Source organism: Nocardia aurantia, assembly GCF_009604425.1.
In the GTDB taxonomy this organism is placed as follows: Bacteria; Actinomycetota; Actinomycetes; order Mycobacteriales; family Mycobacteriaceae; genus Nocardia; species Nocardia aurantia.
Genome location: NZ_WEGI01000002.1, coordinates 1 through 55,740, shown reverse-complemented (window position 1 = coordinate 55,740; position 55,740 = coordinate 1). Strand labels below are relative to the sequence as shown.

Here is a 55,740-nt window from a genome sequence, read left to right as displayed (position 1 = left end):
GACAACTACCTGCACGAGGGCCTGAAACTCACCGACGGCGACATCGCCGCGCTGAAGGCGAAGCTGCTGCGCTGACCGGGAGCGGGCCCGTGCACCCGCGCGGGCCCTCAGGGCCTGTCACCCTGTCTGCGCACAATATCGGCCCGCGCTTCACAGGGTCCGCTGCATCACGTAGTCCCGGCAGCGGACGGCGCCGACGGTGAAGGCCCGGGTGCCGACGATGCGGAAGCCGTGCTTGCCGTAGAACCGCTGGGCCCGCAGATTCTCCTGATTCACCCCGAGCCACAGTGCGGCGCAACCGGTTTCGTGAGCGGTATCGATCGCCGCCCGCATCAGCGCACCGCCCACCTCGCCGCCGTGATGGCCCGGCAGCACGTACATCTTGTTGAGTTCGAGCGCCGGTCGCACCGAAACAGCATGCGCGACAACGGGTTCGACGGGATCACCGGTCACCAGCATGGTGTAGCCCACGATCCCGGAGTCATCGGCGGCCTTGAGGACGATCCGCCGCGGATCGGTGAGGTATTCGCCGAACCGGTCGCCGGACAACGCCTCGGCGATGAACGCCTCGATATCCGCCGCGGCCAGATCCGGCGGACAGGCCAGCGGAAACGTCGCGGCCGCGACATCGCCGAGCGCCTCGGCATCCCACAGCCCGGCGCGGTCGACGAGAATGCCTCCCGCAGTGGACATCCGGCTGTCCACATCCTCCGCCGGCGCCGCATCGCCGTGCGTGGCGGCCACGAGCGCCGGGCCCGGACCGGGGTGACGATCGGCGATCGGCCCTCGGTCGCTCGCGCTCGGTACGAATTCCGGCTCGGCATGCCGTGACTCCGACCGGCCACCATCGGTCGCCGAATGCCGTATCAACGCTTCCGAATTCATCCCTTGTTCGAACGAGCTTCCTGCGGGTCGAAGTTCCGCCGCCGCCGGAACGTGCACGTCACCAGCGCTGGGCGCGAGCGGAGAACTGGCCGGTGGCGGCTCCGGAACGCGCGTGTCGTGATCGCCGGGGGAGAGCGGGGAGTCCGCCGCCGGGCGCTCCGGCGCTGCCTCGAATCCTGGACCGCTCATGTGTGCCCCTTCCGCCGAGGTCGGCAGGCGCCTGCCACGTCGCGCGGCGGGCTTCCAGCGGTGTCACGGATGTAGTACGCAGTGTATCGGGGTGGGCCGGGTCCGGGGGGGCGCTCGTGGTCGAGATCCGCTGTCGCACCGCGATTCCCGAGGTCAGGACGGTGGCGAGCGCTCGCCGGATCATGGGATGAATTAGGCTGTGAGGCGATGAGGCGCGCGTATCTGGTCTGGGGAGTCGGGGTTTCGGTCTATGTGATCGCGGTGCTGCAACGCACCTCGTTCGGCGTGTCCGGGCTGGCCGCGGCGGACCGCTTCCACGCGGGGCCGTCGGTGCTCTCGGAATTCGTGGTACTCCAGGTGATCGTGTACGCGGGCATGCAGATCCCGGCCGGGCTGATGCTGGACCGGTTCGGCTCACGGGCGATGGTCGTGACCGGCGCGGTGGTGATGGCGTGCGGTCAGGCGCTGCTGGCCGCCACCGGGACGCTGTCGCTGGCGATCCTCGGCCGGATCCTGGTGGGCTGTGGCGACGCCTGCACCTTCATCTCGGTGCTGCGGCTGGTGCCGCGCTGGTTCCCGTCGCGGCGCGTCCCGCTGATCTCCCAGCTGACGGCGATGCTCGGACAGCTGGGCCAGATCATGTCCGCGGTCCCGTTCCTGGCGCTGCTGCACCTCGCCGGCTGGTCACCGGCCTACACCGCGGTCGCGGTCCTCGGCCTGCTCGGCGCGGTGCCGGCGGTGCTGCTGGTGCGCGACCTGCCCCCGGGATCCGCCGAGGTCCGCGCGGCGCCGGCCGGACTGCGGCAGCTCGGCGGTCAGGTGCGGGCGCTGTGGGCACATCCCGGCACCCGGCTGGGCTTCTTCACCCACATGGGGACGATGTTCTCCACGACCGCGTTCGCGCTGATGTGGGGCGTGCCGTATCTCGTGTCGGCCCAAGGGTTCTCGCAGTCGGCGGCGGGCTGGCTACTGACCGTGTCGGTCGGCGTCGCGCTCGTCGCCGGGCCGGTGGTCGGCGAACTGTGCGGCCGGTTCCCGCTGCGGCGGTCCCAGCTGGTGCTGGGCATCATGACGGCCGCGGTCGCGATCTGGACGACGGTGCTGGCGCTGGGCGGGCCCGCCCCGCGCTGGCTGCTCGTGCTGCTGGTGGTGGTGATCTCCGTCGGCGGTCCGGGCTCGAACGTCGGCTTCGACTACGCCCGCACCTTCCATTCCGGCAGTACGCTCGGCACCGCGCAGGGCATCGTGAACATCGGCGGCTTCCTCGGGACGCTGCTGGCGATCGAGGGGATGGGCCTGGTCCTCGGCCGCGCGGGCGGCTACACCTTCGACGCGTTCCGGCTGGCCTGGCTGGTGCAGTATCCGATCTGGGCGATCGCCTTCACCGGAATCCTGCTCTCGCGCCGGAAGACCCGCCGCCACCTCGAACCGGTGGTCGCGGGCCCGGCGAGCGCCGATCTGGCCCTGCCGTCGGCGGCCGGCTGAATCGCACGACTCGTAGGGACTGTGCGGCCAGTGGCGCGGGACATCCGGTCACCGCATAGGACCGTGCCGCCAGGGGAGCGGGACCCGGTCGCCGGCGCCTCGCGGCGAACCGGTCACCGCGCGGCCGCGCCGTCCGTCAGGCGGCGCTCCACCCGCCGTCGACCGGCAGGATCGCGCCGTTGATGTTGATCGCGGCGTCCGAGGCCAGGAACACCGCCACGTCGGCCTGCTCCTCCGGCGAGGCCGGCCGCTCACCCAGCGAGATCACCGGATACAGCCGCGCCGCGCCGACCCGGTCGAAGTCGTCCGCCGATTTCGCGATGTTGGTCATCGTGGGGCCGGGCAGGATCGCGTTGCAGCGGATCCCGTCCTTCGCGTACGCCCAGGCCACATTCTTGGTCAGCCCGACCACGCCGTGCTTGGAGGCGGTGTAGGCGACGCCGGCGGCCCCGCCGCGGACCCCGGCCTCGGACGCGGTGTTGACGATCGCGCCGTGGCCCGCCGACAGCATGTGCGGCAGCACCGCCTTGGTCATCAGGAAGGTGCCGGTGAGGTTGATCCGCAGCACTCGTTCCCAGAGGTCGATCGGCGTCTCCGCCGGCAGCTGCATCTTGTCCATGATGCCCGCGTTGTTGCACAGCACGTCGATGCGGCCGAAGACATCCAGTGCGCGGCGCACGGCCCGCTGCACCGAGTCCTCGTCGGCGATGTCGGTGGTGACCGGGACCGCCGCGTCGCCGATGTCGGCGGCGGCCTTCTCCGCGGCGGTGCCGTCGATGTCGGACACCACCACCTGGGCGCCGGCCCGCGCGAACGCCTGTGCCATGGCCCGGCCGATACCGGATCCGCCGCCGGTGACGATCGCGACGCGTTCTTCGAAACTGCTGGTGCTCAAGGGATCTCCTCGGGTCGATGGTTCGGTTCCGGCCGCCGGGGGTTGCGGCGGCCCGGTCCGGTGCGCCCGGGGTCGAGCCGGAACGTCTCCGGCCGGGACGCGGTGGACGGCACCCGCGCCGGCTGTGTGCCCGGCGTGAATGCCATCCTTTCGCCGTTCGCCAGTCGATTGCCAGCTCGTGGCGGTAACGGTCAGGCGTGCGCGACCTCGGCCGCCTCCGCGTCGATCTCGGCGAGTTCCGCGGCCGCGGCCTCGGCCGGCTGGTCGACCACGGTCCGGCGGACCGGGATCAGCAGGCAGATCACCGTGGCGACCAGGCAGACGGCCGCGCCGATCAGGAAGACGACCCGGAAGCCGTGCTCGGTCGGGAAGACGTGGCCGGCGAGGGTCACGCTCATGGTGGCCAGCACCGCGCCGATCACCGCGGACGAGATCGAGGTGCCGACCGACCGCATCAGGGTGTTGAACCCGTTGGCGGCGGCGGTCTCCGACTGCGGCACCGCGCCCATGATCAGGGCGGGCATCGCGCCGTAGGCGAAGCCGACACCGGTGCTGCAGATGATGTTGACGATCAGCAGACCCCACGCGTGGTGCATCAGCGGCAGCCCGGCGGCATACCCGACGGCCATGACCGCGGCGCCGGTGGCGAGGGTGACCTTCGGTCCGCGCAGGGCCGACAGCTTGGCGCCGATCGGTGAGATCAGCATCATCATGATGCCGGCCGGGGCCATCCACAGGCCGGTGGCCAGCATCGACTGGCCGAGGCCGTAGCCCAGCGTCTTCGGCAGCTGCAGCAGCTGCGGGACGCTCAGCTGCAGGGCGTACATGCCGACGCCGATGGCGACGGTCGCGATGTTGGTGACCAGTACCTGCGGCCGCGCGGTGATCCGCAGGTCGACCAGCGGCTCACCGGCCCGCAGCTCCCACCAGCCCCAGATCAGCAGCAGCACGAGTGCGCCGGCGAACAGTCCCAGGATGGAACCGCTGGTCCAGCCCCAGGACGAGCCCTTGGAGACGCCGAGCAGCATGGCGACCAGCCCGCCGCCGAGCAGGACCGCCCCGGCGCCGTCGAAGCGGCCCTTCGAGCCCTCGGAGGTGCCCTCCGGGACGACCACGGTGATCAGCACGGTGGAGACGAGCACCAGTGCGGCGGCGGCCCAGAACAGCACCCGCCAGTTGCTGTACTGCGTGATGGCGGCGGCGATCGGCAGGCCCAGGGCGCCGCCGATGCCCAGCGAGGAGCTGATCAGCGCGATGGCGGAGCCGAGCTTCTCCGGCGGCAGCACGTCGCGCAGCAGCGCCACGGCCAGCGGAATGGTGCCGAAGCCGAGGCCCTGCAGGCCCCGGCCGACGATCATCATCGGCGCGTTGACGGCGAGCGCGGCGATCACGGAACCGACGGCCAGCGGCACGGTGGAGGCGATCAGCATGCGGCGTTTGCCGAGCATGTCGCCGAGGCGACCGGCGACCGGGGTCGCGACGGCGCCGACGAGCAGGGTGATGGTGACCACCCAGGCGGTGGTGGACGCGTTGCTGTGCAGGATCGTGGGCAGCTGGCCGAGCAGCGGCACCACCAGCGTCTGCATCAGCGACGCCACGATGCCGGTGTAGGCGAGCACCGCGAGGATGCTGCCGGACCTGACCGGGGTCGATGCGTGCATGGAGTGTGCTTCTTTCCCTCTGGTGAAAGTCAACTATATGTACCGTACATAGAATGTGTATGATGCACAAATAGATGTGGTGCACGTCTCGAACGGCACCGATCGGGACCGCGATCAATGCCGATCGCGTCGGGAAGGATCGAGATGGACAGGCCGATACCGGACATCGAGCTGGAGACGATGCTGCTCGGGCGGCGGATGAACCCGGGCACCTCACGGCGTCGCGAGGGTTCGGCGCTGGATCGCTACAGCGCCTACGTGCTGCTCAGCCGGATCCGCGACGAGGGACCGATGTCGATCGGTCAGCTCAGCGACGCCTTCGGGCTCGACGCCTCCACCCTGAACCGGCAGACCGCCGCCATGCGGCGGGTCGGGCTGGTGGAGCGCATCCCGGACCCGGACGGCGGCATCGCCCGCAAGTTCCGGATCACCGAGGAGGGACGGCGCCGGCTGGAGCTGGAACGGCTCGGCAACATCGCCGGCCTGAACCAGGTGTTCGAGCACTGGCCCGACGAGGACATCGCGGAGTTCGCCGCCTACCTGCGGCGCTTCAACGTCGACATCGAGCGCATGGAGGGCCGCTCCTGGCCCCGCGCGGTGGATTCCCGGCAGGCGGGCTGAGCCGCGAAACGACCGCAGCCCCTCGGCATTCGGCCGAGGGGCTGCGGGAGCCGTTGGGGCAGTAAGTATTCGACCGAGCCGGTGAGTGTTCGACCGCCGGCACGGTCACCCCCGCCGATCGGAGGGGGCTCGGGCCGGATCGGCGCCGTGCGTCATACCTGCCGGTCGGCGGTGGGACTCAGGCCGGATCGGTGTCGTGCGTCACCCCGGCCCAGCGGGCGATATCGGTCTGGTCCGCGCCGGGGCCGAGGTCGCCGAGCGCTGTGGCCCACAGTTCGACGGCCTTCTCGCTCAACGGGGTCTGCGCACCGACGGCCGAGGCCAGGCCCATCGCGATGCGAATGTCCTTGACCATCAAGTTCATCGCGAAACCCGAGTCGTAGGTGCCGGGCAGGATGAACTTCGGGAACTTCAGTTCGGTGGAGGCGCTGCGTCCCGACGAGATGTTGATGGTGTCGATCAGCACCTTCGGATCGACGCCGAAGCGCTGCCCGATCGCCACGCCCTCCGACGAACCCAGCAGGTGGATCGCCGACATCAGGTTGTTGATCGCCTTGACCGCGTGCCCGGCGCCGGTCGCGCCGACGTGCTGCAACCGGCCCAGCGGTGCCAGCAGCGCGGTCACCCGGTCGATGGCCTCGTCCGGGCCGCCCGCGATCAGCGCCAGCGTGCCCGCGTTCGCGCCGGCCACGCCGCCGGAGACCGGGGCGTCGACCAGCAGGAGCTTCCGCTCCGCCAGCGCGGCCGAGAGACGTTGCGTCGATTCGGGTTCCGAGGAACTCATGTCGACGATCACGGTGCCCGGCGCCAGTTCTGCCAGCACCGCCTCGTCGCCGAGCACCGCCTCCACGATCGCCGATGTCGGCAGCATGAGGATCACGTACTCGGCTCCCGCGACCGCCGCGGCCGCGGTGTCGGCCACCCGGCCACCGACGGAAACCAGTGCGGCGCGGGCGGATTCGGCCGGGTCGAAGCCGACCAGGTCGATCCCGGCCTCGACCAGGCGGCGCGACATCGGCCGGCCCATGTTGCCCAGCCCGATGAAAGCGACGGGGCCGGTGACGGTTCCGCTCATGCTGTCTCCTTCGGGTATGGACGGGCGGCCTGCGTGGCGACGCTCCGCGGCCGCCTCCGGCCCCTGTCCGCTCATGCCTGCGACTCCTCGGGCGCGGCCTGCGCGGCGCGGTGCTCGGCGAGGATCGGTCCCGCGATCCGGAACGCCTCCACCCCGGCGGGCACGCCGGCGTAGATCGTGGCCTGCAGCAACACTTCCCGGATCTCCTCCTCGGTGACCCCGTTGGTGAGCGCGCCCCGCACGTGGGTGGCGAATTCGGCCGACCGGTTGAGCGTGGTCAGCATCGCGAGATTCAGCATCGAGCGGGTGCGGCGGTCCAGCCCCTCCCGCGTCCACACCGTGCCCCAGCAGTACTCGGTGACGAGTTCCTGCATGGGCAGCTGGAAGTCGTCGGCGTTCGCCAGCGCCCGGTCGACGTATTCGGCGCCCACGACCTCGCGACGGACGCGCAGGCCCGCCTCCCAGAGTTCGCCGCGCGTGGTGTCGGCAGATGTCACAACGGTTCCTTTCCGGATGTCGCCCCCGAATATGCTGTCTAGCTGTAGTTTTCGGGAATGGCGGTGTCCAGGAACAGATCCGGGGTGGGATGATCGCCGCCACCGTAACCCGACAGATCGGCCACTCCGGCGTGCTCGGTCAGCATCTCGGCGTCGATCAGCGCCCGGCCGGTGAACTCGCGGGCCGGGCGGGACACGATCGCCACCGCGGCGTCGGCCATGATCTCGGGGCTGCGCGCCGCGGCGAGCTGATTCTCGCCGTCCTGCAGATTCGCCACCGCCGAGGTCGCGATGAAGGTCTCCGGCCACAGGCAGTTGGAGGCGATCCCGGTCTCGGCGTACTCACTCGCCCAGCCCAGCGCCAGCAGAGTCATCCCGTACTTGGACAAGGTGTAGGACGGATGCACGCCCAGCCAGTACGGATGCAGGTTCAGCGGCGGCGCGATGGTCAGCACGTGCGCGTTCGCGGACTTGCGCAGGTGCGGGATCGCGGCCTTGGTGAGCAGGAAGGTGCCGCGCAGGTTGATGTCCTGCATGAGCCCGAACTTCTTCGCCGACAGCTGATCGGTGGGCTCGGTGGCGATGGCGCTGGCGTTGTTGACACAGATGTCCACGCCGCCGAACTGCTCGACGGCGGTATCGATCACGCGCTGCACGTCCTCTTCGTTGCGCACATCGCCGACCACGGCGGCCGCCCTGCCACCGGCCGCCTCGACCTCGGCCGCGGCGGTGTGCACCGTGCCGGGCAGCCGGGGGTGCGGCTCGGCGGTCTTGGCGAGCAGCACCACGTTCGCGCCCTGCCGGGCGGCCGCGACCGCGATGGCCAAGCCGATCCCGCGGCTGGCGCCGGAGATCACCATCGTGCGGTCGGCCAGGGTGCGCTGCTCAGCCATCATTCTCCTCATTCTGCACATCTACTCGGGCCATTTGCGTCTGATGGTATTGGCATTCTCATTTTTTGCAAGTACGGTATTCAGTGATGAACGACCATGTGCAGACCTCGTCCGGCATCCCGCTCGAGCCGGTCTACGGACCGGGTGATCGCGCTGCCGAACCGCCCGCTCCGGGCGTCTTCCCGTTCACGCGCGGCAACTTCGCGAAGGGTTACCGCGGGCGGACGTGGACCTTCCGGCAGTACTCCGGATTCGGCACGGCCGAGGAGTCCAACCGGCGATACCGTTACCTCCTGGATCAGGGCGGCACCGGCCTCTCGGTCGCGCTCGACCTGCCCACCCAGTGCGGGTACGACTCCGACGATCCCGAGGTGAGCGAGGAGGTCGGCCGCGTCGGTGTCGCGGTGGACACCCTCGCCGACGCCGAGGTGCTGTTCGACGGCATCCCGCTGGACAAGATCAGCACCAGCTTCACCATCAACGGCACCGCCGCCATCCTGCTGGCGTTCTATGTGGCCGCCGCGGAGAAGAAGGGCGTGCCGCGCGAAAAGCTCACCGGCACAATCCAGAACGACATCCTCAAGGAATACGCCTCGCGCGGCACCTGGATCTGGCCGCCCGAGCCGTCGCTGCGGCTGATCGCCGACACCATCGAGTTCTGCGCCGCCGAGGTACCGCGGTTCAACGCGATCTCGGTGGCGGGCGCGCACTTCCGCGACGCCGGCGCGAACGCGGTGCAGGAGATGGCCTTCACCCTCGCCGACGGCGTCACCTACTGCGACACCGTGGTCGAACGCGGCCGGATGACCATCGACCAGTTCGCGCCGCAGGTGTCCTTCTTCTTCTACACGCACGGCGACTTCTTCGAGGAGATCGCCAAATACCGTGCGGGACGGCGTCGTTGGGCCACCATCGTGCGGGAACGCTACGGCGCCACCGCCGACAAGGCCTCCATGTTCCGATTCGGTTGTGTCGCGGGCGGTGCCTCGCTGTACGCGCCGCAGGCCCAGAACAATCTGGTCCGCATCGCCTACGAGGCGATGGCCTCGGTGCTCGGCGGCGTGCAGTCGATGTTCACCGCCGCCTGGGACGAGCCGTTCGCGCTGCCCTCGGAGGAGTCGGCGACGCTGGCGCTGCGCACCCAGCAGATCCTGGCGTACGAGACCGGTGTCACCCGGGTCGCCGACCCGCTCGGCGGGTCCTACTTCGTGGAGGCGCTGACCGACGCCACGGAGGAGCGGATCAAGGAGATCATGTCCGACCTCGAGAACCACGGCGGCATGGTCCGCGCGATCGAGGACGGCTACCTCCAAGGCCTGATCGCCGACGAGGCGTACAAGCTGCACCAGGAGGTCGAATCCGGTGAGCGGCCCGTGGTCGGCGTCAACCGGTTCGTCTCCGACGAGCCCGCGCCGGACATCGACACCTACGAGCTCGATGCCGAAGGCCGTGAGCTGCAACTGAAACGGCTCACCCGGGTCAAGGCCGAACGCGACTCCGCGGCCGTTCGCGCCAGTCTCGACGCGCTGTCCAGCGCCGCGGAGGGAACCGAGAACCTGATGCATCGCCTGATCGACTGCGCCAACGCGTACTGCACCGTGGGTGAGATGGTCACCGCCCTCAAGAACGTGTGGGGCGAGTTCCAGCAGCCGGTGGTGTTCTGATGCCCGCCCGTATTCTCGTCGCCAAGCCCGGTCTCGACGGGCACGACCGCGGCGCCAAGATCGTCGCCCGCACCCTGCGCGACGCCGGATTCGAGGTCGTCTACACCGGTATCCGGCAGCGCATCGAGGACATCGTGTCGATCGCGCTGCAAGAGGATGTCGCGGTCGTCGGCCTCAGCATCCTCTCCGGCGCGCACGTCGCGCTGACCACCCGCACGGTGACCGCGCTGCGCGAGGCCGACGCCGGCGATATCGCCGTCGTGGTCGGCGGCACCATCCCGAGCAGCGATGTGCAGAAGTTGCTGGATGCCGGTGCGGCCGCGGTCTTCCCGACCGGCACCCCGCTGGAGACCCTGGTCACCGAGATCCGCACGCTCACCGGGACGACCGCGCCCTCCGAGCAACCGTCGGCGTAACCCGCAGCGCCACAGCGACAATCGTGAAACACCTGGAGGACAACGTGCGCATCGGTGTGATGATCGGCCCCGAGAAGGGCGACGCGACCCGCAAACTCACCCGGATGCTCGCCGACATCGAGTGGGCCGAGTCCGCGGGCCTGGACACCGCGTGGATTCCGCAGCTGCCCGGCGACTTCGACGCGCTGATCACCATCGCCCTGATGGGCATGAAGACCGCCCGCATCGAATTGGGCACGGCCGTCGTGCCGTTGCAGGCCCAGCACCCGATCGCCCTTGCCCGCCAAGCGGTCTCGGCGCACACCGCCGCCGGCGGCCGGCTGGCCCTCGGCGTCGGCCCGTCGCACCACTGGATCGTCGCCGACATGCTCGGCCTCCCCTACGAGAAGCCCGCGGCCTACACCCGCGACTACCTCGAGGTCCTGAACGCCGCCCTGGCCGCCCCCGGCACGGCGGACGTCGAGAACACCACCTTCACCGTGCACAACCCACTGGACCTCGGCCCGGTATCCCCCCTGCCGGTCCTGGTCGCCGCCCTCGGCCCGGTGATGCTGCGCATCGCCGGCGAGCAGGCCGACGGCACCGTGCTGTGGATGGCCGACGAGCGCGCCATCGGCGACCACGTGGTCCCCAAGATCACCAAGGCCGCCGCCGAGGCCGGCCGCCCCGCCCCGCGCGTGGTGGCGGGCCTGCCGGTCTGCCTGTGCCGCCCCTCCGAGGTCGAGGCCGCGAAGACCCGCGCCAACCTCATCCTCAGCGAGGCGGAGATCTCCCCGAACTACCAGCGCCTGCTGGACCAGGGCGACGCGCAGAACATCGGCGACCTCTGCATAGCGGGCGACGAGGCGGCGATCACGGCCGAACTGCGCCGCTACGCCGAGGCCGGCGCCACCGACATCTCCGTCCGCCTGCTCCCGATCGGCGACAGCCTCGACGAGCTACGCGAATCCAAGCGCCGCACCCGGGAGATGATCGCGAACGTGGCCGCGGAGCTGCGATGAGCGCGGCAGAGGAGCCCCCGGCGGCAGGAGCCCCCGGCCCGCTCGCGGGCATCCGGATCCTCGAGGTCGGCACCATGCTGGCGGGCCCCTACGCCACCATGATGCTGGCCGACCTCGGCGCCGAGGTCACCAAGATCGAACCCCCGACCGGCGAGATCTCCCGCCAGGTCAGCGACACCTACTTCGCGAGCCTCAACCGAGGCAAACGCAGCATCCGCCTGGAACTCGGCACCCCCGAAGGCCGGCGGAAACTGCACGACCTCGCCGCGAATTCCCATGCACTGCTGGTGAACCTGAAACCATCGGCCATCCGCCGCTTGGGCCTCACCTACGACACCCTGCGCGCCTACAACGAAAAAATCGTCTGCGTAGCTATCACCGGCTTCGGCCTGGACGGCGGCGACGACCCGGCCTTCGACTACATCGTCCAGGCCGCCACCGGCGTAGCCGCCATGACCGGCGACCCCGAGGGGCCACCCACCCTCCCCGGCTACTCCTCCGCGGACAACTCGACGGGCCTCACCGCCGCCCTGGGCCTACTGGCCCAGATCGTCTCCGGCCGAGGCGGCCAGGTGGACGTGAACCTCCGCGACGTGATGCTGTCCCAGCTGAACTACCACGCCTCCGCCTACCTCAACACCGGCACCGCCCCCACCCGCCGCCCCAACGGCGCCCACTCGTATTACGTTCCGGCCCAAATGTTCCCGACCGCCGAGGGCCATCTGGCCCTGTTCATCACCCACGACGGCTTCTGGAAGACCTTCGCCACCGAAGCGTCGGTGGACGGCTTCCCCACCATGGCCGAACGCGCCGAACGCCGAGACGAGGTCCTCGCCGCGGTGACCGAGGCGTTGGCCGCCGACACGGCCGTCAACTGGGAAACCCGCCTGCGCCCCTTGGGAATCCCCGCAGCCGCCGTCCGCACCCTCCCCGAATCCCTAGACACCACCCCCCAATCCGTGATCACCGCCGGCGACTACCGCCTGGTCGGCAGCCCCATCCGCATCACCGGCCACCATCCCGTCTACGGCCCACCCCCGTCCCTCGGCGAACACGACTCCTGAACCCGGAGGCCTGATTTCCTCCCCCCGGGGCCCGGACCAGCGCGGTCGCTCGATAGGATCTGCGCGGCTGACAGCCCGGGGAACGGAGTTCAGATGGCCATGCTGGAATGGTCGGCGGATCCCGAGATGCCGATCACCGAGGACCGGTACCTCGCGCTGCCCGAGGAGGCACAGCGTTCGATCGAAGTGGTCGGCGGCCGAATAACGTTCAGCCGCAACGAGAACAGGCACCACAATCGGGTCGCCCGCCGCCTCGCGGACCGGTTCGACGCCGCCCGTCCCGCAGACACGGCTACAGGGGTGCTGACCGGCTACGAGATGCGCTATACGACAAGCCATCCCGGAATTTCCGGCTTCTCGTTCCGCCGTCCCGATGTGATCGTGTACCGATGTTTCGATGACGACCGCGAGCTCATGACGTCCGATGTCCTGCTCGTGGCGGAGGTCGTCCCATCGGACTCGAGGGCCGCCGAAATAGCCGAGAAGTACGCGGAATACGCCCACGAGGGCATCCGGACCCACCTCGTCGTGCACCTCGATGCCGACCGTCACATCGAGACGATCCGGGAATATCGGTTGGACCGGGCCGGCCGCACGTACCGGCTGGCCGACACCCACCAGGAACGCCTCGTTCTCACCGACCCGTTCCCCGTCGCCTTCGCTTTCGCCGATCTCGACGCCCGAATCCGCTGATAGGCAATGAGTTCGGGTCAAAAGGCTGGTTGGAGCCAATTCGGGGGGCGGGCTCGGTGAACCGATCTCGCTTGCATCGCGTCGATCAGCCAGCTGTTTCACCGGGTGCGCGTACCGGTGCGCTGGGCGAAGGATCGCAGGCCCGGGAGTGTCGTGGCCTCTGAATGTTTCAGCAGTTCTGCGGTGATTTTCTGGATCGGTTTGCGATAGCGGACTTCGTCGGGAGCTGCTTGTTCGGCAGCCCGCAGGGCCCGGTAGCACTGCTCTGGTTTGCCCCATTGGTGGAAGGCGCGGGCGACGTCGGACCAGTATCGAGCTCTGCTTTCGGCCAGCGGGATCGTGGCCGGGTCGATGCGGCGTGCCGCGTCGATAGCGGCACCGCAGTCGCCGAGGACTCTGGCGATGCTGACCTGGTACAGGCCGACACTTCCGAGGCCGAAGCCGGTGGTATGCCCGGGATGGTCCCGGTTGATGTGAGTGGTCGCATTCGTTGCCTCCGCGATCAAGGTCCCGGCGAGGTCGCGATCTCCGTCTGCGGCGGCGGTGTAGGCGGCGGTGCACAGCAGTGCCCCGTACGCGGCGAGGTAGGGCGCACCTTGGTGAAGTTTCGGCTGTAGCGAGGCCGCGGTGTCGAGGATCAGTTGCGTTGCGGTGTCGCTGAATCCGCTGCGGCGCAGCACGATTGCCCACGATCTGTGGGCGATGGCTCGGGTCGGCAAGTCGTGGCTGAGGTGGGCGGCCTGCACCGCGCGATCAGCGGCGGTCCAGGCGAGTTGATCGTGGCTGAGTTTGACGCTCAGCCTGGACGTCAGCACGTATGCATGGGCGAGCAGCTTGTCGGCTTCGGCGATGTCGTCGCTGCGCGTGCTGGTGGCGCGGGTCGTGGTCGCAGCCGACAGCAGCCGGGGAAGTCCGGAGGCGAGTTCCGTGTAGTGTCCACGATCGAACATCGATCGGGCGGCAGCGACCTGGTGGCCGAGGCTCGGCAGCCCGACGAGGCTGGTGTGAGAGGGCGGGGCCAGTAGTGCACGCTCGAGCAGAGGCAGCGGGTCCGTTGTTGCCCCTGCCGCCGTAGGCGGCGGGAAAACGCCGATGGCGGTGACGGTGCCGGCCAGTCCGGTCAGCAGCGTGCGACGACGCATGGGTTCGGTCTCCTCGTCCGGCGCTCGGGTGACGCCGACGATAGCGGCGGGGCGGCTCGGCTGCATCAGGTGCGGCGGCGGGTCGGCCAACCCGAGTAATTCCGGTGGAATTCGCAGGGCCGCGGCGAGGGCGCGGAGTATGCGCACATCGGTGAGCTGCTGCTTCCCTCGCTCCAGCCGCGACAGTGTCGAGATCGAATAATTGCTGTGGCGGGCAAGGTCGGCGAGGGTGAGGTTGTTGGCGCGGCGGATGGCACGAACCACCGCACCGTAGTCACCGGAGGCCGCCGCTACACGCACAGCGCGGGTGTCCCAGATCGCACGGTCCTGGTCCATCGTCGAATTCCTTGCTCAGACCGGGATATCGATGATATCGAGCAAAATGCGCACTGCACCAGCGGCTTTGCAGATCATGCAACAGATTCCCGAACATGGCAAAGCAGGTGGCCGATGACGTCGCGATCGTCGTCTTCTGGTAGGTGCCGTGGCAGTTCACCCGTCCCCGCCGCGGCGGAGGGACACGATGACCACCCACATCACAGGATCGCCGGCGTTGGGAAGCCCGATAGCGATGCCGGAGATGACCGTATCCGAACTGGATCGCGCGGGTTTGCTCTGTGCCGAGGAGAATGTGCAGATCAGCAGGTTCGCTGTGTTCCTGCCGGTCGATGAACTCGGTACGGTCCGCCCGATCGTGGTGCGCCGGGGCGCGACGATCGCCGCGTTCGCGGTCGTGCACGGCGGTGCGGTACTCGCCGAGCGCGCGCGGGTCGAGGAGCACGCGGTGATCGGCAAACCCGAGCACGGGTACGCCGTCGGCCGGACCTATCCAGGTGCGGGCGCGTCGACCGTACTCGGTACCGCTGCCGTGATTCGTTGCGGCGCTGTCATTTACGCGAATGTCGAAGTTGGGGCCGATACGGTGATCGGGCACGGGTCGCTGTTGCGCACCGGGGTCCGTGTGGGTGCGGATTGCGTTCTCGGCCATCACTTGTGTGTGGAGCGCGAGACCCGGATAGGGGCGGCGGTGCGGTGCTCGCCAGGATCGCACCTCACAAGTTCCACGTGGCTGGCCGATCGGGTGTTTCTCGGTGCCGGGGTCCGCACTATCAACGACAAGACGTTGATCTGGCGTGACCCGCACCGGGAACCGAGGCTGGTCGCACCGCGTTTCGACACCGGCGCCAAGGTCGGCACCGGGTCGGTGATCCTGGCAGGTGTCACGATCGGCGCGCAGGCGCTGGTCGGTGCCGGTTCACTGGTGACCCGCGACATCCCGCCCGGGGCGCTGGCCTACGGTCAGCCCGCTCGTGTGCACGGAGAGGCGCCGTGACCGCGACCACCGCGGCCGGCGCTGTCGATGCGTGGCTGACTCCGTTACGGTCCCTGCTCGACCCCGGGAACCGTCTCGACTGGCCACGCTTGGCCGCGCTCGCCGGCGTGTTGGACGAAGCCGGCGAGATCCATCCGAGTACCGGTGGGCAGCGGCGTAGCGACGAGTTGCGCACGGTCCGGATCGAACTCGCACGCCACGGTCTGCTCGACACCGGGCAGCAGCCGGCACTGTTCACTGTGCTGGCCCAATTCGTTTGCGGTTACCGGGATATCGACCTGCGCGACTCCATCGGGCTCGGACACGGTGCGCTCATCGCGCGCCATGGGGGCCCGGAACCGCGACGCCGCTGGATCGGCCGCCTGCTGGCGGGGGAACTGGCGGGGATCGCGGTCACCGAAGCACACGGCGGATCCAATCCGGCGGCCACCACGACCTCGGCGGTCGTGGCATCGGACGGCAGTTGGCGCGTCACCGGCTGCAAGACCTGGATCAGCCGATTGACCGAGGCAGCCGTGTTCGTCGTCTTCTTGCGGGCGCCGGACGGCCGCCTGGTCGCCGCCGCCGTCGACGCCGCGGAACCGGGCCTGCGCCGGCAGTCGATCCCACCGGCTGGGCTCGCCGGCTGGAGCTGGGGAATCCTCGGCTTCGATCAGGTGCCGGTCCGGCCCGCCGACATCCTGGAAGGAGACGGAATGATGTTGCTGCGCAATCACTTCGCCGGCTACCGGCCGCTGGTCACGGCGACCGCACTCGGTGGGGCCGCCGCGATGTTCGACACGGTCACTACTGCTCTGGCCGACCGGAATGCCACCGACGAGGTGACACGACTGCGGGATACCGCGCTGGTGACCGTCGGCCGGGCGCACGCGCAACTGGTCACCGGTCTGCTCGGTGCCGCAGCCGCCGCGACGCTTGCCGAATCCGGGCATCCACACGCTGAGCGGTGGTCCGCGGTGACGAAAGCCCACGGTATCGATGTCGCCAATCAGGCTGCTGCCGATCTGATGCCGCTGGTCGGCGCTTCGGGGTTCCGGGCGGACGGGCGACTGGTCAAGATCCGCCGTGACCTCGGTGGGCTGCTCTATGCCGATGGCATCCACGACAGCCTCTACCGGGCGGCGGGCAAACAACACACCGGTACCACGGGATCGCGTCCACACCCCGTATCGGAGGTGTCGCCGGTCTCGAGGTGACCGCGAACCAGCGGCTGCGCATCGGTCAGCCGATGCGCCGTCCCTGCTCGCAGAGCACGGTCACGCCCTCGCCCACCGCTTCCAGTGCCGCTGCGAGTCGATCGGCCAGCAGCGGCTTCACCCGCGTCGCTGCTTGCTCGAGCGTGTAGAACCCCGCGGAGCGGATCTCCTCTGGACGCAGGACCATACCGGCAACGTCGGCGGCGGTGAGCAGACCACCGTCGAAGACGAACACCACCCCCTCGGGCCGGCCGTCCTGCGGGCGCACGTAGTCCACCACCAGCAACCGGCCCACCGGCCGGTCCCAGCCGATCTCCTCTCGCAATTCGCGCGCGACCGTCTCCCACGGCGATTCGTCCTGTTCGACTGCGCCACCGGGGATCTCCCAGTTCGGTTTGTAGGTCGGCTCCACCAGAACCACCCGGCCCAGCCCGTCGCGGAACAACGTCCCGGCAGCCATACGTTTGCGTGCCAGCCCGGCCACATACTGCTGCACGGGCAGCACCCCGGTGGGCGACTCGGGACTGGATGGGTTGGTCACCCGCGCCACCCTAGCGTCAGACCGCATCTCCGCCCGGACAATCGAAGCCGATCACCGGTGACTGATCGGCAAGAACCGATATCGCTCGACACAACAACAACATTGAGACCGTGTCGAAAACATATGGCGTCGGGCGGCGAATACGAGGAGATCGGGCTCGCCGGTAGGCGTGGCCCGTGCACATACGCTTGGCGGAGGTCGGCGCGAACGTAGGCCGTAAGCGATTCGATTCTGAACTTGCACTTCAGTATTCGAGATCGGACCAGGGGATCGAGATCGGGAACGGGCGGTTGATGTGGATGCCGTCCTCGTTCCCGGCTGGTGTCCACTCGCCGACGAGCACATAGTCGGCGCTATCCTCCGGCTGGACGCCGCTGGGGAGCGAATCTGCCCGAGTCTCGAGCGCGTAGACACGCACGAGTTCGATGGCGCTCGCGCCGCGCGCCAGCCGGACTTCCCAGTACCAAGAGATGTCGGCGGCGGCATAGCGGGCGCGCCTGGCATGCATGTCTCGGTCGATGTTGTACGGGGAGACGATCTCGCCGACCGGCAGCACATCGTCCGCGCGAATGTCCTGGTACAGCTCGTCCGAGCGGCGGTATACCAGGAAGTTCGGGGTCGCGTAGTCGTCGCGGCCGGTCCGGCCGAAGAAGACGTTAGTCTCCAGGCCGACCTGCGGGATGTCAACTGCCCACTGCGCAGCGACACAGCGTTCGAATGCAGCGAACACCCGACCGCTGAAGACCTGATGTTCGGACGGCCCGCGCGGCGCCCACACGACCCGGCCGTTCCACAGCTCGATCTCGCCCGCGATCTCCTCCGGTAGCGAGTCGAGCTGCTCCCAGGTCATGGTGGTGGGAAGGGCAAGTGGCGCAACGGGTTCGGGCACGTGCTCATGGTAACGAGCCCGCCCGACAGCTCACTCGTCGTACGTCACCGTGATCGACGCCGAATCCGGCACGCCCTGGCAGGTCAGGATGTATCCGTCCTCGATCTCGTCGTCGGCCAGCGCGTTGTTCTGGCGCATGGTCGCCTTGCCGTCGAGGATCTTGCCCATGCAGGTGGCGCAGTTGCCGGCCTCGCAGGAGAAGGGTGGGCTGAGGGTGGCGCGGCGAGCGCTCTCCAGCAGGGTTTCGCCGTCCTTGCGGGGGACCGTCTTCTTCTTGCGGTTCAGGATGATTGTCACCGTGCCCTCCTCGGTGACCGCGGGGGCGGGCGGGGGAGTGGCGGTGGTGGTGCCGGCGGTCTTCACGGTGTCGGCGTCCGGTTCCTCGCCGGGGATCACCGGCGGCGCGGCGCCGAATCGCTCGCTGTAGATCAGGCCCGGGCCGGGCAGGGCCAGCTCGATCATCTCCATGAAGGGTTCCGGGCCGCAGATGTAGCTGTCGGCGTGGCCGTCGACCCCGGCGAACTCGCGGATCGCGTCGGGGGTGAGGAAGCCGCCGACGGCGTCCAGGTGGCGGGTCACCTCGAGCCGGTCCGGATACTGGCGGACCAGGTCGGCCAGCGCTTGTTCGAAGATCATCGACGGCTGGTCGCGGTCCGCGCACAGCAGCCGGACCTTGCGTGAGGTGGTGGCGAGCGCGCTCTTGGCCAGCGAGATGATCGGGGTGATCCCGCTGCCGCCGGAGAAGCCGAGCAGCGGAACATCGGTGTCGCGCAGGCAGAATCGGCCCGCGGCCTGGCTGATCTCGACCACATCGCCCTCGGCGAGGTTGTCGTGCATCCAGTTGGAGACCGCGCCGCCGGGGACCCGCTTCACGGTGGTCATGAACTCGGTGTCGGTTTCCGGCGCGCTGGACATCGAATAGGACCGGAACAGCTCGCGGCCGTCCACGGCGACCCGGAACGTGCAGAACTGCCCGGCCCGGTACTCGATGGGCGTGTCGTGGGGCGCCAGCACGAACGTGCGGGCGTCGACACTCTCCTTCACGATCCGGGTCACGGTCGCGCGCTGAAACATTGGGGGTCTCGCCATGAACCGCCACCTCCTGGTATTAAGATTCTAACGTACAGAGAATACTATTCTCACTTACGAGACGAGATCTTCTCAATGTTGCCGTCCGACGGCAAGCATCGGGAGCCGGAACGGGCAGGACAGGACGATGAACGAGCCGATCGCGCTGGTCTTCGAGGACCGCTCGTATTCGCGCACCCGGCTCGACGCCCTGGCCCGCGGCCTCGCCGCCACCCTGCGTGAGCGCGGGGTGCGCCGCGGCGACCGGGTGGCGCTGATGTCCGGCAATCGGCCCGAGTTCGTCGTCGCGGTCCGCGCGATCTGGCAGCTGGGCGCCTCGGTGGTGCTGATCAGCCCGGCCTGGAAACGGGCCGAGACCGAGCACGCGCTGATCCTCACCCAGCCCGCCGCGGCCGTCGGCGACCAGCCGGTGCTGGCCGAGCTCATGCCGATGCTGTCGCTGGACGAGCCGATCGTCCCCGTGGTCTGCCCCGACACCGCGCCCGATCCGGACGCGGAGGCCGTGCTGGTGTTCAGCTCGGGCACCACCGGCATGCCCAAGGCGGTCCGGCACACCCATGCCTCCTTCGCGGCCGCGGTCGAACACTGGCGGGTGGCGCTGGAACTGACCGCCGCCGACCGCATCCAGGTTCTCACCCCGCCCTCGCACATCCTCGGCCTGCTCAATATCGAGACCGCGCTCGCCGTGGGCGCGCGGATCCGCCTGCACCGCCGCTTCGAGCTGGAGCGGATGCTGAAAAGTATTGCGGAGGACCGGATCACGGTGGAGATGGCGGTGGCGCCGATCGCGCTGGCGATGGCCCAGCATCCCGATCTCGAATCCTACGACCTGTCCTCGCTGCGCTACATCATGTGGGGCGCCACCCCGGTCACCGCCGGCATCGCCGAAACCGTCACGCGCCGAACGGGTGTCGAGTGGGTACCGGCCTACGGCGCCAGCGAGCTGCCGGTGATCGCGTGCAATCCGATCGAGGGCGCCCGCCTCGACAGCGTCGGCAAGGCCGTGCCCGGGGTGGAGATCCGGGTGATCGACCTGGACACCGGGGAACCGTTGCCGCCGAACGGGATCGGTGAGATCCAGCTGCGCTCGCCCTCGCTGATGAGCGGCTACCTGCCGGAGGCGGCGAATGCCGAGGCGTTCGACGACGGCTGGTACCGCACCGGCGACGTCGGCTCGGTCGACGCCGAGGGCTGGATCCGGCTGACCGACCGGTCCAAGGAGATGATCAAGGTCAAGGGTTTCCAGGTGGCGCCCGCCGAGATCGAGGGTGTCCTGCTCGGCCATCCCGGTGTCGTCGACGCCGCGGTGTTCGGCGTCCCGGACGGGGCGGACGGGGAGGCGATCGTCGCGGCCGTCGCGGCGTCCGCGGTCGCGCCGCCCACCGAGGAGCAGTTGCGCACCCTCGTCGCCGACCGGCTCGCCGGATACAAGCGCCTGCGCCGGGTGCTGTTCGTGCCCGAAATTCCGCGCCTGCCGTCCGGCAAGGTGCTGCGCCGAGTTCTCAAGGAGCAGTATGGACGTTCGACTGACCAGTGAGCAGCGGCAGCTGCGCGACGCGGCCGCCAAACTGGCCTCCGACCTGGGACCCGGGTCGGTGGCCGACCTCGACGACACCACCCGGCTGGCCCGGCTGGAGAAGGCCGTCGACAGCACCGGCTGGCGCGCGCTGCGCTCCGACGGCGCCTCCGGCGTCGAGGTGGCGCTGGTGGCGGAGGAGTTCGGCCGCGGCCTGGTGGACGTGCCGTTCCTGGGCCCGGTGCTCGCCGACGACCTGCGCGGGCAGCCCGACGGCGATACCGGCCACTGGACCGTCGCCGTCGACGCCGGGCCGCGCTTCGGCGGCCGCCGCGCGATCGACGCCCGCGGCGCGGACCACGCGCTCGTGGTCACCGACGACGCGATCCTGGCCGGCGAGGTCGGCGACCCGCTCGCCGGCGCGGACCTCACCCGCGTCGACGCGGCCCTGACCGATTCGTTGCAGTCGATCGGCGAGCTGTCGCCCGAGCAGGCCGCGCAGTGGCACGCGCTCGCCCTGGTGGCGACCACCGCCGATCTGCTCGGCGCCGCCCGCGGCGCCCAGACCCTGGCCGTCGAGTACGCGAAAATCCGTGAGCAGTACGGACATTCGATCGGCTCCTATCAGGCGGTCGGCCATCTGCTGGCGGAGAGCCAGGCGCTGATCGAGGGCTCGATCAGCGTGCTGCGGCACGCCGCCTGGGCCGTCGACGAACTTCCCGCCGCCGAGGCGGTGCAGGCCGCCCGGATCGCGAAGCTGTACTGCGCCCGTTCCGCCCGCACCATCTGCGAGACCTCGATCCAGGTGCACGGCGGCATCGGCAACACCTGGGAATGCCTCGCGCACGTCCACCTGCGCCGCGTGCTGACCTCGACCGAACTGTTCCCCGTCCGCCTGGAGGAGATCGACCTTGGACTTTCGTGACTCACCGGAGGAGGCGCGGTTCCGCGCCCGGCTGCGCACCTGGCTGGCCGATATCGCCGGCACCTTCCCGACCTCGGGCGACGAGTACTGGGCCAAACAGGGCGAGTGGCATCGCGCCCTGTATGAGGCCGGCTTCTTCGGCCTGTCCTGGCCGAAAGAGGTAGGCGGGCAGGATCTTCCGCCGGTCTACGATGTGATCCTGGACGAGGAGCTCGCGATCGCCGGCGCGCCGCCGCGGCCGAGCCTCGGCTACCTGGTGGTCGGCCTCGGCCACCACGGCAGCCCGGAACTGCAACAGCGCTTCCTGCCCGGCATGATCAACGGCACCGAACGCTGGTGCCAGGGCTTCAGCGAGCCCGGCGCCGGTTCCGATCTGGCGTCCCTGCGTACCACCGCGACCCGCGACGGCGACGAGTACGTCATCAACGGCCACAAGATCTGGACCAGCTACTCCGACGTCGCCGATTGGTGCCTGCTGCTGGCCCGCACCGATCCGGAAGCCCCGCGGCACAAGGGCATCTCGGCCTTCGTCGTGAAGATGAAGCAGCCCGGGATCGAGCAGCGGCCGCTGAAGATGATCAGCGGCGTCACCAAGGAGTTCGGCCAGGTGCTGTTCGACGGCGCCCGGGTGCCCGCCGATCAGATGATCGGCGCGCCGGGCGAGGGCTGGAAGCTGGCGATGACCGTGGTCGGCCACGAACGTGAGCCCTCCACACTGGGTTTCGCCGCACGCTACGGAAAACTGGTGCGGCAGATGGCCACTCGGGTCGACGGCCCGCCCCCGGCCGATCTCGCCTGGGCCGCAGTGGAAGTCGAGATGCTGCGCCTGCACGTGCGGCGACGGCTGTCCGAACAGCTCGACGGCATCGTGCACGGCCCGGACGGCTCGCTGGACAAGCTGCTGATGACCTGGGTCGACCAGTCGGTCGGCCACGCCGCGCTCGCCGTCGGCGGCACCCGTGACCCGGAACTGCTCGGCTCGTACATGTACAGCCGCGCGCAGAGCGTCATGGGCGGCACCTCGCAGATCCAGAAGAACATCATCTCCGGTCGCATCCTCGGATTGGGAGCCTGACTTGTACGACATGCCCGATGCGATCCGCGTGGAGGCCGACGGCCCGCTGCGGATCATCACCCTGAACCGGCCGGAGGCGCTGAACGCGGTCGACGACGACCTGCACCACGGCCTGGCCACGCTGTGGAACCGGCTGTCCGCCGACCGCGGCGCCCGGGTCGCGGTGCTCACCGGCGCCGGCAAGGCGTTCTCGGCCGGCGGCGACTTCACCTACTTGAACGAGTTGCGCCAGAACGACGATCTGCGGGCGAAGACCATCGCCGACGGCCGCGACATCGTGCTCGGCATGGTCCGCTGCCGGGTGCCGGTGGTGACCGCGGTCAACGGTCCCGCCGTCGGCCTGGGCTGCAGCCTGGTGTCGCTGTCGGACATCGTGTACATGGCCGAGACCGCGCACCTGGCCGACCCGCACGTCCAGGTGGGCCTGGTCGCCGCCGACGGCGGCCCGCTGACCTGGCCGCTGCACACCAGCCTGCTGCTGGCCAAGGAATACGCCATCACCGGCGCCCGGATCACCCCGGACCGCGCCAGGGAGATGGGCCTGGTCAACCACGTCGTGGCCGACCCGCTGACCGAGGCCCTGGCCGCCGCGAAGCGCATCCTCGAACTGCCGCAGCAGGCGGTCGAATCCACCAAGCGGATCCTGAACATACATCTCGAGCGCGCGGTGCTGGCCACCCTGGACTACGCGCTCAGCCAGGAGAACCAGTCCTTCCAGAACGAGGATTTCGCCGCGATCGTCACGCGGCTCACCGCCAAGAAGAACTGAACGTGCGGCGGCATCATCACGACGCGGCCCGGGGCGAATCGCCCCGGGCCACTGTCGTCTTCGGCCCGCGAATTCCTCGCCATCGACTCGCGTATCCCCGGTGAAGAAACCCTGAACTCGAGGCGATCGCAACCGTTCTCGGGGGTCGCCGGAGGTGATGGAATCGATGCGTTCCGGCCCTCGCGCCATGCTCGGTGACCAGCGCCGCCGGGCCGTGAGCGCATGTCCGCGTGCGGATTCGGGACCGCCTCGGCCGAGCAAACCGATTTCGAATCCCGATCGATCCATCGACTGTCCGATTGGATCGTTTTGGGTATATTGCCGATGATCGTCGATGGGTCTGGCATGGGGATGGCAGATCGGGATTTCTCGCTCATCGGCGGTAACTCGGCTCGGATACCGGAGGCAGCGGTACCGGACCGGGGCATCCGGGCTGCCGGTTCGCGTGCGCGCACCCGAACCGGCAGCCGTGGTCCCTCTTTCGATGAAAGTGAATACAGATGAGGAAAGTCACTGCGTGCGCGGTGCTGCTGGCCGGCGCCGTGAGCGTCGCCGCGGGTACCGCGAATGCCGATCCGGTCGTCGACCGGGCGCCGGCGCAGCAGCAGCCCGTGCCGGACCATCAGGCGGTGGAGCTGAACGGCATTCACTTCACGGTCGACCGCGACGGCGGTTCGCTCGTGGTGTCGGCTCCCGACGGCGCCTTCGAGACCGTCGGCGGCAGCGTCGTGGTCCGGGACGCGGCAGGTAATTTCAACGATTCGCTGCCGTTGTCGTACCGCATGGACGACCGGGTTTTCCCGATCGCCGCGCAGGTCGCCGAGCACAGCGTGCGGCTGACCCCGTCGGTGACCGACGGGCATCAGGTCGCCGACCCGATCACCCCGGCGGACATCGCCAAGGGACAACCGATCGCCGAGAGCTTCACGCCGCGGGACTCGAGCGCGCTCGGCATGCTCGCCAGCCGGGCCGGCATCGGCTCGATCACCGGCGCCGTGGTGGGCGCGCTGCTGGGCGGCGTCGCCGGGTGTGTGATCGGCGCGGCGGTCGGCTCGGTCTCCTCGGCGATCACCACCCTGCTGGCGGGCGTGCTGCCCGCCGCGATCGTCGGCTGCATCGCGGGTGTCGCCACGATCGGATCCGTCGGCTCCCTGGCGGGCGCCGCCTTGGTGGCCGGCCCGATCGTGTTGTGGTCGGCCTATCAGTACTTCTCGACCGTGATCGCGCCGTGCACCGGTCCGGGCACCTACTGCGTCGATCCGGCGCAGCCCGCCCCGGCCAAGTAGGCCGATGACCGGAACCCGCTGCGGCCGTTGCCCTGTCGAGAACAGGGGCGCGGCGGCCGCGGCGGGTTTTCCCGTACGGTGGGAAACATGGGGTACCACGATTCCAACTGTCTGGTCACCGGGGTGAGTCTGCGCCCGGTCGATGCCACCCTTGTTGTGTTACAACGGGTCCCGGGCGCCTACCGGCCGATCACGTTGGGTATGACCGGTACTCACGATCGCGCGGGTGCGATCGACGGCATCGAGGAGGATCTGAACACCGAACTGGTGGTCCGGTACTTCCGGGACCGGCAGCGCGAAGGCCGGTTCGAGGCCCCCGAATGGGATTGCGCGGACACCGATATCGATGTCCTGATCGCCTGCATCTCGCGCACCTGCGGCGCGGTCGCCTTCCCGGATTTCCCCGCCGGTTTCCCCGTGTTGACGACCCTCGACGGCGCGATGATCGTGCACGCCTTGATCGCCCGGCCCGTCTGGGACGCGCTGACCCGGGCCGCCGCGCGCCCGGACGACACCGTCGAGCGGCAGTTCGACCGGATCTTCGGCCCCGATTCCCCGGCCGCCGAGATCTACGCCGGCCGTCTCACGGACCTCGAGAAACCGATCCGGGAACTGGCCGCCGTCGCCGATTACCTGTCCGACCGCGAATTGCCCTGGGCCCCACCGCCGGAACCGGCCCAGCGGTATCCCACCGTCGGCTACGGCGCGATCCACACCGGCGGCGACGTCCGCGACTACCTGCGGCGCGCGCAGCGCGACCACCTCGGCGTCCCCGCGATATCCGAGGCCCTCACCCACTACCACGACGCCGCCCGCGAGCTGAACGACTGGTAGACCGGGTCCGGATCGCGCGCACCCAGGGTCGAGCGGTCGGAGTCACGTCCCCACTGTCCGTTCTCGCCCGAGTGGCCGACCACTGTCCCGGGCCGCCCTCGTCCTGCCGGATCGGCGGCCGGGGAGCGTCGCGGTGCCGGATCGGAATCCGGCGGCGGGGAATTACCGTCCGCTCCCACTTCGTCTGTGCGGCAACGGAATCCGGCGGCTACCGAGCGTCCGGGTTCGGGGGTGTCAGGTCGACGCCGGGCGGCGGCCGCAGCCGGCGCAGCGCCCCGTCCATCGCGGTGACGTACAGGGCCCAGCCGTCGCCGTCGCGTCCGATGCGCACCGAGCTGACCCCGTCCGGCGGCTGCCGGACCGGATTGGGGGTGATCAGCCCGGTCACGACGGTGCAGACGGCGCCGGTGACCGGATCGCCCCGATACACCGCGCCCGCGATCTGATCGGCGAAATACACCGCGCCGGAACGGGTCGCGTCCAGATCGTCGGGCAGCGCGATCAGTGCCGGTGCGCCCAGCACCACGGTCGCGGACTGTGGATCGTCCAGCGGCACACGATAGATCTGCGCGGTGAGCGTGGTCGCGTAGACGGCCTTGCCGTCGCCGGACAACGCGAGTCCGTTGGGCACCGCGAGATGTGACCAGCCGGGCGTGAATTCACCGGTCGAGGGCCGGTACCGGGCGATGCCCTGGGACGTGTCGCCCGGCGACGACGAGGCGATCAGCAGGTCGCCGTCGGGCAGCCGCAACATCCCGTTGGGCATGTTCAGCCCACCGAGCAGGTCGACGGTCTCGCCGGTCGCGATGTCGTAGCGATGCAGCGCACCGGGCGGCCCGGGGAAGTTGTCGCCGGTGCCGAAGTACACGTACCGCCCGTCGGCACGGACCCCGCCGGGACTAGTCAAACCCGTTGCGAGCGTGTCGACCTCACCCGTCGACCGCAGATGCAGCAGCTCACCGGCCGACAGTGCGGAGACGTAGAAGCCGCCATGACCGTCGGAGTCCAGATTCTCCAGCTCCCGATGCCCGGTCAGCAGTGTGGTGGACTGCCAGCCCGCGGAACAGTCGGCGGCCGGAGCCGCATGGGCCTGTGCCGCAACATCGATCGTGGCCGCGGCGATCACCGCGACGGTCCAGCCCGCACGGAGCCGGCGGCGGCCCCTCCCGCTTCCGAACAGCATGGGAGACAATGTATCAGCGACTCGACGCCGACGCGCGCCACCAACCACGCTGCGCGACAGCGGATGTCGCGGTCGCTTCGGGTGAAGCCGTGCGGAGTCGGAATGCGCCTGTGCGGAGCCGGATCCGGTCGTCCGTTCACCGAACGCGCCCGGCCGGATCTGCCGCATGACGCGACCCGATCGCCGAGCGCAGCCGACCGGGCAAGCGCGCTCGGCCGGGCGAACGCGCTCGGCCGGGCGAACGCGCTCGGCCGGGCGAACGCACTCGGCCGGGCGAACGCACTCGGCCCGGCCGTCACGCGGACGGCCGGGCCGAGTACATCGGCGCGATCAGCCTTGCGCCACCAGCGATTCCGAGCGCTGGACGGTGCCGGTGATGCCAGTGGCATCCTGCCCGGCCAGCAGCACGGCGGCATTCGCCATCGCCTCCGGCGGCTCGACGGCCTCCGGCGGGATCTTCACCCCGTTGCCCCCGGCGGCCCACCCCTCGGTGAGCACCACCCGGGACGGACTCAGGCAGTTGACGGCGATGTTGTCGCCCTTCAGATCCGACGCCAGACCCAGATACAGCCGCTCCGCGGCCGCCTTGGACACCCAGTAGGCGTTGGCGCCCCGATCGATCATGTCGACGCCGGTGGTGGTGATCGCGATCAGCGAACCGCCGCCGCGCGCCCGCACGTGCGGGATCACCGCCTTCGTCACCAGGAACACCCCGGTGAGGTTGACGTCCAGGCACAACTGCCACCGCTTGAGCGGAGTGGACTCGATCGGGCCCATCCACAGCACCCCGGCGTTCGCGACCAGGATGTCGATGCCGCCGAACGCGTCCACGGTCGACCGCACCGCCGCGTTCACCGACTCCTCCGAGGAGACGTCGCACGGCACCGGCAGCGCCCGGCCGCCGGCGGCGGTGATCCGGTCGGCCACCGCACCGATGGTGCCGGGCAACTTGCCCTCGGTTTCGGAGCGCGCCGCCACGGCGACCGAGGCCCCCGCGGCCGCCAGGGCCTCGGCGACCGTGGCGCCGATGCCGCGGCTGGCCCCGGCGACGAACGCGACCTTGCCCGCCAGCGAAGTCATCGCGGGCTCACTTCGGCGGGAAGCGGAGCGCGCCGTCGAGCCGGATGACGTCGCCGTTGAGGTAGTTGTTCTCGATGATCGCCTGCGCCAGCTGCGCGTACTCCTCGGAGCGGCCCATGCGCTTCGGGAACGGGATCTGCGGCGCCCAGTACTGCTCGAGCTGGTCGGCCGCCTTGCCGTACGCGGGGGTGTTGATGGTGCCGGGCGCGATACCCATCACGCGGATGCCCAGCGGGGACAGGTCACGCGCGGCGACCAGGGTCATGCCGATCACGCCGCCCTTGGCCGCGGAGTAGTTCAGCTGGCCGATCTGGCCCTCGTAGCCGGCGATGGAGGCGGTGTTGATGATGACGCCGCGGGCGCCCTCCTCCAGCGGCTCGGTCTTCGCGATCGCCGCCGCCGCCAGCCGCATGACATTGAACACAGCGGTCAGATAGAACTCGATGGTGATCTTGAACCCGTCGAGCGGCAGCGGGGACCCGTCCTTGCCGACGAGCCGGCCGCCCTTGGCGGGGCCGCCGTGGGTGTCCACCGAGATCCGCAGCGGGGCCAGGGCCTCCGCCTCCGCGATCGCGGCCAGCACCGATTCCTCGCTGGTGGCGTCGGTGTGCACATAGCGGATGCCCAGCTCGTCCTCGAGCTGCTTGCCCTTCTCGTCGGCGACATCGGCGACGACGACCTTGGCGCCGGCGGCGTGCAGGCGGCGGACGGTGGCCTCACCGAGACCACCGGTACCGCCCACGACCAGCGCAGAGCTTCCATTGATCTGCATAGTGCTTACCCTCTCTTGCAACTAGGACTCTCTTGAGGTGAGAATAATATTCTCATGAACATCAGCATGATCCTAGACATGGCCGTATCGGCCGGAGAACGACCGGTGATCACGGTCGATGATCGGTCGTTGTCGGCCGCGGACCTGCTCGGGCAGGCGCGGCGGGCGGCGGCGCGCTTCGGGCAGTACCCGGCGGTGCTGTACCTGGGCGCCAACCATCTCGCGTATCCGGTGGCCCTGTTCGGCGCCGCGCTCGCGGGTGTGCCCTTCGTTCCGTTGAACTACCGCCTCGGCGATCAGCAGCTCACCGCGCTGATCGACCGGCATCCGGGGGCGCTGGTGCTGCGCCCGGAGGACCTCGACGAACTCGTCGCGGGCGACGCCGCCGAGGCCCCCGAGATCGAGGCGCCCTGGGACGGTGACGCGGTCGCGGTCATCATCTACACCAGCGGCACCACCTCGGAGCCGAAGGCGGCCCTGCTGCGGCACCGCCACCTGATGGCCTACCTGCTGAACACGGTCGACTTCGGCGCGGCCGAGGAGGGCGCCGCCTCCCTGGTCGCGGTCCCGACCTACCACATCGCGGGCCTGACCAACCTGATGTCGAACCTGTACTCCGGCCGCCGGGTGGTCTACATGTCCGCGTTCGACGCCGCCGAATGGCTGGCGACCGTGCGGCGCGAGCGGATCACCCACGCGATGGTGGTGCCGACCATGCTCGCGCGCATCGTGGCCGCCGTCGACGGCGCCGACGCGAACGTGCCGACGCTGGCGAGCCTGTCCTACGGCGGCGCCCGCACCCCGCGCCCGGTGCTGGAACACGCCCTGCGGGTCTTCCCGTCGACCGGCTTCGTCAACGCCTACGGCCTGACCGAGACCGCGTCCTCGGTCGCGGTCCTGGGCCCCGACGACCACCGCGACGCGTTCGGATCCGACGATCCCGCGGTCCGCGACCGGCTCGGTTCGGTCGGCCGGTCCCTGCCGGGCATCGAGATCCAGATCCGCAGCGAGACCGACGAAGTGATCGGCGCCGGCGAGACCGGCCTGGTGTTCGTCCGCGGCGAGCAGATCTCCGGTGAGTACGGCGGCCGCAGCGCCCTCGACGCCGAGGGCTGGTTTCCCACCCGCGACCTGGGCCGTCTCGATGCCGACGGTTACCTGTTCATCGAGGGCCGCGCCGACGACACCATCATCCGCGGCGGCGAGAACATCGCCCCCGCCGAGATCGAGGACGTGCTGCTGGAACATCCCGGCATCACCGAGGTCGCGGTCATCGGCGTCCCCGATCCGGAGTGGGGGCAGCGGCTGGTCGCCGTGGTCGTGGTCGCCGACGGCGCCGCACCGATCGACCCGGAGGAACTGCGCACCTGGGTGAAGGACCGGCTGCGGTCCTCCAAGACCCCCGACGCGATCGTGTTCCGCCCGGAACTGCCGAAGTCCGAAACCGGAAAGCTGTTGCGCCGCAACCTCGTCGCCGAAATGGAGAGCTCCCATGCCTGAAGCCGTCATCGTCTCCGCGCTCCGCGCACCGATCGGAACCGCCCGCAAGGGCACGCTGCGGGACACGAACGCCTTCGACCTGTCGCACCACGTGGTGAGCGCGGTCGCCGAGCAGCTCGACGGCGCCCGCGTCGACGACGTGATCCTCGGCGAGGGCCGCTACGGCGGCGGCGTCCTGGCCCGCCACGCGGCCATCACCGCGGGCCTCCCCGGCACCTCGGGCCTGGCCAACAACCGGCACTGCGCCGCGGGCATGGCGGCGGTGCAGTCCGCCGCCGGCAGCATCCGCGCAGGCATGGACGAGCTGATCATCGCCGGCGGCGTCAACTCCGAATCCACCTCGCCCCGTTCGCGTTTCCGCATCGGCCGGGACGAGGAGGGCAACGAGCAGTGGCAGGATCCGTGGACCTCGCCGAGCCATCCCGAGCGTGCCGACGCCCCCACGATGGACATGTCGATCACCGTCGGCTGGAACACCGCGGTGAAGAGCGGCATCTCCCGCGAGGAGCTCGACGCCTGGGCGCTGCGCTCACACCGCAACGCGATCGCCGCCATCGACGAGGGCCGGTTCAAGGAGGAGATCGTCCCGATCGAGACCCCGCACGGCCTCTTCGCCGTCGACGAGCACCCGCGCCGCGACACCAGCCTGGAGCGCCTGGCCGGCCTCAAGGTCCTGCACCCGGAGATCGAGGGTTTCAGCATCACCGCCGGTAACGCGTCGGGCTCCAACGACGGCGCCGCCGCCCTGGCGATCGCCAGCGACCGCCTCGGCCTGCCCGCCCTCGGCTACATCCGCTCCTGGGCGTCGGTCGGCGTCGACCCCGCTGACACCGGCCTGGCCCCGATCGAGGCGATCACCAAAGCCGTTGCCCGCGCTGGCATCTCGCTGTCCGCCGTCAAGCTGATCGAGATCAACGAGGCCTTCGCCTCGGTCCCGATCGCCGCGATCCGCGCCTTGGACCTCGACGAGCAGATCGTCAACTACTCCGGCAGCGGCTGCTCCCTCGGCCACCCGGTGGCCGCCACCGGCGCCCGCATGATCGTCACCCTGGTGCACGAACTGCGCCGCCGCGGTGGCGGTTTCGGCATCGCCGCGCTGTGCGCCGGCGGCGGCATGGGTTCCGCGACCGTCATCGAGGTCCCCGCCCCGTGATCCCGGCCCCCCGCGGCCCGCAGCGCACGGCCGCAGCCGGTTCGCCGGTTGCGGCCGCACAGCTGTGGCCGAGCGCGGCTGCCTGGCGGTCGCCCAATACGGTTGTGCGGCAGCGGCCGAACGCGACTGTGCGACGGTCGTCGGGGGCGACTGCCTGGCGGTCGCCGGATGCGGCTGCGTGGCGGTCGCCGAATACGGCTGCGTGGCTGTCGCCGAATACGGTTGTGCGGCAGCGGCCGAGTGTGGTTGCGTGGCGGTCGTCGAGTGCGACTACCCGGCGTCAGCCGAGTCCGGCTGCGCTTCCGCCGGGTGCGGTTGCGAGGCTGGGGTCCGGTACGAATGTGGGGCGGCGGATGCGACCGGCTCGGTCGGATTGGTCGAATACGGCTCGGCCGCAGTTGCTCTGGTCGCCCGCAGGCCGTGAATGGGGTGCGCCGTGACTTCCGTGGACGAATTGCTGGCAGCGGCCCGGTCCGGCTCGATGCGGGCCATCGGCCGACTGCTGAGTCTCGTCGAGAGCGATCGGCGCGACGAAGTACTCGCCGCCGTCGAACCCGGTGCGGTACAAGTGGTCGGCGTCACCGGCCCGCCGGGCGCGGGCAAGTCGACCACCATCGCCGTCATGGTCGCCGGTTATCGCGAACGCGGACAACGAGTTGCGGTCCTGGCCGTCGACCCGTCCTCGCCGTACAGCGGCGGCGCGTTGCTCGGCGACCGGATCCGCATGGCCCAGCACATCAACGACCCCGACGTGCTGATCCGCTCGGTCGCCACCCGAGGCCACCTCGGTGGACTCGCGGCGGCGGTCCCCGCCGCCATACGCCTGCTCGCCGGCCTCGGCTACGACCTGATCCTGCTGGAGACCGTCGGCGTCGGACAGTCCGAGATCGAGATCGCCGCCGTCGCCGACCCGACCCTGGTGATCCTGAATCCCGGTGCGGGAGACGCGGTCCAGGCTGCGAAGGCGGGCCTGCTGGAGGTCGCCGACATCCTGGTGGTCAACAAGGCCGACCGCGACGGCGCCGATCAGACCGTCCGCGAACTGCGCCAGGAAACCCACGCCCCCATCCTGAAACTGGTCGCCGCCCGCGGCGAGGGTGTCACCGAACTGCTCGAGGCCGTCGACGCCCACCACCGCGCCGACACCCCCGAACGCCGCACGGCGAGAGCCCGATCCCAGATCCTGTCCCTCGCCCAGACCCGCCTGCGCACCCACCCCGACCTGGACACCCTCGCCGTGGCCGTGGCCGCCGGCCACGGCGACCCCTACACGGCCGCCGAGAACCTCCTGCGGCCGGCCGAATCGGGAGCAGCGCTACCCTGACCGCGAAAACCTGCTGCGCCCAGCCGAATCCGCAGTGGTATCACTCCGGCCGAATATGACCGCGCCGGCGTCCGCCGTGAGTGCCCGGTCGATTGTCGCGTGGCGACCGCTGTCGCCGCGTGGATGTGTCGGCCGGCGAACCGTTCTGTGTCTCGGCCGCACCGGCCGGCCGGTCGCGTCGCCGGGAAGCGATGGCGCTCAGCGAATGTGAGGAGTTGTCGATGACGACACCACCTGCCGAACCGGAGGTGCGGACCATCACCGGAACCGTCCGGGGGCGCCGCGAGGGGGACCTCGCGGTGTTCCGCGGCATCCCGTTCGCGCAACCGCCCGTGAGGGAGTTGCGGTTCGCCGCACCACAACCGGCGCACCCGTGGGACGGGGTGCGTGAGGCGACGGCGTTCGGCCCGCCCCCGCCGCAGGACATCGTCGTGCCGGGCCGCACCGGCGGTTTGTCCGGCGTCGCCACCGGCGACGACTGGCTCACCGTGAATGTCTGGACGCCGCGGCCGGATCCGGCCGCGCGCCGCCCGGTCCTGGTCTGGATCTACGGTGGCGCCTACAAACTCGGCTTCTCCGGCAGCCCCGGTTACGACGCGCAACACCTCACCCGCGCCGGTGACCACGTCGTGGTCAGCTTCAACTACCGCGTCGCCATGGAGGGATTCGCCCACTTCGAGGGCGCCCCCGCCAACCGCGGCCTGCTCGATCAGGTCGCAGCTCTGGAGTGGGTGCGCGACAACATCACCGCGTTCGGCGGCGACCCCGACCGGGTCACCGTCTTCGGCGAGTCCGCCGGCGCCGGCTCCATCGCCGCCCTGCTGGCCATGCCCCGAGCGAAAAACCTGTTCCGGCAGGCGATCCTGCAGAGTCCACCCGGCACCTTCTACTCCGACGCCCTCGGCCGTGACATCGGCGCCGCGCTCGCAGCCGGCCAGGGCCTGCGCGCCACCGCCGATGACCTGGCCACGGTCGACCCGCACGAATTGGTCGGCGCGGCAGCCGGACTCACCGACGAACTCGGCTGGGACCGCACCCGCTGGGGCGCGGTCGCCGACACCATCACCCCGTACTCCCCGGTGGTCGACGGCGACGTCCTGCCGACCGACCCGTGGACCGCCCTCGCCGCCGGCTCGGCCCGGGACGTGCGAATCATCGTGGGCCACAACCGCAACGAATGCCGCCTGTTCCTGTTCCTCGGCGGCGCGCTCACCGGCATCGACGAAACCCGCGCCACCGCCGCCCTGCGTGCCACCGGCCCCGGCCCGGCCCCCGAATCCGCCTATCGCGCAGCCTATCCCGCCGCCTCCCCGGAACAGCTCCTGGAATACGTCCAATCCGACCGGCTGTTCCGGATGCCCGCGATCCGCCTGGCCCAGGCTCAACGTTCCGCCGGCGGCACCGCACACGTCTACGAGATCACTTGGCCCGCACCGGGTAACGAGGCCCTGGGCGCCTGCCACGGCCTCGACGGCCCCCTGGTGTTCGGCACCCTGAGTGCCCACCTCGGCCCCCTGCTGTTCGGTCCCGAACCCTCCGCCGAGACCCGCGCCCAGTCGGCCCGGATCCAGCGCGCCTGGACCGATTTCGCCGCCACCGGCGACCCGGGCTGGCCCGCCTACGACACCCGAGGCCTGGTCCGGGTCTTCGCCGCCGAACCGGCGACCACCCCATACCCCGAGGCCATCTCCGAACGCCTATGGGCCGCACACGCATTCGGTGCCCTGCCGCTGGGATGAACGGTCCCCGGTGCGCCCCCGCCGGGCGGCGCACCGCGTTCACACCCCGTCAGCGCGCGTTGGCGGTGCAGAGCACCTCGCTGACCTTCGCCCCCGACCGGTCCGCCGAACCGGTGTCGGCCAGCAACGCCTGCGGGTAGTACCGGGAGAGAGTGGCATAGGCGGCGAACAACGCGGCGGAGCTGTCGGGACCCGAGCCGGTGCCCACCGCCTCGTCGCTGTAGACCAGCGCACCGCAGCCGTTCGTCCAACTCGTGAAGACACGGCAGTCGGTGGCGCCGTCCGTGGCACACGAGGCCAGGGCGTCGGACTCGGCCATCGCACCGCTCAGCGCGTTGTTCGAGGTGCCGTAGCTCCAATCGTCGATGCTGAACGCGATCGCCCCATGCAGCCCGGCAGCGTTCGCCGTGCCGGCCGCGATCACCGATCCGGCCGCAAGCCCCATCGTCACGACCGCGACGGCCGCCTTACCCATGAACCTCATCGAGCACTTCCTCTGGAACACATAAGAAATCGAACCGAATGGATCATGTCCGAACACCCCCCGATCGGTCCAATCCGGACATCCTATGACTCCGTGAGGAACCCGGTTCCGATCGGCGTCTTCCACTGCACGTAAGCCGTTCCCGCCGGAGTACTAGCGGGCCGGCGGCTCACTATCGGGGGAGCGCCTCGCGCCGGTCCCGGTCGCCGGATCCGGGCCGCCCGGCGGTGCGACGCCGTTCCGGACGGCGGCCGCGATCACGTCGACGGCCCAGGTGAGCGCGCGGCCGGCCTGATCCGAGTCGAGCTTCCACAGCGCGGTCAGTCGCTCGAAAGTGCCGGGGTCCCACAGCAAGTCGAGGATCGCGACCGCCATTCGCCGGCGCTCCTCTGGCCAGCCGGTGGCTTCGGCGGCCACCGCCGCGATCAGCGCCTCCCGCCGGTTGGTGTCGACGGCGGCCAGCGCCGGCTCCTGCGGCCGTTCGACAGTCCAGTGCCGCACCGCGTATGAGGGCAGGTGGGCAAGAATCCGCGCGGTCACCGGTGCCAGATCGGTCAGCGCCAGCCCCGAGTAGGTGACCCCGGACTCCTCGCCCAGCCGCCGCATGATCGCCTCGTGCAGCTCGTGCTCGCTGGGGAAGTGCCGATACACCGTCCGCTCGCTGACCCCCGCGCGCTCGGCGACCGCGCGAAAGGTCAGACCACGCCAATCCCATGCGGTCAGCCCGTGCACCAGCTCCGACCCGGCCGTCAGGATGCGATCCCGCGTCTGCGCGGCCCGTTCCCGCCGCACCGGACTGTCGTAGGCGCGACGTGCCGCACCGCCCTCGGCCGACGCGGCATCGGCTTCCGCCGCGCGTTGAACAGGCGAGACAGCGTACGGATCGTCTCCTCTGCCGGTGGCGGCCACGTCGGATGGATGCGGCTCACCCCTGGCCGTGCCGGTGGCAGCTAAGTCGGGCGAAGCCGGGTCACCGCCGGCTGTGCGGGTGGCGGCAACGTCGGATGGATCCGGCTCCTCAGCCCTGGCCGTGCCGGTGGCGGCTACGTCGGGTGAATCCGCGTCACCCCCGGCTGTGCCGGTGACGGCCGCGTCGGCTGAATCCGCGCCGTCTCCGGCCGTGCCGGTGGCACCCGCGCCCGGACCCGCCGCTTCGGTCGAGCGGCAACCGGTTTCGGGTTCTGCCGGCGAGGGGGAGGGGGAGGGGTCGTTTGCGTCGATCGGGCGAATCTCCTGTGCGGGTCACGTATTCGTGTCATGATACTGACGCGAATTCAGTCGGGCCGACACCCGGCCGATTCGGCGCCGGACATCCCGCGCCGACCGGCCGGCGCCGACCGCTTCCACGACATCGATTTCCTTGCAATGCAACGGGATTCGGTCGGCGAGGGTGACCCGCCTGTACGCCTGGCTCGGCGAGCCGGTCACCGGCGAGTTCTCTGCCGGGATGCGGCAGTGGTGGCACGACAACGCCGAGAACCGCGAAGCCGACGGGCATCCCGACCCCGCCGCCTTCGGCCTGGACTTCGACGAGGTCCGGCCGCTGTTCGCCGAGTACGTCGCCCGCGCGGCGGCGTGGACGGCCACAACGACAAGGAGTGATCGACCCATGACCATCGACCTGACCGGCGGCATCCCCGCCGACCGCGAGAACATCTTCGCGCAGCGGCCGGAGAATCCGGAGATGCGGGATTCGGTCAGCATGTGGATCTTCGACGACCGCGGCGCGGTCGCGCTGCCCCGGATCGGCATCGAAGCCGTTGCGGCGCAATGGGACGACCGCGACCATCAGCTGAACCTGACCCTCGCCGACGGCCGCGCCTACCGGCTGCGCGAACCCGGCAAGGCGCATCCGGTCGAGGACGGCAGCGGCCGTCCCGCCGTCCTCGGCGCGGGCCCGCTGGCCTTCCGCTGTGTGGAACCGTTCCGCACCTGGACCGCGACCTTCCGCGGCGCCGCTGTCGAAACCTCCACGGCCGCACTGACTCGCGCCGAGGTCGACGGTCCCCGGGTGGATCTGGAATTCGAGGTCGAGGCCACCATGGCGGTGCCGCCGTGGATCCAGGGCTCGCTGCTGCCCGAGGCGAAGGCGCTGCTGGACGGTTCGGTGGAGGGCGATCTGATGGGCGGACCCCGCTACGAGCAGTTGTTCCGCGCCCGCGGCGTGGTGCGGGTGCGCGGCGAGGAGCACGAGTTCACAGGCGGCGGCCTGCGCATCCGCCGCCAGGGCGTCCGGCAGCTCACCGACTTCTGGGGCCACTGCTGGCAGTCGGCGGTGTTCCCGAGCGGAAAAGCGTTCGGCTACATCGCTTACCCGCCGCGCGCCGACGGTCGGCCGACCTTCAACGAGGGCTACCTGTTCACCGGCGACGGCGCACTGATCCCCGCGCGGGTAGTCCAGGCCCCGTGGCTGTCGCGCGTCGTGCCCACCGGCGAGGACGTCTCGCTGGTACTGGAGTCCGAACAGCTCGGCCGGGTCCACATCGTCGGCGAAACCCTCTTGGCCACACACGATCTCACCGATCGCGGCAATTTCCCGGCCCTGCAGCAGACCGCCGTCCGCTACACCTGGGACGGTGAGGAGACCTACGGCATGCTGGAACGCTCCAGCATGCGCGACAAGGTCCAGGGTCTACCGGCATGAGCGGTCAGGGCGCGGAGGCGGCAGCGCAGCGTCACCTCGGAGAGCCCCCGGTCATGCCGCGGGGTTACAGCATGAGCGGTCAGGGCGTGGAGGCGGCCATGATGCCACCCGGGCATGACCGCATCGTGGACGCTGATCGACCCGGCTGGGCGCCGACGATCGGACGTGCGACAGTGGAGGGTATGAACGATCACACCGTGGCCGCGACCCTGGCCGCGGAGGCGGGCGAACTGCTCCTCGCCATCCGCGACGAGGGCGGCGCCGCCGGCGACCGGAAATCGGACGATCTGCTGCTGGCCCGCCTGGCCGAGCTGCGCCCGGACGATGCCGTGCTGTCGGAGGAGAGCACCGACGATCCCGTTCGGCTGCAACGGGATCGGGTGTGGATCGTCGATCCGCTCGACGGCACCCGGGAATACGGCGAACCGCCGCGGGTCGACTGGGCGGTGCACGTCGCGCTGGCGATCGACGGGGTGGCCCGGATCGGCGCGGTGGCATTGCCGGCGAGTGGGATCGTGCTGCACACCGGCGAGCCGCCGGTGGTCCCGCCGCGGCCGGACGGACCGATCCGGGTGGCGGTGTCGCGCAGCCGGGCCTCGTGGGAGGTGCGGGAGCTGGTCATGCGGCTGTCGGCCGCCACGGTGCCGATGGGTTCGGCGGGCGCCAAAGCGATGGCCGTCGTACGCGGCGACGCCGACGTGTACGCGCACTCGGGCGGCCAGTACGAATGGGATTCCTGCGCACCGGTCGCGGTGGCGGCGGCCGCCGGGCTGCACGTCTCCCGGATCGACGGTTCGCCGTTGCGCTACAACCGTCCCGATCCGTACCTGCCGGATCTGCTGATCTGCCGCCCGGAATTGGCGGACAAGGTGCTCGGCGCGCTCGCCGGCTGATCGAGAAACGAAGCGGGCCGCCACAACTGGTCGTTGCGGCGGCCGCGATCATCGGAATTCCCCTGGTCCGGGGTCGCCGGATCGGGTACGGGCGTCGTTGCCCCGGGAGTCCTTGCAGCGACTAGCTGCAGGCCGGAACCGCGGCGCCGCCGCCCTGCAACGCGAGCAGAGCACAGAAGGTGGTGGCGGCGACCTTCCAGCTGTCGCCGTCCTTGACCGCCTGGCCGGTCTGATCCGGCAGGACCGGGTTGCCCGCCATGTTCAGCGTGTACTTCACGTCCGCGTGGGTCGCGTCCTTCAGCGTCACACCGGCCACGGTCACGCTGGTGGCCTGCGCCTGCGGGTTGGACGCGGTAGCGGCCAGCACGGGCGCGAACTGATCGCCCTTCTCCACGAGCGCGGCCCGCGACGCGGCGGGGGCGGTGCCGTTGAAGAAGCCGACGAAGGCATCGGTGATGGCCTTCGTGGTCGCCGGGTCGGCCGCCGCGGCGGAGCCCGAGGAGGCGGCCGAGGAGCCGGCGGCGGCACTGGTGGCCACCGCGGACGAGGTGGCCGAGCTGCTGTCGGACTTGTCGTCGGAGCAGCCGGACAGTGCGGCCGTCGCGACGGCCAGACACGCGATCGCGGTCATGGTGTGGCGGATGATGGGAGCGCGCATGGCGATTCCTCTCCGGCGCACGGAAGATCCCGGGCGCCGATTTGTTTGGTTACTGATTCCTCGCGCGAGGGCCCGGCCCGGCGATGTCGGTGCTCGGGCTCTGCCTCGGGCGGAGGTCGGAAGCGCGGATGGTGTGCGGTCGCGCGCTGTGACGGTCCACACCATATCCGTCACGCGCGCGCTGCACGGGCCTTTTCGTACGATTTACCGGATATTCGCCTTCATATCGTCGAGTCGCGCCAGAACGGGCCATCCACTCACGCTGAGCGCGTTGCCGTGCCCGGTCTGGTGGATGTCGAATACGGACTGGATGGCGGCGTAGAAGCCCTGCACATCCAGGGTCTGGTTGACCGCGCGCTTGGCCTGGCGCAGGCCGAACGGTGGCATCTTGGCGATCTGCTCGGCCCAGGCGCGGGCCTCGGTGTCCAGCTGATCGCGGGGGACCACCTTGTTGACCATGCCGACCTGCTCGGCCTCGTGCGCGCTCACCGGGCGGCCGGTGAACAGGATCTCCTTGGCCTTGCGCGGGCCGAGTTCCCAAGTGTGGCCGTGGTATTCGACGCCGCCGATGCCCATCAGCACGACGGGGTCGGAGAACTGCGCGTCCTCGGCGGCGATGATCAGATCGCACGGCCAGCACAGCAGCAGCCCGCCGGAGATGCAGCGGCCCTGGACCGCCGCGATCGACGGCTTCGGGATGTTGCGCCAGCGCAACGAGTACTCCAGGTACCGGCGGGACTCGTTGGCGACGATCAGTTCCAGCGTGATCTTGTCCGGGACGGGCCCGCCGCCGCGCAGATCGTGCCCGGCCGAGAAGTGCTTGCCCTCGGCCCGCAGCACGATCACCGCGACCTCCGGATCGTCGCCCGCGCGCACCCAGGCGGCATCCAATTCGTCCAGCAGCGCGGCATTCTGAGCGTTGGCGGCCTCGGGCCGGTTCAACGTGATGGTCGCGATCTTGTCGGCGACCGCGTAGTCGATGTAGGACATGGGACCTCTCTTCAGCCTCGAGGCAGCCCGAGCACCCGCTCGGCGATGATGGTGCGCTGGATCTCCGAGGTGCCGCCGGCGATGGTACCGGCGAAACTACGGGCGTACCGCTCGAACCAGCTACACGAGAAGTTGTCCAGGTTCATCGGCAGATACGAGGCGGTGAAGGCCGGATGCACCAGGCCGTCGGCGCCCTGTGAGTACAGCGCCTGCTCGGCGGCGGACTGGACCGCCTCGGATCCGAGGACCTTCAGGATCGACAGCGACTGGGTGTCCTGTTCCCCGCGCGCGGCTCGTGACAGCGCCTGCGAGCCCAGCAACCGCAGCGCCTGCAGATCCATCGCCAGGGTGGCGTAGCTGTCCTTGTCGAACACCGACTCCGGCCGGAAATCCTCGGTGAGTTCCTGCAACCGGTCCGCGAAACTCAGCCACAGCAGCGTGCGCTCGTGCCCGAGCGAGCCGTTGGCGACGGTCCAGCCGCCGTTGAGCGGGCCGAGCAGATTCTCCGCCGGCACCCGGGCGTTCTCGAAGAACACCTCGTTGAAGTCCAGATCGTGCGGTCCGCAGATCGAGGCGAACGGCCGCCGGGTGACGCCGGGGGTGTCGGTGGGGATCAGCAGCACGCTGATGCCCTTGTGCTTCGGCGCGTCCGGATCGGTGCGCACGAAGGTCAGCAGCACGTCGGCGTCGTGCGCGCCGGAGGTCCACACCTTCTGCCCGTTGACCACGAAATGGTCGCCGTCGCGCACCGCGCGGGTGCGCAGCCCGGCCAGATCCGAACCCGCGCCGGGTTCGCTCATGCCCAGGGCCGCGGTGATCTCCGCGCGCAGGATCGGCACGGCCCAGCGCTGCTTCTGCTCGTCGGTGCCGAAGGTCAGCAGCGACGCGGCGATGATGCCGAGACCCTGCGGGTTGAAGCTGTGGTAGATCCGCCGCTTCGACAGCTCCTCCAGGTGCACATACTGTTGCAGCACACCGGCATTGCGGCCGCCGAACTCCGGCGGGTTGGCCGGCAGCAGCCAGCCGTTGTCGAACAGCAGCCGCTGCCAACGCCGGGCCCATTCCGGCACGTCGGCGCTGGAGCTCGCGCGTTCGGTGGTCTCCGCCGCGTCGGGCAGATGTTCCTCGAGGAAGGCCACGAACTCGGCGCGGAATTCCTCGACGTCGGCGTCAAAGGACAGTTGCATGGTACTCCTCGGCGATCAGCGCGCGATGCTCGGCGGCGCCGCCGAGCATCAGCTCGCCGGCCTTCGCCCGCTTCAGCGCGAACTGCAGGTCGTTCTCCCAGGTGAAACCCATTCCGCCGAACAACTGAATGCCGTGGCGGAACACCAGGGACTGGCATTCGCCCGCGCTCGCCTTGGCCATCGCGGCCGCGACCCGGCGGCGCGGATCGTCCTCGGCGATGGTCAGCGCGGCGTAATAGGCCAGCGCGCGAGCGCGTTCGATGGCGATGTACATGTCGGCGGCCTTGTGCTTCACGGCCTGGAACGAGCCGATCGCGACCCCGAACTGCTGCCGGTTGCGCACGTGCTCGAGCACCAGGTCGAGAATGCGCCGGCAGGCGCCGACGGTGGTGAGCGCCAGACCGGTCAGCGCGACGTGGCGGGCGCGCTCGACGTCGACGTCGGCGCGGGCCTCGTGCCCGACCCGGACCCCGGCGAACGACACGTCGGCGACGTGCAGCACCGGATCGAACACCGGGCTGCGGGTGGCGGTCACCTCGCTCGCGGGCACCACGAAGACGCCCGCGGGGGTGACCACGGCGAGGCGGTCGGCCCGGTCGCCGTCCAGCACGTGCCGGGCGGTGCCGGTCAGCACCCAGCCGCCCGCGTCGAGATTGGCCGCGACGCCGCCGTACACGGCGGCGCCGGACTGCGCCGAATCCGCGAAATCCGCTGCCAGCGGGGCGAATTGGCTCATCGTCGCCAGATAGGGAGTGGGATCGGTGGCCCGGCCCAGTTCTTCCAGCACGATGGCCAGCTCCACGGCGGCACTCGGATCGGTGAGCTCGGTCCAGCCTTGACGTACATAGGACTGCCACAGTGCCGTGCTGTCGCCACCCTTGTCGGCGACCTCACGGATCAGTGTCGGCGGGCACTGCTTCGCGACCACGTCGCGCACCGTGTCCTGCCACAACCGCTGGTCCGAGTCGAACTCGAAGAGCATCCCGGCTTGCCTCCTTGGCCCATGGTGACTTCACACCAAAGTGAGAATATCATTCTCTTATCACGAAAGTAATAGTCTCGAAAATGGGCGGGGACACACATACGTTGTGCACAATGCGCGCTTACTCTCCGGTACAGTGCACTCATGTTCTCCACACATGGCAGAGGACTGGTCCTCCGGTGAGCACTCCCAACGAAGAGCCGGCCTGGAAGCAGCGCGCTGTCGAGCGCTCCATCCGGACGGCCAAATTGCGTGCCGAGCAGCGCGTTCAGCGCTTCCTCGACGCCGCGCAGGCGATCATCACCGAGAAGGGCAGTACCGACTTCACCGTGCAGGAGGTCGTCGACCGCTCGCGGCAGTCGCTACGCAGCTTCTACCTGCAGTTCGACGGTAAGCACGAACTGCTGCTGGCGTTGTTCGAGGATGCGCTGGCCCGCTCCGCCGACCAGATCCGCGCCGCCGCGGCCGGGCAGACCGACCCGCTCGAGCAGGTTCGCGTCGCCGTCGAGTTGCTGTTCGAGCTGTCCCGCCCGGACCCGATCGCCAGCCGCCCGCTGTTCACCGATTTCGCTCCCCAGCTGCTGATTTCGCATCCGGCCGAGGTGAAGATCGCCCACGCGCCGCTGATCGCGTTGTTCGCGGAGTTGCTGGAGGCGGCGTCGGAGGCCGGTGAACTCCGTGCCGGGATCAATCCCCGCCGGATGGCGGCGATGACGATGCAGACGGTCATGTTCACCGCCCAATCCGCCGGTGGCGCAGACGATGCCACCATGCATCCGATCACCGCGGACGAGGTCTGGAACTTCTGCGCGCACGGCTTCGCCACACTCCGGTAGCGGCCGGTGGTCGCGGGCTCGGGATGCTGACCGCGGTTCTCGCGAGAACGGTATTCTCAAAGCGAGAGAGCATCACTTACACTCGGATTCATGTGGAGTGATCTTCTCGCGAGCCTCGCGGTGCGGCAGGTATCGACCGACAAGAACGGCACCGCCGGCGCTGCCGACAGCGCCGGCAGCGCGGTGTTCGAGGGGCAGAACCTGCCGCTGGACTACCACCGGATCTACGGTGGCCAGATCCTCGGCCAGTTCATGCAGTCCGCCACCGCGGTGCATCCGGACAAGGCGGTCAAGTCGATCCAGACCCTGTTCGCCAAGGAGGGTCACACCAGCGAGCCGGTGCGGTACGAGGTGACCACGCACCACGCGGGGCGCGCGTTCGCGACCGTGTCGGTCGTGGCCCGGCAGACCGATCGGGTGGTGGCGACCGCCTCGATCTCGCTGCACGCCGCCGAGGAAGGGCCGGTCGTGCAGACCGTGCCGGCCGTCCCGGCGCTGCCGAGCGCCGAGCACAAGGTGGAATTCAGCCTGATCCCGTGGGAGACCCGCGCCACGACCACGCTCGACGACCCCGCGGCCGGTTCGCCGGTGTACGAACTGTGGATGCGCACCCCCGAGGTCGATGCGGCCCTCGCACCCGCGCTGACCGCCTTCGCCACCGATCTGAACCTGATCGGCACCGCGCTGCGGCCGGTCGAGGGCGTCACCCAGGCCGACAGCCAGAAGAAGTTCGCCTCCGCGGTCACCTCGCACAGCCTGTGGTTCCATCGCCCGTTCCGCAGCGACGCGTGGCTGCTGCTGCGGCAGCACAGCCCGCTGCTCGCGCACAGCCGCGCCTTCGGCCGCGGCGACGTACTGACCGAGGACGGGCTACTGGTCGCCTCGTATGCCCAGGAAGCCCTGGTGCGCTTCAAATAACCCGACCCTCGACGAGAACGAGTCCGATATGGAACCGAAGACGCTTCCGGACAACAGCATTCGCGTGGTGCAGTGGGCCACCGGCAATATCGGCACCCGCGCGCTGCGCGCGGTGATCGAACATCCGGAACTGCGGCTGGCCGGGCTCCACGTGCACAGCCCCGACAAGGCCGGCCGCGACGCCGGTGAGCTCTGCGGAATCGGCCCGGTGGGCGTGCCCGCGACCGGTGACCTCGCCGACATCACCGCGCTCGGTGCGGACTGCGTGCTGTACATGCCCGCCCGCTTCGACGCCGACGAGGTGGTCGCACTGCTGGAATCCGGCGCGAACGTGGTGACCACCTGCGGTGAGTTCCACCGTCCCGCCGGGATGGATCCCGGGCTGCGCGACCGGGTCGAGAAGGCCTGCGCCGCAGGCGGATCCTCGGTGTACAGCACCGGATCCAGCCCCGGTTTCATCAGTGAGGTGCTGCCCCTGGCGCTGCTGTCGATCCAGCGTCGCCTCGACCGGCTCACCATCGACGAGTTCGCCGATCTGTCGCAACGTGATTCGCCGGACATGCTGTTCGACGTGATGGGTTTCGGGCAGCCGCTGACCGCGTTCGACGACCGGCGCGCCGGGCACCTCGCCGGCGCGTTCGGTCCGTCCCTGCGCATGATCGCCGATGCGACCGGGATCCCCGTGGACTCGGTGGCGGCCTTCGGCGAATATGCCGCCACCCCTGGCGAACTCACCATCGCCGCAGGCACATTGGCCGCCGGAACGGTTGCCGCACAACGGATCACGATCGACGCGCTCCGCGCAGGCGAGCCGGTGCTGCGGTTCCGCGCGAACTGGTACTGCACCAAGGACGTCGAACCCGCCTGGGATCTGCGCGACACCGGCTGGCACATCGCGGTGGAAGGCGACACCCCGCTGGACATCGACCTGAAGTTCCCGATCCCGTTGGAGCGCATGGCCGACACCGCGCCGGGCTACACCGCCCACCGCGCGGTCAACTCGGTCGCGGCGGTGGTGGCGGCGCCGCCGGGCATCCGCACCACCGTGGATCTGCCGCAGGTGATCGCGCGCCTGGGCTGACCCCGGCCCGCGGGGACGGCGCTCGTGCCGCCCCCCGCGGGACCGCTCAGGCCACCGGCACGCTGCTGCCGACGATGAGCGGCAACGATTCCCAGCCGCGCACGGTTGAGGTGGAGACGAGTTTCGCGTGGTCCCAGTCGACATCCCAGTCCGGGAATCGTTTCAGCAACTCCGCCATGGCGATTCGGCCCTCCAGCCGGGCCAGCGACGCGCCGAGGCAGAAGTGCAGACCGTAGCCGAAGGCCAGCTGATGCCGGATGTCGCGATGGATGTCGAAGCGGTCCCCGTCGGGCACCCGGCGCGGATCCCGGTTCGCGGCCGCGATCAGGACGAGCAGCGCGCTGCCCGCCGGCACCGTGGTCCCGTGGAATTCCGCGTCGGCGGCGACGTAGCGGCCGATCGCCGGGCCCGCCGGCTCCAATCGCAGGATCTCCTCGACCGCGTTCGGGATCAGCAGTGGATCCGCCGCCAGTTCCCGGCGCTGGTCCGGATTCTTCGCCAGGATCGAGCCGATCCAGCCGATCAGCCGCCCGGTGGTCTCGTTGCCCGCACCCGCCACCACCGTGAGGTAGGTGACGATCTCGTCCCGGGTGAGGGTCCGGCGCACCCGTGCTCGTCGTCGAATTCGGCGTGCAGCAGTTCGGTCATGATGTCGTCGGACGGATGCTCCGTGCGCCAGTCCAGATAGTCGTTGAACGCCTCGTTGCTCAGCGTCGCGCCGCCGCGGAAGTCGGCCTTCTCGCCGGGCTCGGTGCGCAGCGCCGAATCGGTCGCCTGCCGGAAGGCCACCTGATCGGCCTCCGGGATGCCGACCAGCATCCCGATCACGCGCATCGGCAGATTCGTCCCGACCGCGGCCATCAGATCGAAGCGATCGCTGCCGACCAGCGGATCCAGTGCGGCGGAACAATACCGGCGCACCTGCGGCTCCAGCGCGGCGATGCGGCGCGGAGTGAACATGCGCGCCAGCAACTTCCGGTGGATGTCGTGGCTCGGCGGGTCCTCCATGATCAGCGTGCCCGGCGGCAACTCGATGCCCGACTTGATCAGCTCGAGGATGTTGCCGCGGCCGGACCGGAAGGTCCGCCAATCGTGCAGGGCCCGATCACAATCGTCGAACCGGCTGATCAGGTGGAAGTCGTGCTTGTCGTTGTAGTAGATCGGGGCCTCCTCGCGGAGGCGGGCGAAGGTCGGATGCGGATCCTGCGCCAGGACCGGATCGTAGGGGTCCCAGTAGACGGCGTCGTCGGTACTCACGTGCGGGCCTTCCATTGTCGAACCGACGGCGGTCGCCCGTCCGGTCGCGCACATCGGCCTCGGCCGCGGGGGCACCGCGGATGCACACGACACCGTGACCGCCTCGCGCCCACTGTACGCCGATGCTTAACAGTCGTTCAGCATTTTGGGCCGTATCGGTCCCCGGCGCGGCGAATCCCGCTGTGCCGGAAACTCGTTCACCTCGGAAGGGGAGGTACGCCGATGCCGGCCGACCACACGGAATCCGCTGACCGGGTCACCGCTGCCGGAACGCCGCTGCGCCCGATCAGATTCGGCACCGGGCCCGGCCGGGTCGACGACGCCGCCGCCCTGCGCGTGGCGGGCCGGCACATCGAAAGCCTCGGTTACGCCGCGATATCCATGGCCGACCACTTCATGATCCCGTTCGCGCCGCTGCTCGCCCTTCAGGCGCTCGCCGACGCGACCGAGTCCGTCCGGCTCACCCAAACGGTGCTCAACCAGGACTTCCGGCATCCGGCGGTGCTCGCGAAAGAGCTTGCGACACTGGACGTCCTGTCCGGTGGCCGCCTGGAGGCCGGGCTCGGCGCCGGCTGGATGCGCGCGGAGTACGAGCACGCCGGCCTGCGGTACGACCGGGATTCGGTCCGCATCGCACGGCTCGAGGAGGTGGCGATCATCGTGGCCGGCCTGCTCGGCCCCGACCCGGTCGACTTCGCCGGCGAGCATTTCACCGTCACCGGCCTCACCGGGACACCCCGCCCACTGCAACGGCCCCGGCCGCCCGTCATGATCGGCGGCGGTGGCCGCAAGCTCCTGTCGGTCGCCGGCCGGCGCGCCGACATCGTGCAGATCGTGCCCCGGGCGCCCCGCACGCCCGGCGTCCCGATCGCCGGGACATTCGGCGCGGCCGCCTACGACGAACGCATCGCCTGGGTGAAAGCTGCGGCCGGACAACGATTCCCGGACATCGAACTGGCCGCCCAGTTGCTGGCCGTCACGATCACCGACGACCCCGACCACGCGTACACCATCGCCGCCGAGCGCATGCAACGCATGCTCCGCCGATCCGGCGGCGACATCACGGTCACCGCCGCCGATCTCGTCGCCGCGCCACTGGCGGCGATCGGCACCCTCGACGCCGTCTGCGAGCAACTGCTCCGGGTCCGGGAACGCTTCGGCATCAACTACTTCTGGGCCCCGGTCGGCTCCGAGCCGGAAACCCTGGCCCCGGTGATCGAGCGGCTCGCGGGCCGCTGATCCCGGGTTGCCCGCACTTACAACGGATCCGTTGACACCGGATGCACTGTGGCAGTGACCTTTCCGTCCTCGGTCTTGAACGTGATCGACGGCAGACTGCCGACGAATATGGGCCGATGCCCGGGCCGGAGTCTCATCGAGATGTCCTGGAACGTCTCCCGGATGAAGGGTGTGATGTCGGTGACGCCGGTGTTGACTATGTCCGAGGCATCCTCGGAACTCAACGAACCGATGAAAGCGGCGGTGTCTTCGATGTTCCCGGAATCCGGTGGTGTCGGATCCTTGGTGAGATCCGCGACGTAATACCGCGCGATGAACTGCGCACTGACAGCGCGCCGGGCCTCGTCGTCGCGTGCTGTGGCTTCGACCACCACCCCGACACAACTGTTCGGCAGTGCGGCGAGCCCGAATTCGAAAAGCCTGTTGTGGGCGGCCCACTTCGGACTTTCACCGTCCGCGGGCCAGCGCTCGGCTCGGAGTTTGCGTGTCTCGATCGCGTCCAGCTTTATAGCGAAGTAGCCGCTCGCGGAACGGGGATCGGATGAGCGTTCGTCGTGGTCCGCGGTCGTCACCGCCCCGCCCCCACATGCCTCCACTCGGCGCGGGCATTCGCCGCGTCCACCGGCCGAGGCCTGTGGAAGTCCGGCCGGCTCGGGCTCGAACTGTCGGCGGAAGCCTGCCAGATCAGTGCGACATGGCGCGCTTCGGCAACCTCGAGCGGCTCGGCCCACATATGGATCGAAGCGCCGACGGCGTGCGCATAGCGCAGGATGACATCGATCGTCGGATTGCTGCCCTCGATGTCCGACTCGAACCTGCTGATTCCGGATCGGTCGATCCCGATAGCGTCCGCCACTTGCGCCTGACTGATCTCGCGACGCTTGCGGATGCCGATGAGGTCGCGGAGCAATCGTCGTCGCGCCTTGGTCAGGTTGATCGCGTTTCTGAAGTTGCGTTCGCCCGCCAGATCGAGGGCTTGGACCTGCTCTCGTCGCGTCATATGTGCATTTTAACGCACCATCATGGGTCCGGGGGTGCGGGACCAACCGCCGCCGTCGTGGAACGGGGCCCAGCAATAGCCACGCTCCCGGAAAAATGTCTTCAGGTAGCGGGCGGCTTGCGTGATGTGCTTCCGCTGCCGTTCGGTGTTCTGCTGTCCGGAAAGGTGTGCGAGCTTGCTGTCCCGGAGCGTCACCCCGACTACGTGGTCTTGGAAGTTGATCGCTTCGCCGAAGTACAGGCGCCACTCGGTTCGCTTGTGGTCGTGCGCCTTGAACTCGCCCAGCCAGGGCGGATCCGGAACACCGTCAGGGGCGAACCGGAGTGGGCACCGGTAGTCGAGTTCGTCTTCGTACATGCTGCTGGCGCCGAGCCCGTCACCGGCGGCTTCCTCGATCTGTCCCTGAATACCGGCGGCGGCGAAGGGGTCCCACTGGCGCAACTCGGCGAGCTTCACGGTGACATCAGGCGACATGTCCCAGTGACATTTCCCGCGGATGACGCGATTGCCGTAGGGGAACGTGTGCGTTACTCGGTCGTCGCTCGACTCGCCAGACTCCTCGTCGCGGTTCATCCATTCCCCTCGCAGGTCGATTCCTGCCGCCGGATCCACTCTCCCTCAACGCATTGTTCTTCCCGCACGCCGAATCGGCCTTACTGGGAAGATAATTGGACACTACTGGTCCATCTCGTTCATGTCACATCGCCCGCCGGGGCCGATCCGCCCAAGTGGTGCGGATCGACCATCGCTGCCGAGGTCAGCGCACCGGTCGTGGCCCGACCACCGAGGCTCGCTCCACGATCCGGGTGTGCGGCCAGTAATCGCTTGCCGCGTAATGCTGTACGGCCCGGTTGTCCCAGAAGGCGACCGTATCCGGCTCCCACTTCAGCCGCACCTGGTGCTCCGGCGCGTCGACGGAGCGGGCGAGCCGATCGATCAGCGCCCGCGACGCGTCCGGCGCCAGGCCCTCGATGCGCTGCACGAACACCCGGTTCACGTATAGATGCCGCCGCCCGGTGGCGGCGTGCGTGCACACCACCGGATGCCGCACCGACGGGAACCGGGCCCGCATCTCCTCGTGCTGATCCGCGGGCACCAGATGCTGAAAAGCTTGCAGGAAATCGTGGATCGCGTCGAGATCCTCGATCTCCTCCCGGGTTTCGGCATCGAGGCTGTCGTACGCGGCATACATATCCGTGAACAATGTGTCGCCGCCGATCGGCGGTACCGCGATCGCGTGCAGAATCGCGCCCATGGACGGGAATTCTCGCCAGGTGACATCGTGATGCCAGGAATTCTCGTATCCGGAAACCGTCGCCGATTTCTCGAAGCGCACCAATTCCGGCTGCTCGTCGTTGGATCGGAGCGCCGGATGAATCTCCAGATCGCCGAACCGCCGCGCGAATGCCAGGTGCTGCGCCGGCGACACCGGCTGTTCCCGGAAGAACAGCACCTTGTAGTCGTGCAACGCCCGTCGCAGATCGGCGATCACCTCGTCGGCGAGTTCGGTGGTGAGATCGACCCCGCTGATCTCCGCGCCGAGGGTCACCCCCACCTGCCGCGCGTCGAAATGCTGCCACCGCAGTTCCGCGAGCCGATCCCGCTCGGCGGCCAGATGGGTGAAGGGCCCGGTGAGCAGCGGGGGATAAGCGGGCAGCGGCATCGCCCGCGGCCCCCCGACCGTCCGCTCCGCAACAGCCGACTCGGCCATGTGTCCTCCAGTTGTGAGAGCTGTAGTCGCTTGACTACAGGGTAGGTGCCCGGACACCCGCACCCGGGCCGAACGGACGCGCGCCACCGGCCCGGACCTCGCTGAACAGCCGCAACGCCGCCCGCGCGGATTGGATTCACGCTGATTCCAGCGCCGAACCCGGCATTCGCGCCGATCCCGGCGCCGACCGGCCGGGGCCGGGCGGGGTCGTCCCCGGACGGGCGCCGCGGCCTCCGTTAGCGTGGACGGATGACCGAACGCCGAGCGGCGCCGCCGCGCGAGGGGCCCACCGGGCGCGAGGCCGTGGCCGCGGCGGTGCTGACCCACGCCGCGGACCTGTTCGCCGAGCGCGGTCCCACCGCGACCTCGATCCGCGACATCGCCGAGCGCGCCGGGGTGAACCACGGCCTGGTGTTCCGGCACTTCGGCACCAAGGACGAACTGGTCGGCCAGGTCCTCGACCACCTCGGCGCGGAATCCGGCGCCCTCGCCGCCGCCGGGGGATTCTCGGTCACCGACCGCAGATTCGCCCGGCACCTGCGCGTACTGGCCCGCTGCATCCTCGACGGCTACCCGGTCGAGACATTGCAGCAACGATTCCCGGTCATGCGGCAATTGCTGGAACGCACCCGCGCCGAACACGCCGACGACCGCGCCGCCGCCCTCGCCGTCGCGCACGCCGCCGCCTTCGGCCTGGGCTGGCAACTGTTCGAGCCGTTCCTCCGCGCCTCGACCGGCCTGCAGGACCTCCCGGACGCGGAACTCGGGGAGCTGATCGGCGACCGGATCGGCCGTCTGCTGGCCGGCGACGACCGGAGCTGACCGCTTCGGCATCGTGGCGGCGGCCGTTCCGCAACGGTCACGTCTGCGCCGCCCGCCGATTCACCGCCGCCGTGGCGGGTAGCCACGAATCCGAGACGTTCGATTCCATTCGGCGATCGGAGGAGATCATCGTGACCGAGCACAAGACCGGACCACGGGAAGCGGCGGAGGGTGTCGTCGAGGACGCCAAGGGCAAGGCGAAGGAAGCGGCCGGCGCCCTGACCGGCAACGAGGAATTGAAGAAGGAAGGCCGGGCGCAGCAGGACAAGGCGCGGTCGCAGCGCACCGCGGCCCAGAAGGAGGCCGAGGCGGAGAAGGCCCGCGGCGAAGCGAAGGTCGACGAGGCTCGTCAGCAGAGTTTCCAGCGTGACTGATATCGAAGTGCCGGGGGGTCCGGGTGCGTGTTCCGGCAAGTGAGCGATCCGCGGGGCCACGGCCCGCCGCCGTCGTGGTGGTGATCCCCGCACACAACGAACAGGATCGTCTCGGTGACTGCCTGGACTCCGTCCTGCGGGCCGCGGCCCGCATCGAGACGCCCGTCCGAGTGGTCGTGGCCCTGGATTCCTGTACCGACGGCACGGCCCTGACCATCCCCGCCGGAGTGTCGGCGGTCCGGATCGAGGCCGGCAACGTGGGCGCCGCCCGCCGCGCCGGCTTCGATTCGGCTGCCGCCCAGGGCATTTCGCCCGCGCGGCTGTGGTATGCCACCACCGACGCCGACTCCCGGGTGCCCCCTGACTGGCTGCGGTGCCAGCTGCGGGACGCCGCCGTCTTCGACGTCGCCGTCGGAACGGTCGAGGTGGCCTGGTCGCAGCGGCCGGCGACGATCCGGACGGACTACGAAAAGCGCTACCGCCGAGCGATGTCCACACCGCATCTGCATGTCCACGGGGCCAACCTGGGAGTGTGGGGGCACTGGTACCGCGCCGTCGATGGTTTCGCGGCGTTACCCGCGGACGAGGACGTGGACCTGGTGACCCGGCTCGGGCGGGCGGGAGCCCGGGTCGGCTGGATCGCGGACAACCCGGTGCTGACCTCCGATCGGCGGGACAACCGGGTTCGCGGCGGGTTCGCCGGGTATCTCGACGATATCGAGCGCGCGGGCTGAGGGAGGGGGTCAGCATGACGGTTGAATACCTTGCGCGGCACGATGTTCCGGCCCGGGAGGCGCGCTCGTGGCCACTGCCCGGCAGCGGCGCGACCGGCGCGCGTTGGAATGCGCTGCTGGACACCGCCCGTCGTGACATCGTGATCGGCCGGCTCGCGGAGGCCCATGCCGACGCCGTCGCGATCACCGCGGAACTGGACCGGCCCGGCCCGGAAGCCGATGAGCTGTGGGGTGTCTGGGCGGCCCGGGCCCCCGGTGCGGCGCTGCGCGCCGAGGAGCGCGACGGCGCGTTCCGGCTGCGCGGCCGCAAGATGTGGTGCTCGGGCGCGGGTATCTGCACCCACGCCCTGGTCACCGCCGAGCACGGCGACGGCGAGGCGCTGTTCACGGTGCCGCTGGCCGCCCCCGGTGTGCGGGTGCGCCCGGAGACCTGGGCCGGGATCGGCATGGCCCGCGCGGCGACCCTGACCGTGGACTTCGACGGGGCACAGGCGCAGTGGACCGGATCGGCGGAGCAGTACCTGCACCGAGCGGGATTCTGGCACGGCGCGATCGGGGTGGCGGCCTGCTGGCTCGGTGGCGCGCTCGCGGTCGCGGCGCCCCTGTACGCCGCCGATCGCCGAGACCTGTTGTGGGAGGCCGATGTCGGGGCCGTCGACGCCGCCCTCTACGGCGCCCGCGCCACATTGGCGGCCGCGGCCGCGGAGATCGACGCCGCCCCGGCGGACCGGGCGGCCGCCCGGATCCGGGCCCGGCGAGTCCGCGCGGTGATCGAGGACGCGGCGGCGCTCACCCTGGACCGCGTGGGTCGTTCGCTCGGCGCCCGGCCGCTGGCGATGGATCCCGCCCACGCCCAGCGGGTCGCGGACCTGACGGTCTATCTGCGGCAGAGCCACGGCGACCGGGATCTGGCCGATCTGGGACATGCGGTGACACGCCGATGAGCATCGCGCGATTCGCCGGGTGCGGGCTGGACCGCCCCGGCACCCCCCGCGCGGCCTGGGAACCGTGGCTGCGCCGACTGCCCGAATTCGATTCGGCCCCATGGACGGACCGCCCCTTCGTGATCGTCGCGCCGCATCCCGACGACGAGGTCCTCGGCGTGGGCGGAATCGCGACGATGCTGGCGGCCGCGGGCGGGGAGGTCCGGATCGTCGCCGTCACCGACGGCGAATCCTCGCATCCCGGATCCCCGACCGTTACACGCGCCGCTCTGGCCGCCCGCCGGAGACACGAATCCCGCTCGGCCGCAGACGCTCTCGGCATCCACGATATCGTCCGGTGCGGTCTGCCGGACGGTGCGGTGAGCGCGCACACCGACCGGCTGGCCGATCTGCTGTCCCGGCACCTGCCGCCCGGCGCCGTCGTCGCGGTCCCCTTCGCCGCGGACGGGCATCCCGATCACGAGGCGACGGCCCGTGCGGCCCGCGCGGCCGCCGCCCACGCCGCCACCGTGATCGAGTATCCGATCTGGATGTGGCACTGGTCGTTTCCCGGGGATCCCGAAATCGACTGGGGTCGCGCACATCGCGTCGAACTCACCGCCGCGGCGGTGGCCCGCAAGCATGCCGCCGTGGCATGTTTCGAGAGCCAGATCCGGCCACTGTCACCGGATCCCGCCGATCGCGCGGTGCTCCCGCCGTGGATCCTGGACCGGCTGCTGCGCGAGAACGAGGTAATCCTGTGGTAGGACCGCGCAGCGATCCGGAGTTCTTCGACGCCAAGTTCCGCGCCGATCCCGACCCCTGGCGGTTCGACACCCGCTGGTACGAACGCCGCAAACGCGCCCTGCTGATGGCGCTGCTGCCGCACGAGCGCTACCGCCTCGCCCTCGAACCCGGCTGTGCCAACGGACATCTCACCGCCGCGCTGGCCCAACGCTGCGACCGGGTGATCGCGACCGACATCGCGCCGCGCGCGGTGGAACTCACGACCCGGCGCTGCGCCACGATGCCGGCCGTGGAGGTCCACCGCTGGGGCCTGGGACAGCCGTGGCGATGGCCCGGCGATCTGGACCTGCTCTTCCTCAGCGAGGTCGCCTACTATCTGACCGCCGACGAACTGACCCGCACCGCAACCGATCTCGCATCGCGGCTGGCGGTCGGCGGCACGATCGTGCTGGCACACTGGCGCCACCCGGAACCCGACCACCAGCTGACCGGCGATCACGCCCACGACCTTGTCCTCGCCGCACTCGCGCACCGTCCCCGGGCACACTACGACGACGCGGATCTTCGCGTCGACGTGCTCGAGACGGTATGAGGCCGATTCACGCCATTGGATATAAGTTCACGCGGCGGCCGGTTAGCATGGCATTCGCGGTCACGAGGACGAAGTCCGCACTGCGTTTCCTGTCTCCCAACGGCATTGCCTTACCGGCACCGAGCACTTCAACCGGTCGAGATCACCGGGCCGGCGCGCGAGCGACGGTCCGGCAATCCTCATGTGCACCTATTGTCGCAGGTGAAGATAGAATGACATATCCCTTTCGCGTGGTTACACTTCGGCCGTGCAGAGAGTCAAACTATCCGGGATCCGCACTCGGATTCTCGCCATCGCCTTCGTCCCGAGTCTCGCACTGTTCGGAATCGGCGTGGGCTACACCATCGCGCTCGAGGACGATGCCGGCAGAGCCGAAGACTTCTCGCGATCCATGGCCGGTGGCCTCGCCTTCACCAAGGAGCTGATGACGGCGGAGGAGGACGAGCGCCTGCAGTCCATCGCGCATCTGGCCGGGCAGGATGCCGGCCCGCAGGCGTTGCCCGCCGCCCGGGCGCGAATGGACAAGGCGCTGGCCGGACTCGCCGCCGTCGGTTCACCCATCCAGCATGTCGGCGGCGCCGACATGGACGCGAAAATGGCCGCCACCCAGAAGCTCATCACGGTGCAGCTGCCGGCCGTGCGGGCCGGCGTCGACGCGGGCGCGGTACCCGTCCCCGACGTGTACAAGTTCTATACCGCGATCCTCGACGGCGTGGACAAGGGCAGCAAGATCGTCGGCCAGAGCGCGCCGACCATCAATACCGCGATCTACCAGATGATCTCGCTGAAGCTGTTCCAGGCCCTCGAGGCGAATTCCCGGGCCAACGCGCTCAGCCTGGCCGCCATCGGCGGCGATCTGTCGCCGGCGCTGCTCACGGAATTCGGCAACAACGTCGGTCTGTACCATTCGCTGATCAATCAGCTGGTCAACGACCTGGACGACACCGACGCGAAACTGGTCAAGGATCTGCTGGCCAGTCCCGCCTTCGCACAGGTGACCGCGATGGAGGACGCGCTGCTGTCGCCGGTGGCCCCGAAGAACGGTGCGCCGCCGGTCCTTCCGATGCCGATCGAGGAGTGGCGGACCGCCGTGAACTCGGTGGGCGAGCAGCTGTTCGCGATCATCATCCAGCAGAACGGCCGCGCCAACAGCGGCGCCGCGGATTTGGCGCATGAGCGGTCGCGGGCGGTGTTGGTCAGTGGTGGTAGTGCGATCGCGTTGGCGGTGGTGGCGTTCGCGATTGCGGTGTTGCTGGCGAATCGGATTATTCGGCGGTTGCGGC

56 protein-coding genes and 1 pseudogene (1 of these 57 only partly in view) are annotated in these 55,740 nt (G+C 69.8%); 33 read left to right on the top strand and 24 right to left on the bottom strand.

Going from position 1 to position 55,740, the window contains the following annotated elements; all coding sequences use genetic code 11:
* Positions 1 to 75, top strand: partial view of a tyrosine-protein phosphatase gene (locus NRB56_RS03675; RefSeq protein WP_319942505.1) — the final stretch only. 735 nt of this gene lie to the left of the window's left edge; the window shows 75 of its 810 coding nt (coding positions 736-810); the start codon falls outside the window, past its left edge; the stop codon is at positions 73 to 75.
* Between the two features lie 75 nt (positions 76 to 150).
* Here the strand turns inward: NRB56_RS03675 and NRB56_RS03670 are convergent, their stop codons facing one another.
* The gene (locus NRB56_RS03670; RefSeq protein ID WP_153339117.1) at positions 151 to 693 is read right to left on the bottom strand and encodes a GNAT family N-acetyltransferase; all 543 of its coding nucleotides are present in this window, start codon (positions 691 to 693) and stop codon (positions 151 to 153) included.
* Between the two features lie 588 nt (positions 694 to 1,281).
* Between NRB56_RS03670 and NRB56_RS03665 the strand changes: the two genes are divergently transcribed.
* Positions 1,282 to 2,559 carry an MFS transporter gene (locus tag NRB56_RS03665; RefSeq protein ID WP_153339116.1) on the top strand — a complete coding sequence of 426 codons (1,278 nt, stop codon included), beginning with the start codon at positions 1,282 to 1,284 and terminating at the stop codon, positions 2,557 to 2,559.
* A 136-nt stretch (positions 2,560 to 2,695) separates the two neighbouring features.
* On the opposite strand, the gene NRB56_RS03660 is transcribed toward NRB56_RS03665, so the two are convergent.
* Both NRB56_RS03660 and NRB56_RS03655 read right to left on the bottom strand, forming a co-directional pair.
* A complete protein-coding gene (locus tag NRB56_RS03660) occupies positions 2,696 to 3,454 on the bottom strand; it encodes an SDR family NAD(P)-dependent oxidoreductase (protein ID WP_153339115.1) in 759 nt (252 codons plus the stop codon).
* A gap of 191 nt (positions 3,455 to 3,645) precedes the next feature.
* Entirely contained in the window at positions 3,646 to 5,115 is a 1,470-nt protein-coding gene (locus NRB56_RS03655; RefSeq protein ID WP_153339114.1) for an MFS transporter, read from the bottom strand.
* A gap of 144 nt (positions 5,116 to 5,259) precedes the next feature.
* Between NRB56_RS03655 and NRB56_RS03650 the strand changes: the two genes are divergently transcribed.
* On the top strand, positions 5,260 to 5,736 hold the full coding sequence (locus NRB56_RS03650) for a MarR family winged helix-turn-helix transcriptional regulator (RefSeq protein WP_153339113.1): 477 nt from the start codon (positions 5,260 to 5,262) through the stop codon (positions 5,734 to 5,736).
* 178 nt (positions 5,737 to 5,914) lie between these two features.
* Here the strand turns inward: NRB56_RS03650 and NRB56_RS03645 are convergent, their stop codons facing one another.
* The 3 genes from NRB56_RS03645 to NRB56_RS03635 all read right to left on the bottom strand — a co-directional run bounded on the left by NRB56_RS03645 (position 5,915) and on the right by NRB56_RS03635 (position 8,201).
* Positions 5,915 to 6,811 carry an NAD(P)-dependent oxidoreductase gene (locus tag NRB56_RS03645; RefSeq protein ID WP_153339112.1) on the bottom strand — a complete coding sequence of 299 codons (897 nt, stop codon included), beginning with the start codon at positions 6,809 to 6,811 and terminating at the stop codon, positions 5,915 to 5,917.
* 71 nt (positions 6,812 to 6,882) lie between these two features.
* On the bottom strand, positions 6,883 to 7,308 hold the full coding sequence (locus tag NRB56_RS03640; protein WP_319942504.1) for a carboxymuconolactone decarboxylase family protein: 426 nt from the start codon (positions 7,306 to 7,308) through the stop codon (positions 6,883 to 6,885).
* A gap of 38 nt (positions 7,309 to 7,346) precedes the next feature.
* Positions 7,347 to 8,201, bottom strand: a complete 855-nt coding sequence (locus NRB56_RS03635) for an SDR family oxidoreductase (protein WP_153339506.1) — start codon at positions 8,199 to 8,201, stop codon at positions 7,347 to 7,349.
* Positions 8,202 to 8,287: 86 nt separating this feature from the next.
* Between NRB56_RS03635 and NRB56_RS03630 the strand changes: the two genes are divergently transcribed.
* The 5 genes from NRB56_RS03630 (at position 8,288) to NRB56_RS03610 (ending at position 13,039) form a co-directional block, all read left to right on the top strand.
* Positions 8,288 to 9,865 (top strand): methylmalonyl-CoA mutase family protein, encoded by a 1,578-nt coding sequence (locus NRB56_RS03630; RefSeq protein ID WP_153339111.1) that lies wholly within the window; start codon positions 8,288 to 8,290, stop codon positions 9,863 to 9,865.
* Positions 9,865 to 10,281: a cobalamin B12-binding domain-containing protein gene (locus NRB56_RS03625; RefSeq protein ID WP_153339110.1), complete on the top strand. Its 417-nt coding sequence runs from the start codon at positions 9,865 to 9,867 to the stop codon at positions 10,279 to 10,281. The genes NRB56_RS03630 and NRB56_RS03625 overlap by 1 nt, the downstream gene beginning before the upstream one ends.
* Positions 10,282 to 10,325: 44 nt before the next feature.
* Entirely contained in the window at positions 10,326 to 11,282 is a 957-nt protein-coding gene (locus NRB56_RS03620; protein WP_319942635.1) for an LLM class F420-dependent oxidoreductase, read from the top strand.
* Positions 11,279 to 12,346, top strand: coding sequence for a CaiB/BaiF CoA transferase family protein (locus NRB56_RS03615; RefSeq protein ID WP_153339109.1), 1,068 nt, complete (start codon positions 11,279 to 11,281; stop codon positions 12,344 to 12,346). The genes NRB56_RS03620 and NRB56_RS03615 overlap by 4 nt, the downstream gene beginning before the upstream one ends.
* 93 nt (positions 12,347 to 12,439) lie before the next feature.
* Entirely contained in the window at positions 12,440 to 13,039 is a 600-nt protein-coding gene (locus NRB56_RS03610) for a Uma2 family endonuclease (protein ID WP_153339108.1), read from the top strand.
* Positions 13,040 to 13,137: 98 nt separating this feature from the next.
* Here NRB56_RS03610 and NRB56_RS03605 read toward each other — a convergent pair whose 3' ends face one another.
* A complete protein-coding gene (locus NRB56_RS03605; RefSeq protein WP_153339107.1) occupies positions 13,138 to 14,517 on the bottom strand; it encodes a helix-turn-helix domain-containing protein in 1,380 nt (459 codons plus the stop codon).
* 244 nt (positions 14,518 to 14,761) lie between these two features.
* Between NRB56_RS03605 and NRB56_RS40015 the strand changes: the two genes are divergently transcribed.
* A complete protein-coding gene (locus NRB56_RS40015) occupies positions 14,762 to 15,514 on the top strand; it encodes a hypothetical protein (RefSeq protein ID WP_153339106.1) in 753 nt (250 codons plus the stop codon).
* Positions 15,511 to 16,710 (top strand): acyl-CoA dehydrogenase family protein, encoded by a 1,200-nt coding sequence (locus NRB56_RS03595; protein ID WP_153339105.1) that lies wholly within the window; start codon positions 15,511 to 15,513, stop codon positions 16,708 to 16,710. Before NRB56_RS40015 ends, NRB56_RS03595 begins: the two co-directional genes overlap by 4 nt.
* 25 nt (positions 16,711 to 16,735) lie before the next feature.
* On the opposite strand, the gene NRB56_RS03590 is transcribed toward NRB56_RS03595, so the two are convergent.
* From NRB56_RS03590 to NRB56_RS03580, 3 genes are all read right to left on the bottom strand, one after another.
* The gene (locus NRB56_RS03590) at positions 16,736 to 17,251 is read right to left on the bottom strand and encodes an NUDIX hydrolase (RefSeq protein ID WP_319942503.1); all 516 of its coding nucleotides are present in this window, start codon (positions 17,249 to 17,251) and stop codon (positions 16,736 to 16,738) included.
* Positions 17,252 to 17,495: 244 nt separating this feature from the next.
* Positions 17,496 to 18,140: a Uma2 family endonuclease gene (locus tag NRB56_RS03585; protein ID WP_319942502.1), complete on the bottom strand. Its 645-nt coding sequence runs from the start codon at positions 18,138 to 18,140 to the stop codon at positions 17,496 to 17,498.
* Between the two features lie 30 nt (positions 18,141 to 18,170).
* Positions 18,171 to 19,229 (bottom strand): ferredoxin--NADP reductase, encoded by a 1,059-nt coding sequence (locus NRB56_RS03580; protein ID WP_153339103.1) that lies wholly within the window; start codon positions 19,227 to 19,229, stop codon positions 18,171 to 18,173.
* A gap of 127 nt (positions 19,230 to 19,356) precedes the next feature.
* On the opposite strand from NRB56_RS03580, the gene NRB56_RS03575 reads away from it, so the two are divergent.
* The 6 genes from NRB56_RS03575 (at position 19,357) to NRB56_RS03550 (ending at position 25,634) form a co-directional block, all read left to right on the top strand.
* Entirely contained in the window at positions 19,357 to 20,766 is a 1,410-nt protein-coding gene (locus tag NRB56_RS03575; RefSeq protein ID WP_153339102.1) for a class I adenylate-forming enzyme family protein, read from the top strand.
* The gene (locus NRB56_RS03570) at positions 20,744 to 21,670 is read left to right on the top strand and encodes an acyl-CoA dehydrogenase family protein (protein ID WP_153339101.1); all 927 of its coding nucleotides are present in this window, start codon (positions 20,744 to 20,746) and stop codon (positions 21,668 to 21,670) included. Before NRB56_RS03575 ends, NRB56_RS03570 begins: the two co-directional genes overlap by 23 nt.
* Positions 21,657 to 22,745 carry an acyl-CoA dehydrogenase family protein gene (locus NRB56_RS03565; protein WP_153339100.1) on the top strand — a complete coding sequence of 363 codons (1,089 nt, stop codon included), beginning with the start codon at positions 21,657 to 21,659 and terminating at the stop codon, positions 22,743 to 22,745. The genes NRB56_RS03570 and NRB56_RS03565 overlap by 14 nt, the downstream gene beginning before the upstream one ends.
* Position 22,746: 1 nt before the next feature.
* Positions 22,747 to 23,514, top strand: a complete 768-nt coding sequence (locus NRB56_RS03560) for an enoyl-CoA hydratase/isomerase family protein (RefSeq protein ID WP_153339099.1) — start codon at positions 22,747 to 22,749, stop codon at positions 23,512 to 23,514.
* 500 nt (positions 23,515 to 24,014) lie between these two features.
* The gene (locus tag NRB56_RS03555) at positions 24,015 to 24,800 is read left to right on the top strand and encodes a hypothetical protein (RefSeq protein ID WP_153339098.1); all 786 of its coding nucleotides are present in this window, start codon (positions 24,015 to 24,017) and stop codon (positions 24,798 to 24,800) included.
* An 87-nt stretch (positions 24,801 to 24,887) separates the two neighbouring features.
* A complete protein-coding gene (locus tag NRB56_RS03550) occupies positions 24,888 to 25,634 on the top strand; it encodes a hypothetical protein (RefSeq protein ID WP_153339097.1) in 747 nt (248 codons plus the stop codon).
* A gap of 208 nt (positions 25,635 to 25,842) precedes the next feature.
* Here the strand turns inward: NRB56_RS03550 and NRB56_RS03545 are convergent, their stop codons facing one another.
* The 3 genes from NRB56_RS03545 to NRB56_RS03535 form a co-directional block, all read right to left on the bottom strand.
* Entirely contained in the window at positions 25,843 to 26,817 is a 975-nt protein-coding gene (locus NRB56_RS03545) for an NHL repeat-containing protein (RefSeq protein WP_153339096.1), read from the bottom strand.
* 330 nt (positions 26,818 to 27,147) lie between these two features.
* Positions 27,148 to 27,897 carry an SDR family NAD(P)-dependent oxidoreductase gene (locus NRB56_RS03540; protein ID WP_153339095.1) on the bottom strand — a complete coding sequence of 250 codons (750 nt, stop codon included), beginning with the start codon at positions 27,895 to 27,897 and terminating at the stop codon, positions 27,148 to 27,150.
* A 7-nt stretch (positions 27,898 to 27,904) separates the two neighbouring features.
* Positions 27,905 to 28,669 (bottom strand): SDR family NAD(P)-dependent oxidoreductase, encoded by a 765-nt coding sequence (locus NRB56_RS03535; protein WP_153339094.1) that lies wholly within the window; start codon positions 28,667 to 28,669, stop codon positions 27,905 to 27,907.
* A 54-nt stretch (positions 28,670 to 28,723) separates the two neighbouring features.
* On the opposite strand from NRB56_RS03535, the gene NRB56_RS03530 reads away from it, so the two are divergent.
* From NRB56_RS03530 to NRB56_RS03515, 4 genes are all read left to right on the top strand, one after another.
* Complete coding sequence (locus NRB56_RS03530; RefSeq protein ID WP_153339093.1) at positions 28,724 to 30,169, top strand: class I adenylate-forming enzyme family protein; 1,446 nt, start codon at positions 28,724 to 28,726, stop codon at positions 30,167 to 30,169.
* Positions 30,162 to 31,322 carry a thiolase family protein gene (locus NRB56_RS03525; protein WP_153339092.1) on the top strand — a complete coding sequence of 387 codons (1,161 nt, stop codon included), beginning with the start codon at positions 30,162 to 30,164 and terminating at the stop codon, positions 31,320 to 31,322. Before NRB56_RS03530 ends, NRB56_RS03525 begins: the two co-directional genes overlap by 8 nt.
* A gap of 481 nt (positions 31,323 to 31,803) precedes the next feature.
* Positions 31,804 to 32,646: a methylmalonyl Co-A mutase-associated GTPase MeaB gene (meaB, locus tag NRB56_RS03520; protein WP_406603437.1), complete on the top strand. Its 843-nt coding sequence runs from the start codon at positions 31,804 to 31,806 to the stop codon at positions 32,644 to 32,646.
* Between the two features lie 221 nt (positions 32,647 to 32,867).
* Complete coding sequence (locus NRB56_RS03515; RefSeq protein ID WP_153339090.1) at positions 32,868 to 34,385, top strand: carboxylesterase/lipase family protein; 1,518 nt, start codon at positions 32,868 to 32,870, stop codon at positions 34,383 to 34,385.
* Positions 34,386 to 34,434: 49 nt separating this feature from the next.
* Here the strand turns inward: NRB56_RS03515 and NRB56_RS03510 are convergent, their stop codons facing one another.
* Both NRB56_RS03510 and NRB56_RS03505 read right to left on the bottom strand, forming a co-directional pair.
* Entirely contained in the window at positions 34,435 to 34,869 is a 435-nt protein-coding gene (locus tag NRB56_RS03510) for a DUF4189 domain-containing protein (RefSeq protein WP_153339089.1), read from the bottom strand.
* A 153-nt stretch (positions 34,870 to 35,022) separates the two neighbouring features.
* Entirely contained in the window at positions 35,023 to 35,778 is a 756-nt protein-coding gene (locus tag NRB56_RS03505; protein WP_319942501.1) for a TetR/AcrR family transcriptional regulator, read from the bottom strand.
* 700 nt (positions 35,779 to 36,478) lie between these two features.
* Between NRB56_RS03505 and NRB56_RS03495 the strand changes: the two genes are divergently transcribed.
* Together NRB56_RS03495 and NRB56_RS03490 are read left to right on the top strand one after the other, a co-directional pair.
* Entirely contained in the window at positions 36,479 to 37,513 is a 1,035-nt protein-coding gene (locus NRB56_RS03495) for a hypothetical protein (protein WP_153339502.1), read from the top strand.
* Between the two features lie 182 nt (positions 37,514 to 37,695).
* Positions 37,696 to 38,406: a 3'(2'),5'-bisphosphate nucleotidase CysQ gene (locus NRB56_RS03490; RefSeq protein WP_153339088.1), complete on the top strand. Its 711-nt coding sequence runs from the start codon at positions 37,696 to 37,698 to the stop codon at positions 38,404 to 38,406.
* A gap of 121 nt (positions 38,407 to 38,527) precedes the next feature.
* Here NRB56_RS03490 and NRB56_RS03485 read toward each other — a convergent pair whose 3' ends face one another.
* From NRB56_RS03485 to NRB56_RS03470, 4 genes are all read right to left on the bottom strand, one after another.
* Positions 38,528 to 39,064: a hypothetical protein gene (locus tag NRB56_RS03485; protein WP_153339087.1), complete on the bottom strand. Its 537-nt coding sequence runs from the start codon at positions 39,062 to 39,064 to the stop codon at positions 38,528 to 38,530.
* Positions 39,065 to 39,268: 204 nt separating this feature from the next.
* On the bottom strand, positions 39,269 to 40,054 hold the full coding sequence (locus NRB56_RS03480) for an enoyl-CoA hydratase (RefSeq protein WP_153339086.1): 786 nt from the start codon (positions 40,052 to 40,054) through the stop codon (positions 39,269 to 39,271).
* Between the two features lie 11 nt (positions 40,055 to 40,065).
* A complete protein-coding gene (locus tag NRB56_RS03475; RefSeq protein WP_153339085.1) occupies positions 40,066 to 41,241 on the bottom strand; it encodes an acyl-CoA dehydrogenase family protein in 1,176 nt (391 codons plus the stop codon).
* Positions 41,225 to 42,223, bottom strand: a complete 999-nt coding sequence (locus NRB56_RS03470; RefSeq protein WP_153339084.1) for an acyl-CoA dehydrogenase family protein — start codon at positions 42,221 to 42,223, stop codon at positions 41,225 to 41,227. The genes NRB56_RS03475 and NRB56_RS03470 overlap by 17 nt, the downstream gene beginning before the upstream one ends.
* Positions 42,224 to 42,402: 179 nt before the next feature.
* Between NRB56_RS03470 and NRB56_RS03465 the strand changes: the two genes are divergently transcribed.
* The 3 genes from NRB56_RS03465 (at position 42,403) to NRB56_RS03455 (ending at position 45,058) form a co-directional block, all read left to right on the top strand.
* The gene (locus tag NRB56_RS03465) at positions 42,403 to 43,059 is read left to right on the top strand and encodes a TetR/AcrR family transcriptional regulator (protein ID WP_319942500.1); all 657 of its coding nucleotides are present in this window, start codon (positions 42,403 to 42,405) and stop codon (positions 43,057 to 43,059) included.
* Between the two features lie 90 nt (positions 43,060 to 43,149).
* A complete protein-coding gene (locus tag NRB56_RS03460; protein ID WP_153339082.1) occupies positions 43,150 to 43,977 on the top strand; it encodes an acyl-CoA thioesterase in 828 nt (275 codons plus the stop codon).
* Positions 43,946 to 45,058, top strand: coding sequence for an NAD(P)H-dependent amine dehydrogenase family protein (locus NRB56_RS03455; RefSeq protein ID WP_227837163.1), 1,113 nt, complete (start codon positions 43,946 to 43,948; stop codon positions 45,056 to 45,058). The genes NRB56_RS03460 and NRB56_RS03455 overlap by 32 nt, the downstream gene beginning before the upstream one ends.
* Positions 45,059 to 45,104: 46 nt before the next feature.
* On the opposite strand, the pseudogene NRB56_RS03450 reads toward NRB56_RS03455, so the two are convergent.
* Positions 45,105 to 46,330, bottom strand: a pseudogene (locus tag NRB56_RS03450) (cytochrome P450).
* A 207-nt stretch (positions 46,331 to 46,537) separates the two neighbouring features.
* Between NRB56_RS03450 and NRB56_RS03445 the strand changes: the two are divergent.
* A complete protein-coding gene (locus tag NRB56_RS03445; RefSeq protein ID WP_153339081.1) occupies positions 46,538 to 47,554 on the top strand; it encodes a TIGR03621 family F420-dependent LLM class oxidoreductase in 1,017 nt (338 codons plus the stop codon).
* A 17-nt stretch (positions 47,555 to 47,571) separates the two neighbouring features.
* Here the strand turns inward: NRB56_RS03445 and NRB56_RS03440 are convergent, their stop codons facing one another.
* From NRB56_RS03440 to NRB56_RS03425, 4 genes are all read right to left on the bottom strand, one after another.
* Complete coding sequence (locus NRB56_RS03440) at positions 47,572 to 48,126, bottom strand: hypothetical protein (RefSeq protein ID WP_153339080.1); 555 nt, start codon at positions 48,124 to 48,126, stop codon at positions 47,572 to 47,574.
* On the bottom strand, positions 48,123 to 48,554 hold the full coding sequence (locus NRB56_RS03435; RefSeq protein WP_153339079.1) for a helix-turn-helix transcriptional regulator: 432 nt from the start codon (positions 48,552 to 48,554) through the stop codon (positions 48,123 to 48,125). The genes NRB56_RS03440 and NRB56_RS03435 overlap by 4 nt, the downstream gene beginning before the upstream one ends.
* Before the next feature lie 9 nt (positions 48,555 to 48,563).
* A complete protein-coding gene (locus NRB56_RS03430; protein WP_153339078.1) occupies positions 48,564 to 49,127 on the bottom strand; it encodes a hypothetical protein in 564 nt (187 codons plus the stop codon).
* Positions 49,128 to 49,311: 184 nt separating this feature from the next.
* A complete protein-coding gene (locus NRB56_RS03425; protein WP_153339077.1) occupies positions 49,312 to 50,265 on the bottom strand; it encodes a TauD/TfdA dioxygenase family protein in 954 nt (317 codons plus the stop codon).
* 249 nt (positions 50,266 to 50,514) lie between these two features.
* Here NRB56_RS03425 and NRB56_RS03420 point away from each other — a divergent pair, with 249 nt between their 5' ends.
* The 7 genes from NRB56_RS03420 to NRB56_RS03390 all read left to right on the top strand — a co-directional run.
* The gene (locus tag NRB56_RS03420) at positions 50,515 to 51,087 is read left to right on the top strand and encodes a helix-turn-helix domain-containing protein (protein ID WP_153339076.1); all 573 of its coding nucleotides are present in this window, start codon (positions 50,515 to 50,517) and stop codon (positions 51,085 to 51,087) included.
* A gap of 131 nt (positions 51,088 to 51,218) precedes the next feature.
* Positions 51,219 to 51,461 (top strand): microaggregate-binding protein 1, encoded by a 243-nt coding sequence (mbp1, locus tag NRB56_RS03415; RefSeq protein ID WP_319942499.1) that lies wholly within the window; start codon positions 51,219 to 51,221, stop codon positions 51,459 to 51,461.
* A 23-nt stretch (positions 51,462 to 51,484) separates the two neighbouring features.
* On the top strand, positions 51,485 to 52,195 hold the full coding sequence (locus NRB56_RS03410) for a glycosyltransferase (protein WP_319942498.1): 711 nt from the start codon (positions 51,485 to 51,487) through the stop codon (positions 52,193 to 52,195).
* Positions 52,196 to 52,209: 14 nt separating this feature from the next.
* Complete coding sequence (locus tag NRB56_RS03405; RefSeq protein WP_153339074.1) at positions 52,210 to 53,139, top strand: acyl-CoA dehydrogenase family protein; 930 nt, start codon at positions 52,210 to 52,212, stop codon at positions 53,137 to 53,139.
* On the top strand, positions 53,136 to 53,885 hold the full coding sequence (locus NRB56_RS03400; RefSeq protein WP_153339073.1) for a PIG-L deacetylase family protein: 750 nt from the start codon (positions 53,136 to 53,138) through the stop codon (positions 53,883 to 53,885). The genes NRB56_RS03405 and NRB56_RS03400 overlap by 4 nt, the downstream gene beginning before the upstream one ends.
* Positions 53,879 to 54,457 (top strand): class I SAM-dependent methyltransferase, encoded by a 579-nt coding sequence (locus NRB56_RS03395; protein WP_194290715.1) that lies wholly within the window; start codon positions 53,879 to 53,881, stop codon positions 54,455 to 54,457. The genes NRB56_RS03400 and NRB56_RS03395 overlap by 7 nt, the downstream gene beginning before the upstream one ends.
* Positions 54,458 to 54,704: 247 nt before the next feature.
* Positions 54,705 to 55,740: nitrate- and nitrite sensing domain-containing protein (locus NRB56_RS03390; RefSeq protein ID WP_319942497.1), on the top strand; the 1,036-nt coding region annotated here is incomplete at its 3' end.

Coding starts and splice junctions, on each gene's coding strand:
- NRB56_RS03670 (WP_153339117.1), bottom strand. CDS start 693: ATGTCCACTGCGGGAGGCATTCTCGTCGACCGCGCCGGGCTGTGGGAT.
- NRB56_RS03665 (WP_153339116.1), top strand. CDS start 1,282: ATGAGGCGCGCGTATCTGGTCTGGGGAGTCGGGGTTTCGGTCTATGTG.
- NRB56_RS03655 (WP_153339114.1), bottom strand. CDS start 5,115: ATGCACGCATCGACCCCGGTCAGGTCCGGCAGCATCCTCGCGGTGCTC.
- NRB56_RS03650 (WP_153339113.1), top strand. CDS start 5,260: ATGGACAGGCCGATACCGGACATCGAGCTGGAGACGATGCTGCTCGGG.
- NRB56_RS03645 (WP_153339112.1), bottom strand. CDS start 6,811: ATGAGCGGAACCGTCACCGGCCCCGTCGCTTTCATCGGGCTGGGCAAC.
- NRB56_RS03635 (WP_153339506.1), bottom strand. CDS start 8,201: ATGGCTGAGCAGCGCACCCTGGCCGACCGCACGATGGTGATCTCCGGC.
- NRB56_RS03630 (WP_153339111.1), top strand. CDS start 8,288: ATGAACGACCATGTGCAGACCTCGTCCGGCATCCCGCTCGAGCCGGTC.
- NRB56_RS03625 (WP_153339110.1), top strand. CDS start 9,865: ATGCCCGCCCGTATTCTCGTCGCCAAGCCCGGTCTCGACGGGCACGAC.
- NRB56_RS03615 (WP_153339109.1), top strand. CDS start 11,279: ATGAGCGCGGCAGAGGAGCCCCCGGCGGCAGGAGCCCCCGGCCCGCTC.
- NRB56_RS03610 (WP_153339108.1), top strand. CDS start 12,440: ATGGCCATGCTGGAATGGTCGGCGGATCCCGAGATGCCGATCACCGAG.
- NRB56_RS03605 (WP_153339107.1), bottom strand. CDS start 14,517: ATGGACCAGGACCGTGCGATCTGGGACACCCGCGCTGTGCGTGTAGCG.
- NRB56_RS40015 (WP_153339106.1), top strand. CDS start 14,762: ATGACCGTATCCGAACTGGATCGCGCGGGTTTGCTCTGTGCCGAGGAG.
- NRB56_RS03580 (WP_153339103.1), bottom strand. CDS start 19,229: ATGGCGAGACCCCCAATGTTTCAGCGCGCGACCGTGACCCGGATCGTG.
- NRB56_RS03575 (WP_153339102.1), top strand. CDS start 19,357: ATGAACGAGCCGATCGCGCTGGTCTTCGAGGACCGCTCGTATTCGCGC.
- NRB56_RS03570 (WP_153339101.1), top strand. CDS start 20,744: ATGGACGTTCGACTGACCAGTGAGCAGCGGCAGCTGCGCGACGCGGCC.
- NRB56_RS03555 (WP_153339098.1), top strand. CDS start 24,015: ATGAGGAAAGTCACTGCGTGCGCGGTGCTGCTGGCCGGCGCCGTGAGC.
- NRB56_RS03550 (WP_153339097.1), top strand. CDS start 24,888: ATGGGGTACCACGATTCCAACTGTCTGGTCACCGGGGTGAGTCTGCGC.
- NRB56_RS03545 (WP_153339096.1), bottom strand. CDS start 26,817: ATGCTGTTCGGAAGCGGGAGGGGCCGCCGCCGGCTCCGTGCGGGCTGG.
- NRB56_RS03540 (WP_153339095.1), bottom strand. CDS start 27,897: ATGACTTCGCTGGCGGGCAAGGTCGCGTTCGTCGCCGGGGCCAGCCGC.
- NRB56_RS03535 (WP_153339094.1), bottom strand. CDS start 28,669: ATGCAGATCAATGGAAGCTCTGCGCTGGTCGTGGGCGGTACCGGTGGT.
- NRB56_RS03530 (WP_153339093.1), top strand. CDS start 28,724: ATGAACATCAGCATGATCCTAGACATGGCCGTATCGGCCGGAGAACGA.
- NRB56_RS03525 (WP_153339092.1), top strand. CDS start 30,162: ATGCCTGAAGCCGTCATCGTCTCCGCGCTCCGCGCACCGATCGGAACC.
- meaB (WP_406603437.1), top strand. CDS start 31,804: ATGCGGGCCATCGGCCGACTGCTGAGTCTCGTCGAGAGCGATCGGCGC.
- NRB56_RS03515 (WP_153339090.1), top strand. CDS start 32,868: ATGACGACACCACCTGCCGAACCGGAGGTGCGGACCATCACCGGAACC.
- NRB56_RS03510 (WP_153339089.1), bottom strand. CDS start 34,869: ATGAGGTTCATGGGTAAGGCGGCCGTCGCGGTCGTGACGATGGGGCTT.
- NRB56_RS03495 (WP_153339502.1), top strand. CDS start 36,479: ATGACCATCGACCTGACCGGCGGCATCCCCGCCGACCGCGAGAACATC.
- NRB56_RS03490 (WP_153339088.1), top strand. CDS start 37,696: ATGAACGATCACACCGTGGCCGCGACCCTGGCCGCGGAGGCGGGCGAA.
- NRB56_RS03485 (WP_153339087.1), bottom strand. CDS start 39,064: ATGCGCGCTCCCATCATCCGCCACACCATGACCGCGATCGCGTGTCTG.
- NRB56_RS03480 (WP_153339086.1), bottom strand. CDS start 40,054: ATGTCCTACATCGACTACGCGGTCGCCGACAAGATCGCGACCATCACG.
- NRB56_RS03475 (WP_153339085.1), bottom strand. CDS start 41,241: ATGCAACTGTCCTTTGACGCCGACGTCGAGGAATTCCGCGCCGAGTTC.
- NRB56_RS03470 (WP_153339084.1), bottom strand. CDS start 42,223: ATGCTCTTCGAGTTCGACTCGGACCAGCGGTTGTGGCAGGACACGGTG.
- NRB56_RS03460 (WP_153339082.1), top strand. CDS start 43,150: ATGTGGAGTGATCTTCTCGCGAGCCTCGCGGTGCGGCAGGTATCGACC.
- NRB56_RS03455 (WP_227837163.1), top strand. CDS start 43,946: ATGCCCAGGAAGCCCTGGTGCGCTTCAAATAACCCGACCCTCGACGAG.
- NRB56_RS03445 (WP_153339081.1), top strand. CDS start 46,538: ATGCCGGCCGACCACACGGAATCCGCTGACCGGGTCACCGCTGCCGGA.
- NRB56_RS03435 (WP_153339079.1), bottom strand. CDS start 48,554: ATGACGCGACGAGAGCAGGTCCAAGCCCTCGATCTGGCGGGCGAACGC.
- NRB56_RS03430 (WP_153339078.1), bottom strand. CDS start 49,127: ATGAACCGCGACGAGGAGTCTGGCGAGTCGAGCGACGACCGAGTAACG.
- NRB56_RS03425 (WP_153339077.1), bottom strand. CDS start 50,265: ATGGCCGAGTCGGCTGTTGCGGAGCGGACGGTCGGGGGGCCGCGGGCG.
- NRB56_RS03420 (WP_153339076.1), top strand. CDS start 50,515: ATGACCGAACGCCGAGCGGCGCCGCCGCGCGAGGGGCCCACCGGGCGC.
- NRB56_RS03405 (WP_153339074.1), top strand. CDS start 52,210: ATGACGGTTGAATACCTTGCGCGGCACGATGTTCCGGCCCGGGAGGCG.
- NRB56_RS03400 (WP_153339073.1), top strand. CDS start 53,136: ATGAGCATCGCGCGATTCGCCGGGTGCGGGCTGGACCGCCCCGGCACC.